Annotated in this window: 51 protein-coding genes (1 of these 51 only partly in view); 19 read left to right on the top strand and 32 right to left on the bottom strand. The window is 70.2% G+C overall.

What is annotated here, in order from left to right; all coding sequences use genetic code 11:
- On the bottom strand, positions 1 to 134 hold the beginning of the coding sequence (locus tag AC1RQF_RS16435) for a glutathione S-transferase family protein (protein WP_273999396.1). 481 nt of this gene lie to the left of the window's left edge; only the first 134 of its 615 coding nucleotides appear in the window; it begins with the start codon at positions 132 to 134; its stop codon lies off the left edge, out of view.
- Between the two features lie 317 nt (positions 135 to 451).
- Between AC1RQF_RS16435 and AC1RQF_RS16430 the strand changes: the two genes are divergently transcribed.
- Both AC1RQF_RS16430 and AC1RQF_RS16425 read left to right on the top strand, forming a co-directional pair.
- On the top strand, positions 452 to 4,030 hold the full coding sequence (locus tag AC1RQF_RS16430; RefSeq protein ID WP_273999394.1) for an indolepyruvate ferredoxin oxidoreductase family protein: 3,579 nt from the start codon (positions 452 to 454) through the stop codon (positions 4,028 to 4,030).
- 243 nt (positions 4,031 to 4,273) lie between these two features.
- Positions 4,274 to 5,416 carry a nucleoside hydrolase gene (locus tag AC1RQF_RS16425; RefSeq protein ID WP_443111542.1) on the top strand — a complete coding sequence of 381 codons (1,143 nt, stop codon included), beginning with the start codon at positions 4,274 to 4,276 and terminating at the stop codon, positions 5,414 to 5,416.
- Between the two features lie 93 nt (positions 5,417 to 5,509).
- Here AC1RQF_RS16425 and AC1RQF_RS16420 read toward each other — a convergent pair whose 3' ends face one another.
- From AC1RQF_RS16420 to AC1RQF_RS16410, 3 genes are all read right to left on the bottom strand, one after another.
- Positions 5,510 to 5,953, bottom strand: coding sequence for a type VI secretion system amidase immunity protein Tai4 (locus AC1RQF_RS16420; RefSeq protein ID WP_492872482.1), 444 nt, complete (start codon positions 5,951 to 5,953; stop codon positions 5,510 to 5,512).
- Entirely contained in the window at positions 5,950 to 6,450 is a 501-nt protein-coding gene (locus AC1RQF_RS16415; RefSeq protein WP_492872481.1) for a type VI secretion system amidase effector protein Tae4, read from the bottom strand. The genes AC1RQF_RS16420 and AC1RQF_RS16415 overlap by 4 nt, the downstream gene beginning before the upstream one ends.
- 94 nt (positions 6,451 to 6,544) lie before the next feature.
- Positions 6,545 to 8,215 carry a Na+/H+ antiporter gene (locus tag AC1RQF_RS16410; protein WP_273999392.1) on the bottom strand — a complete coding sequence of 557 codons (1,671 nt, stop codon included), beginning with the start codon at positions 8,213 to 8,215 and terminating at the stop codon, positions 6,545 to 6,547.
- 286 nt (positions 8,216 to 8,501) lie between these two features.
- On the opposite strand from AC1RQF_RS16410, the gene AC1RQF_RS16405 reads away from it, so the two are divergent.
- The 7 genes from AC1RQF_RS16405 (at position 8,502) to AC1RQF_RS16375 (ending at position 15,447) form a co-directional block, all read left to right on the top strand.
- Positions 8,502 to 9,791 carry a sensor domain-containing phosphodiesterase gene (locus tag AC1RQF_RS16405; RefSeq protein ID WP_273999391.1) on the top strand — a complete coding sequence of 430 codons (1,290 nt, stop codon included), beginning with the start codon at positions 8,502 to 8,504 and terminating at the stop codon, positions 9,789 to 9,791.
- Between the two features lie 261 nt (positions 9,792 to 10,052).
- Positions 10,053 to 10,433 (top strand): hypothetical protein, encoded by a 381-nt coding sequence (locus AC1RQF_RS16400; protein WP_273999390.1) that lies wholly within the window; start codon positions 10,053 to 10,055, stop codon positions 10,431 to 10,433.
- A gap of 5 nt (positions 10,434 to 10,438) precedes the next feature.
- The gene (locus tag AC1RQF_RS16395; protein WP_273999389.1) at positions 10,439 to 10,867 is read left to right on the top strand and encodes a hypothetical protein; all 429 of its coding nucleotides are present in this window, start codon (positions 10,439 to 10,441) and stop codon (positions 10,865 to 10,867) included.
- A gap of 160 nt (positions 10,868 to 11,027) precedes the next feature.
- Positions 11,028 to 12,473 carry an alkaline phosphatase gene (locus AC1RQF_RS16390; RefSeq protein ID WP_492872480.1) on the top strand — a complete coding sequence of 482 codons (1,446 nt, stop codon included), beginning with the start codon at positions 11,028 to 11,030 and terminating at the stop codon, positions 12,471 to 12,473.
- Positions 12,474 to 12,505: 32 nt separating this feature from the next.
- Entirely contained in the window at positions 12,506 to 13,912 is a 1,407-nt protein-coding gene (locus AC1RQF_RS16385; protein ID WP_273999386.1) for an alkaline phosphatase, read from the top strand.
- A 25-nt stretch (positions 13,913 to 13,937) separates the two neighbouring features.
- A complete protein-coding gene (locus AC1RQF_RS16380) occupies positions 13,938 to 14,681 on the top strand; it encodes a hypothetical protein (protein WP_492872488.1) in 744 nt (247 codons plus the stop codon).
- Between the two features lie 58 nt (positions 14,682 to 14,739).
- Positions 14,740 to 15,447: a copper homeostasis protein CutC gene (locus AC1RQF_RS16375; RefSeq protein ID WP_273999384.1), complete on the top strand. Its 708-nt coding sequence runs from the start codon at positions 14,740 to 14,742 to the stop codon at positions 15,445 to 15,447.
- A gap of 420 nt (positions 15,448 to 15,867) precedes the next feature.
- Here the strand turns inward: AC1RQF_RS16375 and bioB are convergent, their stop codons facing one another.
- The 12 genes from bioB to aceK form a co-directional block, all read right to left on the bottom strand.
- Complete coding sequence (gene bioB, locus AC1RQF_RS16370; protein ID WP_492872479.1) at positions 15,868 to 16,917, bottom strand: biotin synthase BioB; 1,050 nt, start codon at positions 16,915 to 16,917, stop codon at positions 15,868 to 15,870.
- A gap of 40 nt (positions 16,918 to 16,957) precedes the next feature.
- Entirely contained in the window at positions 16,958 to 17,683 is a 726-nt protein-coding gene (gene bioD / locus AC1RQF_RS16365) for a dethiobiotin synthase (protein WP_492872478.1), read from the bottom strand.
- On the bottom strand, positions 17,680 to 18,891 hold the full coding sequence (gene bioF / locus AC1RQF_RS16360) for an 8-amino-7-oxononanoate synthase (protein WP_492872477.1): 1,212 nt from the start codon (positions 18,889 to 18,891) through the stop codon (positions 17,680 to 17,682). Before bioF ends, bioD begins: the two co-directional genes overlap by 4 nt.
- Positions 18,888 to 20,234, bottom strand: coding sequence for an adenosylmethionine--8-amino-7-oxononanoate transaminase (bioA, locus tag AC1RQF_RS16355; protein WP_273999378.1), 1,347 nt, complete (start codon positions 20,232 to 20,234; stop codon positions 18,888 to 18,890). Before bioA ends, bioF begins: the two co-directional genes overlap by 4 nt.
- Before the next feature lie 456 nt (positions 20,235 to 20,690).
- On the bottom strand, positions 20,691 to 21,956 hold the full coding sequence (locus tag AC1RQF_RS16350; protein WP_492872476.1) for a dienelactone hydrolase family protein: 1,266 nt from the start codon (positions 21,954 to 21,956) through the stop codon (positions 20,691 to 20,693).
- Positions 21,957 to 22,356: 400 nt separating this feature from the next.
- Entirely contained in the window at positions 22,357 to 22,902 is a 546-nt protein-coding gene (locus AC1RQF_RS16345; RefSeq protein ID WP_492872475.1) for a hypothetical protein, read from the bottom strand.
- Positions 22,883 to 23,404, bottom strand: coding sequence for a hypothetical protein (locus tag AC1RQF_RS16340; protein ID WP_492872474.1), 522 nt, complete (start codon positions 23,402 to 23,404; stop codon positions 22,883 to 22,885). The genes AC1RQF_RS16345 and AC1RQF_RS16340 overlap by 20 nt, the downstream gene beginning before the upstream one ends.
- 109 nt (positions 23,405 to 23,513) lie before the next feature.
- The gene (locus tag AC1RQF_RS16335) at positions 23,514 to 23,942 is read right to left on the bottom strand and encodes a YchJ family protein (protein ID WP_492872473.1); all 429 of its coding nucleotides are present in this window, start codon (positions 23,940 to 23,942) and stop codon (positions 23,514 to 23,516) included.
- Positions 23,943 to 23,973: 31 nt separating this feature from the next.
- Positions 23,974 to 24,651: an SDR family oxidoreductase gene (locus AC1RQF_RS16330; protein ID WP_273999372.1), complete on the bottom strand. Its 678-nt coding sequence runs from the start codon at positions 24,649 to 24,651 to the stop codon at positions 23,974 to 23,976.
- A 25-nt stretch (positions 24,652 to 24,676) separates the two neighbouring features.
- On the bottom strand, positions 24,677 to 25,870 hold the full coding sequence (locus tag AC1RQF_RS16325; protein WP_273999371.1) for an acetyl-CoA C-acetyltransferase: 1,194 nt from the start codon (positions 25,868 to 25,870) through the stop codon (positions 24,677 to 24,679).
- Positions 25,857 to 26,627: a carbonate dehydratase gene (can, locus tag AC1RQF_RS16320; RefSeq protein ID WP_273999370.1), complete on the bottom strand. Its 771-nt coding sequence runs from the start codon at positions 26,625 to 26,627 to the stop codon at positions 25,857 to 25,859. The genes AC1RQF_RS16325 and can overlap by 14 nt, the downstream gene beginning before the upstream one ends.
- 41 nt (positions 26,628 to 26,668) lie before the next feature.
- Positions 26,669 to 28,477, bottom strand: a complete 1,809-nt coding sequence (gene aceK, locus AC1RQF_RS16315) for a bifunctional isocitrate dehydrogenase kinase/phosphatase (protein ID WP_273999369.1) — start codon at positions 28,475 to 28,477, stop codon at positions 26,669 to 26,671.
- Between the two features lie 278 nt (positions 28,478 to 28,755).
- Between aceK and AC1RQF_RS16310 the strand changes: the two genes are divergently transcribed.
- Complete coding sequence (locus AC1RQF_RS16310) at positions 28,756 to 29,853, top strand: MBL fold metallo-hydrolase (protein ID WP_492872472.1); 1,098 nt, start codon at positions 28,756 to 28,758, stop codon at positions 29,851 to 29,853.
- Here AC1RQF_RS16310 and AC1RQF_RS16305 read toward each other — a convergent pair.
- Positions 29,850 to 31,493, bottom strand: a complete 1,644-nt coding sequence (locus tag AC1RQF_RS16305; RefSeq protein WP_273999366.1) for an ATP-binding cassette domain-containing protein — start codon at positions 31,491 to 31,493, stop codon at positions 29,850 to 29,852. The genes AC1RQF_RS16310 and AC1RQF_RS16305 overlap by 4 nt on opposite strands.
- A gap of 274 nt (positions 31,494 to 31,767) precedes the next feature.
- The gene (locus AC1RQF_RS16300; RefSeq protein WP_492872471.1) at positions 31,768 to 33,357 is read right to left on the bottom strand and encodes an ABC transporter substrate-binding protein; all 1,590 of its coding nucleotides are present in this window, start codon (positions 33,355 to 33,357) and stop codon (positions 31,768 to 31,770) included.
- A 344-nt stretch (positions 33,358 to 33,701) separates the two neighbouring features.
- On the opposite strand from AC1RQF_RS16300, the gene AC1RQF_RS16295 reads away from it, so the two are divergent.
- The gene (locus AC1RQF_RS16295) at positions 33,702 to 34,070 is read left to right on the top strand and encodes a hypothetical protein (RefSeq protein WP_492872470.1); all 369 of its coding nucleotides are present in this window, start codon (positions 33,702 to 33,704) and stop codon (positions 34,068 to 34,070) included.
- A gap of 32 nt (positions 34,071 to 34,102) precedes the next feature.
- Here the strand turns inward: AC1RQF_RS16295 and AC1RQF_RS16290 are convergent, their stop codons facing one another.
- Positions 34,103 to 34,765, bottom strand: coding sequence for a hypothetical protein (locus AC1RQF_RS16290; protein ID WP_492872469.1), 663 nt, complete (start codon positions 34,763 to 34,765; stop codon positions 34,103 to 34,105).
- Here AC1RQF_RS16290 and AC1RQF_RS16285 point away from each other — a divergent pair.
- The gene (locus AC1RQF_RS16285) at positions 34,751 to 35,467 is read left to right on the top strand and encodes an SDR family oxidoreductase (protein ID WP_273999361.1); all 717 of its coding nucleotides are present in this window, start codon (positions 34,751 to 34,753) and stop codon (positions 35,465 to 35,467) included. The genes AC1RQF_RS16290 and AC1RQF_RS16285 overlap by 15 nt on opposite strands.
- A 22-nt stretch (positions 35,468 to 35,489) precedes the next feature.
- On the opposite strand, the gene AC1RQF_RS16280 is transcribed toward AC1RQF_RS16285, so the two are convergent.
- From AC1RQF_RS16280 to argS, 4 genes are all read right to left on the bottom strand, one after another.
- On the bottom strand, positions 35,490 to 36,263 hold the full coding sequence (locus tag AC1RQF_RS16280; RefSeq protein ID WP_273999360.1) for an SDR family oxidoreductase: 774 nt from the start codon (positions 36,261 to 36,263) through the stop codon (positions 35,490 to 35,492).
- 56 nt (positions 36,264 to 36,319) lie between these two features.
- Positions 36,320 to 36,958, bottom strand: a complete 639-nt coding sequence (gene dsbA / locus AC1RQF_RS16275) for a thiol:disulfide interchange protein DsbA (RefSeq protein WP_273999359.1) — start codon at positions 36,956 to 36,958, stop codon at positions 36,320 to 36,322.
- Positions 36,959 to 37,015: 57 nt separating this feature from the next.
- Positions 37,016 to 37,834 (bottom strand): SPOR domain-containing protein, encoded by an 819-nt coding sequence (locus AC1RQF_RS16270; RefSeq protein ID WP_492872468.1) that lies wholly within the window; start codon positions 37,832 to 37,834, stop codon positions 37,016 to 37,018.
- 81 nt (positions 37,835 to 37,915) lie between these two features.
- Positions 37,916 to 39,700 (bottom strand): arginine--tRNA ligase, encoded by a 1,785-nt coding sequence (gene argS, locus AC1RQF_RS16265; protein ID WP_273999355.1) that lies wholly within the window; start codon positions 39,698 to 39,700, stop codon positions 37,916 to 37,918.
- 204 nt (positions 39,701 to 39,904) lie between these two features.
- Between argS and AC1RQF_RS16260 the strand changes: the two genes are divergently transcribed.
- Positions 39,905 to 40,228 carry a DUF1840 domain-containing protein gene (locus tag AC1RQF_RS16260; protein WP_273999353.1) on the top strand — a complete coding sequence of 108 codons (324 nt, stop codon included), beginning with the start codon at positions 39,905 to 39,907 and terminating at the stop codon, positions 40,226 to 40,228.
- Between the two features lie 94 nt (positions 40,229 to 40,322).
- Here the strand turns inward: AC1RQF_RS16260 and metH are convergent, their stop codons facing one another.
- From metH to AC1RQF_RS16235, 5 genes are all read right to left on the bottom strand, one after another.
- Complete coding sequence (metH, locus tag AC1RQF_RS16255) at positions 40,323 to 43,040, bottom strand: methionine synthase (RefSeq protein WP_273999352.1); 2,718 nt, start codon at positions 43,038 to 43,040, stop codon at positions 40,323 to 40,325.
- A 35-nt stretch (positions 43,041 to 43,075) separates the two neighbouring features.
- Complete coding sequence (locus AC1RQF_RS16250) at positions 43,076 to 44,134, bottom strand: homocysteine S-methyltransferase family protein (protein WP_273999351.1); 1,059 nt, start codon at positions 44,132 to 44,134, stop codon at positions 43,076 to 43,078.
- Positions 44,135 to 44,290: 156 nt separating this feature from the next.
- Positions 44,291 to 44,548 carry a BTH_I0359 family protein gene (locus tag AC1RQF_RS16245; RefSeq protein WP_252982541.1) on the bottom strand — a complete coding sequence of 86 codons (258 nt, stop codon included), beginning with the start codon at positions 44,546 to 44,548 and terminating at the stop codon, positions 44,291 to 44,293.
- A 182-nt stretch (positions 44,549 to 44,730) separates the two neighbouring features.
- A complete protein-coding gene (locus AC1RQF_RS16240) occupies positions 44,731 to 45,924 on the bottom strand; it encodes a DUF3108 domain-containing protein (RefSeq protein WP_492872467.1) in 1,194 nt (397 codons plus the stop codon).
- 103 nt (positions 45,925 to 46,027) lie between these two features.
- Positions 46,028 to 46,870: an IclR family transcriptional regulator gene (locus AC1RQF_RS16235; RefSeq protein ID WP_273999348.1), complete on the bottom strand. Its 843-nt coding sequence runs from the start codon at positions 46,868 to 46,870 to the stop codon at positions 46,028 to 46,030.
- A gap of 152 nt (positions 46,871 to 47,022) precedes the next feature.
- On the opposite strand from AC1RQF_RS16235, the gene AC1RQF_RS16230 reads away from it, so the two are divergent.
- Positions 47,023 to 48,015, top strand: coding sequence for a fumarylacetoacetate hydrolase family protein (locus AC1RQF_RS16230; protein WP_492872466.1), 993 nt, complete (start codon positions 47,023 to 47,025; stop codon positions 48,013 to 48,015).
- A 27-nt stretch (positions 48,016 to 48,042) separates the two neighbouring features.
- Here the strand turns inward: AC1RQF_RS16230 and AC1RQF_RS16225 are convergent, their stop codons facing one another.
- Positions 48,043 to 48,399: a DUF1493 family protein gene (locus tag AC1RQF_RS16225; protein WP_273999345.1), complete on the bottom strand. Its 357-nt coding sequence runs from the start codon at positions 48,397 to 48,399 to the stop codon at positions 48,043 to 48,045.
- A 407-nt stretch (positions 48,400 to 48,806) separates the two neighbouring features.
- Between AC1RQF_RS16225 and AC1RQF_RS16220 the strand changes: the two genes are divergently transcribed.
- From AC1RQF_RS16220 to rfaE2, 5 genes are all read left to right on the top strand, one after another.
- Positions 48,807 to 49,634 (top strand): enoyl-CoA hydratase/isomerase family protein, encoded by an 828-nt coding sequence (locus AC1RQF_RS16220; RefSeq protein WP_273999343.1) that lies wholly within the window; start codon positions 48,807 to 48,809, stop codon positions 49,632 to 49,634.
- A gap of 85 nt (positions 49,635 to 49,719) precedes the next feature.
- A complete protein-coding gene (locus AC1RQF_RS16215) occupies positions 49,720 to 50,457 on the top strand; it encodes a PhaM family polyhydroxyalkanoate granule multifunctional regulatory protein (RefSeq protein WP_273999342.1) in 738 nt (245 codons plus the stop codon).
- A 30-nt stretch (positions 50,458 to 50,487) separates the two neighbouring features.
- Positions 50,488 to 51,681, top strand: a complete 1,194-nt coding sequence (locus AC1RQF_RS16210) for a patatin-like phospholipase family protein (protein WP_273999340.1) — start codon at positions 50,488 to 50,490, stop codon at positions 51,679 to 51,681.
- 445 nt (positions 51,682 to 52,126) lie between these two features.
- A complete protein-coding gene (locus AC1RQF_RS16205; RefSeq protein WP_274004388.1) occupies positions 52,127 to 52,987 on the top strand; it encodes a ferritin family protein in 861 nt (286 codons plus the stop codon).
- Positions 52,988 to 53,088: 101 nt separating this feature from the next.
- Positions 53,089 to 53,571: a D-glycero-beta-D-manno-heptose 1-phosphate adenylyltransferase gene (gene rfaE2, locus AC1RQF_RS16200; protein ID WP_273999338.1), complete on the top strand. Its 483-nt coding sequence runs from the start codon at positions 53,089 to 53,091 to the stop codon at positions 53,569 to 53,571.
- A 46-nt stretch (positions 53,572 to 53,617) separates the two neighbouring features.
- On the opposite strand, the gene AC1RQF_RS16195 is transcribed toward rfaE2, so the two are convergent.
- The 3 genes from AC1RQF_RS16195 to AC1RQF_RS16185 form a co-directional block, all read right to left on the bottom strand.
- A complete protein-coding gene (locus tag AC1RQF_RS16195) occupies positions 53,618 to 53,923 on the bottom strand; it encodes a hypothetical protein (RefSeq protein ID WP_273999337.1) in 306 nt (101 codons plus the stop codon).
- Positions 53,924 to 54,026: 103 nt separating this feature from the next.
- Complete coding sequence (locus tag AC1RQF_RS16190) at positions 54,027 to 54,806, bottom strand: type III pantothenate kinase (protein WP_492872465.1); 780 nt, start codon at positions 54,804 to 54,806, stop codon at positions 54,027 to 54,029.
- Complete coding sequence (locus AC1RQF_RS16185; protein ID WP_273999334.1) at positions 54,803 to 55,717, bottom strand: biotin--[acetyl-CoA-carboxylase] ligase; 915 nt, start codon at positions 55,715 to 55,717, stop codon at positions 54,803 to 54,805. The genes AC1RQF_RS16190 and AC1RQF_RS16185 overlap by 4 nt, the downstream gene beginning before the upstream one ends.
- Between the last annotated feature and the right edge of the window lie 225 nt (positions 55,718 to 55,942).

Genomic DNA, 55,942 nt, shown 5'->3' with positions numbered 1-55,942 from the left:
ACGCGGTGGAACGCGTCGCCGTCCTGCTCGTGCGCGCGGATGTTGACGGGCACCAGCTCGTAGGCCGCACCGATCTCCTCGAGCATCCACAGCGCGCGGAACGCGCGGGTCTTGGGCCAGTAATACAGTTTCATCGCACAGTCTCCTCACCGGTTCCCGCCACTCTAGCGTGATGCCCGCCGCCGCGCGAGCGCGCGCCGGATATTGCGCCGCAGCATCGCGCGCCCGGCGCGACCCGCGCACCGCGCCGGCAGATCTCACTCAAATCGGTCGAAAAGCGTCGACAGTTTTTCTCCGGACGTCTGCGCGCGATCAAGATAAGAAAAAAATTTCTCCGATTGGCGCGAAAAAATAGAGTCCATTCGTCGGCGTGCCGAAATCCATCGATTTCGCTTTTCGACCGACGATCGCGCACGAGACGCGAACCGCATAATCAGGAGACAAGCCCCCTATGAACGCCCGCCTGCCGATCGACGGCGCCCCGCCCCTGTCCGACTACCGGCTCACCGACAACCTGTCCGCGACGCGCGGCCGGATCTTCCTGACCGGCACGCAGGCGCTGGTGCGGCTCCTGCTGATGCAGCGCGCGCTCGACGCGGCGCAGGGGCGCAACACGGCGGGCTTCGTCAGCGGCTATCGCGGCTCGCCGCTCGGCATGGTCGATCAGCAGCTGTGGAAAGCGAAGAAGCTGCTCGACCAGGGCGGCGTGCGTTTCCTGCCGGCGATCAACGAGGAGCTGGGCGGCACGGCGGTGCTCGGCACGCAGCGCGTCGAGGCCGATCCGGAGCGCACCGTCGAGGGCGTGTTCGCGATGTGGTACGGCAAGGGGCCGGGCGTCGATCGAGCGGCCGACGCGCTCAAGCACGGCCACGCGTTCGGCGCGTCGCCGCACGGCGGCGTGCTGGTGGTGGCGGGCGACGATCACGGCTGCGTGTCGTCGTCGATGCCGCATCAGAGCGATTTCACGATGATGGCGTGGCACATGCCGGTCGTGAACCCGTCGAACCTCGCCGACATGCTCGAATTCGGCCTGTACGGCTGGGCGCTGTCGCGCTTCTCGGGCGCATGGGTGGGCTACAAGGCGATCTCGGAGACGGTCGAATCCGGCTCGACCGTCGACCTCGACGCGCTGCAGCTCGAGTGGCCCGCGCCGGAAGGCTATACGCCGCCGCCGGGCGGCCTGCACAACCGCTGGCCCGATCTGCCGAGCCTCGCGATCGAGGCGCGGCTCGCCGCGAAGCTCGATGCGGTGCGCCATTTCTCGCGGGTCCACAGCATCGACAAGTGGATCGCGAAGAGCGCGCACGCGAACGTCGGCATCGTCACCTGCGGCAAGGCGCACCTGGACCTGATGGAAGCGCTGCGCCGCCTCGACCTGACCGCCGCGGACCTCGACGCGGCCGGGGTGCGGATCTACAAGGTCGGCCTGTCGTTCCCGCTCGAGATGTCGCGCATCGATGCGTTCGTCGACGGCCTGTCGGAAGTGCTCGTGATCGAGGAGAAGGGGCCCGTCATCGAGCAGCAGATCAAGGACTACCTGTACAACCGCGCCGCCGATGCGCGTCCGCGCGTGCTCGGCAAGCACGACGCGGCGGGCGCGCCGCTGCTGTCCGAGCTGGGCGAGCTGCGCCCGTCGCGGATCCTGCCGGTGTTCGCCGACTGGCTCGCGCGCCACAAGCCGGCGTTCGACCGCCGCGCGCGCGTGGTCGATCTGGTCGCGCCGAGCATCCTGTCGAACGAGGCGGACGCGGTGCGGCGCACCCCGTACTTCTGCTCGGGCTGCCCGCACAACACGTCCACCAAGGTGCCCGAGGGCTCGATCGCGCAGGCGGGGATCGGCTGTCACTTCATGGCCTCGTGGATGGAGCGCGACACGACGGGCCTGATCCAGATGGGCGGCGAGGGCGTCGACTGGGCCGCGCACGCGATGTTCACGAACACGCGCCACGTGTTCCAGAACCTCGGCGACGGCACCTATTTCCATTCGGGCATCCTCGCGATTCGCCAGGCGGTCGCGGCGCGCGCGAACATCACCTACAAGATCCTCTACAACGACGCGGTCGCGATGACCGGCGGCCAGCCGGTCGACGGCAGCATCTCGGTGCCGCAGATCGCGCGGCAGGTCGAGGCAGAAGGCGTGTCGCGCTTCGTCGTGGTGTCGGACGAGCCGCAGAAGTACGACGGCCATCACGGTCTGTTCCCGAAGGGCACGACCTTCCATCACCGCAGCGAACTCGACACGGTGCAGCGCGAGCTGCGCGACACGGCGGGCGTGACGGTGCTGATCTACGACCAGACCTGCGCGGCCGAGAAGCGCCGGCGCCGCAAGAAGGGCGAATTCCCCGACCCGGACAAGCGCCTGTTCATCAACGACGCCGTCTGCGAAGGCTGCGGCGATTGCGGCGTGCAGTCGAACTGCCTGTCGGTCGAGCCGCTCGAGACGCCGCTCGGCCGCAAGCGGCGCATCGACCAGTCGTCGTGCAACAAGGACTTCTCGTGCGTGAACGGCTTCTGCCCGAGCTTCGTCACGGTCGAGGGCGCGCAGCTCAAGAAGGCCGCGGGCGCGGCGTTCGACGAAGCGGCGCTCGCCGCGCGCGTCGAGGCGCTGCCGCGCCCGGCCACGCATCTCGATGCGGCGCCGTACGACATGCTCGTGACGGGCGTCGGCGGCACCGGGGTGGTCACGGTGGGCGCGTTGATCAGCATGGCCGCGCACCTCGAAGGCAAGAGCGCCTCGGTGCTCGATTTCATGGGCTTCGCGCAGAAGGGCGGCTCGGTGCTGTCGTTCGTGCGGATCGCCGCGCGCGACGAGTGGCTGAACCAGGTGCGGATCGACACCCAGCAGGCCGACGTGCTGCTGGCCTGCGACATGGTGGTCGGCGCGAGCGGCGATGCGCTGCAGACGGTGCGGCACGGCCGCACGCGGATCGTCGTCAACACGCATGCGATCCCGAATGCGGCCTTCGTGCAGAACCCGGACGCGAGCCTGCACGCGGACGCGCTGCTGCAGAAGATGCACCACGCGGCGGGCGACGGCTACCTGTCGAGCTGCGACGCGCAGGCGCTCGCGGGCCGCTTCCTCGGCGACACGATCGGCGCGAACATCCTGATGCTCGGCTTCGCGTGGCAGCTCGGGCTCGTGCCCGTGTCGCACGCGGCGCTGATGCGCGCGATCGAGCTGAACAACGTCGCGGTGCCGATGAACCGGCTCGCGTTCTCGGTGGGCCGGATGGCGGCCGCCGATCCGGCCGGGCTCGAGGCGCTGTGGCAGGCGCGTCACGCGGCGTCCGCGATCGTCGCGGCCGCGCCCGTGACGCTCGACGCGCTGATCGCCGACCGCGAGGCGCGGCTGGTCGAGTACGGCGGCGCCCGCTATGCCGCCCGTTATCGGGCGCTGGTCGACCAGGCGCGCGCGCGCGGCGACGAGCGCGTGACGCGCGCGGTCGCGACCACCTTCCACCGCCTGCTCGCGGTGAAGGATGAATACGAGGTCGCGCGGCTGTATGCGGACGACGCGTTCCGCAGCGCGCTCGAAGCGCAGTTCGAGGGCGTCGCGGGGCGCGACTTCCGCATCCGGTTCAACCTCGCGCCGCCGACCACGGCGAAGCCGGGCAAGGGCGGCGCGGCGCCGCGCAAGCAGGTGTTCGGCCAGTGGCTGTGGCCGGTGCTGCGCACGCTCGCGCGCGTGCGCGGGCTGCGCGGCACCTGGCTCGATCCGTTCGGCCGGACCGTCGAGCGGCGCATGGAGCGCGCGCTGGCCGACGACTACGAGACGACGCTGCGCGCGGCGCTCGCGATCCTGACGCCGGACAATGCCGCGCAGGTCGCGCAGCTGGCCGAGCTGCACGCGAAGGTGCGCGGCTACGGCCACGTGAAGCTCGCGAATCTCGCCGGCGTGAAGCGCGCGGAGCGCGAACTGGCCGCGCGGCTGTCGCTGTCCGCCTCGACCGGCGCGGCCGTGCAGCACGCGCTCGACGAGATGAAGGGCGCGGGCGCGCTGCGCGGGATTCCGGTGGTGGTGGCGAAGTAAGCCGCCGATCGTCCGCGAGGGCCGGCGGGCGCGAGCCCGGCCGGCCTTTTTTGTCGGCGCGCGACGCGGCGGCGCGGGCTGCTTGCTATAGTGGCGATCGCGCGGCGACGGGCCCGTCAGCCGGATCGAGAGCCGGCAGGGCGCCGCGCGCGAAACACGGGGCGGCCGCGCGACAGGCGGGCCGCCACCATACCAACTGCTGCCGGGCATTCGCGGCCCGGCCATTCGAGGGGGCGCAAGCCGATGAAGACAGGGATCATCAAATGGGTGGGAGTCGCGGCGTTCGCCGCGCTGGCGACGGGCGGCGCGATGGCGGCGCCGACGCCGACGGACGGCGTGCCGAAGATCATCATCGACAGCGACTACAACACGATGAGCGACGACGGGCAGCTCGGCGTGATGGCCGCGCAGCTGCAGGCCGAGGGCAAGCTCAAGGTGATGGGCATCACGGTCGTGTCGGGCAACCAATGGCTCAAGCAGGGCGTGGCCGATGCGCTGAAATCGGTCGAGCGGCTCGGCGCGGGCAGCCAGATCGGCATCTACAGCGGCGCGAACTACGCGTTCGATCACAACTACGCGACCATCAAGCGCGAACTGGCGGCGGGCGCGGGCGGCGACGGCTACCTGGGCGCGTGGGATTCGCCCGAGCCGCGCCATGCGTCGGACCTGAAGGCGCCGCCCGACGGCTTCGCGAAGCGCACCTACGTGCAGCGCGAGCATGCGGTCGACTTCATCATCCGCACGGTCAAGGCGAATCCGCACGAGATCACGGTGCTCGCGGTCGGTCCGCTGACCAATCTCGCGCTCGCGGCGAAGCGCGACCCGTCGATCGTGCCGCTGATCAAGCAGATCATCTACATGGGCGGCGCGGTGCACGTGGCGGGCAACACGACGAAGGCGGCCGAGTTCAACTGGTGGTTCGATCCGGACGCGGCGCGCGAGGTGGTGCGCCTGCCGATCCCGCAGGTGGTGGTGCCGCTCGACGTCACCGACACGGTGTTCCTGACCAAGCCGATCTATGACCGCATCGCGCACCCGGCGCACCCGACTGCGGTCACCGAGGTCTATCGCCAGATGAACGGCTATGGCTTCACCGGCAAGGACGGCTTCGAGAACAACCCGAACTACACGCAGAACATCTGGGACACGCTGACGATCGCGTACCTGCTCGATCCGAGCTACGCGACGGAGGTGTCGGAGGAATACCTCGACGTGGTCGCGAAGCCGGGCCGCCCCGACAACGGTCGGTCGATCGGCTATGCGCGGCAGCCCGAGGGCGCCGCGCTGCAGAAGGTGAAGATCGTGAAGCAGTTCGACAGCAAGCGCTTCTTCGAGCTGTACGTGGATCTGCTGACGCGTCCGGTGCCGGTCAGGCTCGCGCAGTGAGGCGGGCGGGCTGACGCGCCCGGCGCATGCATGAAGAAAGCGGGCCGCCGGCCCGCTTTTGTTTTTGCCGGCGACGCGAGGCCGGGTGGAGCTTCAACGGCTGCGCGGCCGGGAGGCGCGGGCCGGCGGGGCGGTCAAGCGTCGCGCGAGCGTGTCGAGCGCGGCGCTGTGATAGAGGTCCAGGCATTTGAGGAAATCGAATCGCAAGCCCGGGGCCTCGGCTTCCGCGAGCGGATTGCGGTAGTCGCGGGCGAGATAGGCGTCGACCAGCGCGCGGATCGTATCGGGCGCGCGCTCCATGTCGTAGTGGGACCATTCCTGCAGGGCGCTGACGCTGCTGCCCGCGTCGCGCGCCGCGAGCGGCGCCTGCCGGTATGCGTCGGCGACGCAGGTGGCGAGCACCATGTCCTTGAAGTTTTGCCGATCGGAACGGGAGTGGGCTTGTGGGGAGGTCGTATTATTTGCCGCTTGAGTACCCGACGTCGTGAGGGTCGCAATTGCAAGCAGGGTTGCAATGATCTTAAGCCGCTTCGTCACGACAGGCTCCAAAAATTGGCACGTGTGGTTCGATAGGTCGATTCACGTTGATTAAAGTAGCATTGGTCATAGCAATTGCAACCGTTCCACAAAGCTGCGTGGCCGTTCGCAGTCGACCACCCCGACACCTCAAATAGAACCACTCCTTTCTTGTTGGCAAGTGTGCCGCCGCCAGCCGGTGGAAACGGGACGACTTCGGGTGGGCCCCATCGTTGCCTCAGAAACTCGATGAGATCTTTGACACGATAGAAATGCCACTTCTCATCCGCTCCCGAAACGGTTCTTCTTGGGAGGCGCGGTACGATCACGCCCGATTGATTCAGGACATAGCTCATTCTGACCGCGCACGTATTTACCCATCGTTGCTGCGGATCCGGGTTGGTTATGTTCCGCGCAACGGTACCGCCAATTATCTTGGCGATAGTTGCTCCGGTTGTTGCAGGTTCGTAGATTCGCATCGCGGCGGCCCAAGCGGTGGCGAAGGAAGGGCGTGTCATGGCGTTCCGCACTCAAGTTGATCAGTTGGCAGGAACGTCATGATCCAGACACGGATGCCAGGCGGCTATGGGACGACGCTGCAATCTCCGTCCCTCACCCGCCGACCAAACCCTTCTTCCGCGTCGACAGCGCGCTTTCCGACAGGTCGATCTCGCGCATCAGCTTCGCGAGCGTCTCGTCGTTGATCTTCTGTTCCCCGCGCAGCCGGTACAGCACCGCGCGCTCGGCGCGAATGCCCGCGATCCGCATCTGCAACTCCATCTTCTCCGCCTGCTTCGCCTCGGCGAGCGGCTCGCTCTCGCCGACGAGCCCCGCGAGCCGGCGCCGGTACTGGTCCATCACGCGCGCCGTGACTTCCGTGCAGCGCGCGGCGGCGGCTTCGTCCAGCTCGACGGCGAGCGCGTCGTGGGTCGAGTCGACCGCGCGGATCGCGGCCTGGGCGGCCGCCGAGCGCGCGGCGCGCTCTTCCTCCGCATGCGGGTTGTGGCTGGAGCGGACCCCGCGCAGCAGCAGCGGCAGGCCGGCCACGGCGATGCACAGCGAGCCGAGGATCACGCCCGAGGCGATGAAGATCGCGGTGTCGCGGCCGGCGAGCGGCGCGCCGTTGTCGAGCGCGACCGGAATCGACAGCACGCCCGCGAGCGTGATCGCGCCGCGCACGCCGCCGACCGTCATCACCGCGATCGTGCGCAGCCCCGCCATGGTGCCGGCGAGCCCCCGCTTCGCGGCGCGCCGGCTCGCGATCCAGCGCAGCAGCCACACCCACGCGAAGCGGATCGCATAGAGCGCGGCCAGCATCGCCGCGACATAGCCGAGCATCGCGCCGACGAGCGCGTCGCTCGTGTGATGCGCGTCGACGAGCGCGCGGCCGATGATGTGAGGCAGCTGCAGCCCGAGCATGATGAACACCATGCCGTTGAACACGAACTCGATCATCGCCCAGGTGCTTTCCGCGCGGATCCGCGACGCCACCGTGCTGGTGCGCGAGAAGTTCGTGTAGTTCATCATCATCCCCGACGCGACCGCCGACAGGATCCCGGACAGGCCCAGATGCTCGGCGATCAGGTAGGCCGCGAACGGCACGAGCAGCGTCATCACGATGCCGGGCGCGGGGTCGCCTTCCTGCGACGAATTGAGGAAGCGCGTCGACAGCGCGCTGAACAGCCAGGACAGCAGCGCGCCCGTCGCGAGGCCGCCCGACGCGACGATCACGAAGCTGATCGACGCGTCGCGCAGCGAGAACACGCCGGTGAGCGCGGCGGCGATCGCGAACTTGAGCGCGACGAGGCCCGACGCGTCGTTCATCAGCGCCTCGCCTTCGAGGATGTGCATCAGCTGCGGCGGGATCCGGCCCTTGCCCGCGATGCCGGACAGCGCGACCGCGTCGGTCGGCGACAGCACGGCCGCGAGCGCGAACGCGATCGGCAGCGGCAGGCCGGGAATCAACCAATGCGCAAAATAGCCGACCGCGAGTACGGTCATGAAGACGAGGCCGAAGGCCAGCATCAGGATCGCGCGCCGCTGCAGGTACAGCTCCCGTTTCGGGATCCGCCAGCCGTCCGCGAACAGCAGCGGCGGGATGAACAGCAGCATGAAGATCTCGGGATCGAACGTGACGTGCAGGTTGAACGTCGGCCACGCGAGCAGCGCGCCGATCGCGATCTGCATGAGCGGCAGCGGCAGGCGCAGCGGCAGCACCCGGGTGATCATCCCGGACAGCGCGACGGCCAGCAGCAGGATCAGGACGGTAAAGACAATTTCCATTGAAACGTGCAGGTGGCAATACAGGAACGGTACGGAGTGTAACGTGCCCGCAAGGTGCGCGTCGTCCCGGCCCCGCGGCCGATTGCACCGGCTTGGTGCAAAAAAGCCCCGGCGGCAGGCATCCGGAATGAATCGGGCACCGAAATATCAGGCCGGCCGCGCGCGAGAGCGCGCACGGAGCTTGCTTGGTGGTGGTCACAACTAAATTGGATAACCGAGGATCCGTGATGAAAACCCGAGAGCCGAACCTACCGCCTGCCGATGAGAGCGTCATGAGGAGGCTGACATGACCATCGCCCAGCAGGAGCGCCCGATGAGCGCATCGCCGTACCACTTCGAGCCCGAGCTGGCCTCCGGCCTCGACCGCGTCGTGACCCGGCATCGCGAGCTGACGCTGACGAGCGTGTTCCAGCCGATCTTCAGCCTGTCGCACCAGCGCGCGGTCGGCTACGAGGCCTTGTTGCGCGCGCACGATCCGCTCGACCGGCCGGTGTCGCCGCTCGACGTGTTCGGCGAGGCCGCGCGCCACGGCGAGCTGATGCAGGTCGACCGCCTCGCGCAGGCGCTGCACCTCGAAAACTTCGCACTGCTCGGCGCCGGGCGCGAGTGGCTGTTCCTCAACGTGAATCCGTGCGCGCTCACCGATCCGTTCCAGGCGGCGGCGCTGCTCGCGAACCTGACGCGGCTCGGCGTGCCGCCCCGGCGCGTCGTGCTGGAGGTGCTCGAACAGCGCGCCGACGATCTGGAAAAGCTGGCCGAGGCGGTGCGCGCGTTTCGCGAGCAGGGCTTCCTGATCGCGCTCGACGATTTCGGCGCGGGGCATTCGAACCTGGAGCGGATCTGGCAGCTGAATCCGGACATCGTCAAGCTGGACCGCATCATGCTGTCGCAGGCGCAGCACCGCACCGGTCTCACGGCGATCCTGCACGGGCTCGTGACGCTGCTGCACGAGGCGGGCAAGCTGGTGCTGATCGAGGGCATCGAGACCGAACACGAGGCGCAGATCGCGCTGTCGTGCGGGACCGATTTCGTGCAGGGCTATTTCTTCGGCCGGCCCGCCCCGGGCCTGCCGGACAGCGTGGCGGCGTCCACCTGCATCGCGGAACTGACGGAGCGCCATCGCAGCCGGACCGATGCGCGCGAGCGGCGCGACGCGCAGCGGCTCGCGCCCTACCTGCGCGCGTTCGAGCGCGCGGTCGACCGGCTCGTGGGCGGCGAACCGCTCGACGAGGTGTGCTGGAATTTCCTCGCGCTCGATCATGCGGCGCGCTGCTTCCTGCTCGATGCGAACGGGCGGCAGACGGGCCGCAACGTGGTGCTGCGCGCCGATCGCGCGGCGCCCGAATCGCGCTTCACGCCGCTCGCCGACGCGCAGGGGGCGAACTGGCTGCGCCGGCCGTATTTCCGCGCGGCGATCGCGGAGCCGGGGCGCGTGCATGCGACCCGGCCGTATCTGTCGATCAACGAGGCGCTGCCGTGCGTGACCTTGTCGGCCGCGCTGCGGGTCGGCGATGCGCAGTGCGTGCTGTGCGCGGACATCGATTGGCTCGACGAGGACGCGGCGGCGGGCGACTAGGCGGCGCGGGCAAGGGCCGCGGTGCGCGCGCCGCCGGCCCGCCTTCTTTCTCCGCGTCGGTGCGCCGCGCGGGTCATGGCGCGGCGCGCGCTTCCCCCGGATGGGTCGGGCGACTCGGGCGGCTCGCTTCGTCCGCCGCCCGTCCGCGCGGTTGATTTTTCCGCAACGCGGGCCGAGAATGGGCGCGAACTTCACGGGGCGCGTATGGAGAGACTAGGCGCCGCGCGCCGCCGGATCGATCCCAGGACGCACAACAACACCATGAAAAGACCCGTCTCCCTGAGCATCCTCGGCTGGTTCATCGTCGTCACCAATGCGATCGCGCTGCTGGTGTGGCCGTGGACCCTGCACAATCCGAGCGCGCAGGCTGTGTTCGCGCGCTCGATGATGCCGCTGCCGGTCATGCTCGCGGTCTCCATCGCCTCCCAGGCGCTGTGCCTCGTCGCGGGCGTCGGCATCCTGAAGGGGCGCGCGTGGGCGCGCACGCTCTACACCGTCATCACGCTGGCGACGCTCGCCTTCTCGCTCGTCACCTCGCCGTTCAAGATCATGTTGCTGCCGGGCGCGGTGCTGGCCGCCCTGTTCCTCTACCTGCTGTATCGTCCGGCCGCCACCGCCTACTTCGTGCGGGACGCACGATGAACTTCGTGCGCAACGCAATCGGCCTGCTGTGCGTCGGGATCGCGAGTCTCGTGCTGATGGTTGCCGAGATGGTGCTGATCTGGGCGCCCTCGGTGCCGCTCAAGCATCGCGGGGTGCTGGTCGCGCTCGTCTGCACGGCGCTCCTGTACCTGCTCGGCGCGTGGATCGCGCGCGTCACGCCGCGCATGCGGCCGGTCGGCATCGGCCTGCTCGTCACCTCGGCGATCACCCTGCTCGACGTGCTCACGCTGCTCGCGATGCGGCTGTCGCCGGAATTCCTCTCGCTGCTCGCCGCCGCGAACCACGGGATCGCGATCGAGGTGCCGGCGAGCGGGCTGATCCGCGGCGCGTGCCTCGCCGTGCTGCTCGGCTGGCTCGGCTGGTGGTTCGCCGCGCCCGGTGCACGCGCGGCGGGGCGCGAGCTGGCTGACTGACGAACCGCGGAACCGCGGAACCGCACGCGCGGGCGTCCCACGCCCGCCGCCGATCCTTCCGTTTTCATTTCCGGATACTTTCATTTGCCTTCACATTCGCGTCACATCGGCCCCTTATCGTCCTTTCGTTTTGAAAGACTCCATCAAGGAAGCCGAAAACATGAAGCGAACGAGACTGGCGGCGCTGCTCTGTGCAAGCGTCTTCGCGGCGACGGGCTGCGGTAGCGACGACGGGCCGACGAGCGCGGTGCCCCGCATCGACGACGGGGCGCAGGCGACCGCGGCGCGCAACGTGATCTTCTTCCTCGGCGACGGGATGGGGCTCACCACGCTGACCGCCGCGCGCATCTACGGGGTGGGCGAGGACGGCGAGCTGACGCTCGACACGCTGCCGGAAACCGCGTTCGTGAAGACCTATTCGAACGACGCGCAGGTGACCGACAGCGCGCCGTCGATGTCCGCCTACATGACGGGCGTGAAGACCAACAACGAAGTGATCGCCATGACGCCGGACACGAAGGCGATCGAGCCGACCAAGGATCTCACCGGCAACTGTGGCGCGAACAACGGCAAGGCCGCGCGCACGCTGCTCGAGATCGCGAAGGAGCGCGGCATGGGCACGGGCGTCGTCACCACCACGCGCGTCACCCACGCGACGCCCGCCGCGACCTATTCGCACGTGTGCCACCGCGACGCGGAGAACGACATCGCCGCGCAGCTCGTGCCGGGCGGCGCGGGCTACAACGCGGCGCTGCGCGACGGCGTCGACGTCGTGCTCGGCGGCGGCTCGCAGTTCTTCGTGCCGAAGGACGGCGGCGGCAAGCGCGTCGACGGGCGCAATCTCGTCGCCGAGTTCAAGGCGAAGGGCTACGCGGTCGCGCAGACCCGCGACGAGCTGCAGGCGGCCGACGCGACCAGGAGCGGCAAGCTGCTCGGCCTCTTCGCGTCGAGCCACATGAGCTACGACCTCGACCGCAATCCGGCCAAGGAGCCGAGCCTCGCCGACATGGCGACGCGCGCGCTCGACGTGCTGCAGAAGAACCAGAAGGGCTATTTCCTGATGGTCGAGGGCGGCCGGATCGATCACGCGCTGCACGACACCAATGCGAAGCGCGCGCTGCAGGACACGATCGCGTTCGACAACGCGATCCGCGCGACGCTCGACAAGGTGCGCAAGACCGATCCGAAGCTCGAGAACACGCTGATCGTGGTCACGGCCGACCACGACCACACGCTGGTGCTGAACGGCTATGCGGCGCGCACGGGCAAGACCGAGGCGGGCAAGCCGGGCGTGCTCGGCGTGCTGCGCAACTACCAGAACGGCGCGGTCGCGAAGGACGCGGACGGCGCGCCGTACACGATCATCGGCTTCGGCAACGGCGAGAACCGCGTGCAGGGCAGCCGCGCGGGCACCAACCTCAGCGACGCGGTGACGGGCGCGGACGACTATCGCCAGGAAGCGGTCGTGCGGATGGACAAGGGCGGCGAAACGCACGGCGGCACCGACGTGTTCCTCGGCGCGATCGGCAAGGGCGCGGAGCAATTCCACGGCGTGATCGAGAACAACAAGGTGTTCGAGCTGGTCCGCAGCGCGGTGCAGCTGTGAGCGCGGCCTTTCAGGGAACAGGGGAATACAGGATGTCGACTATCAAGCGCATCGCGGCGGCGACGCTGGCCGCGGCGGGTATCGCGGGCATGGGCTTCGGCCAGGCGGCGCAGGCCGCGGGCCAGGCGAAGAACGTGATCTTCTTTCTGGGCGACGGCATGGGGCCGACCACGGTCACCGCGAGCCGCATCTACAAGGTGGGCGAGGCGGGCCAGCTGACGATGGAGAAGCTCGCGCGCACGGCGCGCGTGAAGACCTTCTCGAACGACGCGCAGACGACCGACAGCGCGCCGTCGATGGCCGCGTACATGACCGGCGTGAAGATGAACAACGAGGTGCTGTCGATGTCGTCCGACACGCGCGCGGTGGCGCCGGGCGCCGATGCGAACGGCAACAAGACCGTCAACAACTGCGCGCCGGGCAACGGCCGCGCGGTGCCGACGCTGCTCGAACTCGCGAAGGCGCGCGGCAAGGCGGTCGGTGCGATCACGACCACCGAGCTGACCCACGCGACGCCGGCCGCGACCTACTCGCACATCTGCCATCGCGACGCGCAGTACGACATCGCCGCGCAGGCCGTGCCGGGCGGAGTGGGCTATAACGCGGCGCTGGGCGACGGCGTCGACGTGCTGATGGGCGGCGGCCGCAACCACTGGACGCCGTACGATGCCGCCAGCAACAAGCGCGGCCGCGCGGACGGGCGCAACCTGCTCGCCGAATTGCGCGCGAAGGGCTATGCGGTCGCGGCGACCAAGGACCAGCTCGCGCAGGTCAAGCAAGGCAAGCTGGTCGGGCTGTTCAGCACGACGAGCCACCTCGAATACGAACTGGACCGCGCCGCCGGCAAGGGCGAGGGGCCGACGCAGCCGAGCCTCGCGGAGATGACCTCGAAGGCGATCGACGTGCTCGCGCAGAATCCGAACGGCTATTTCCTGATGGTCGAGGGCGGCCGCATCGATCACGCGCTGCACGGCACCAACGCGAAGCGCGCGCTCGAGGACGCCGGCGCGTTCGACGAGGCGATCCGCGTCGCGCTGTCGAAGGTCGACCTGTCGAACACGCTGATCGTCGTGACGGCCGACCACGACCACACGATGACGATCAACGGCTACTCGAAGCGCGGCAATCCGATCCTCGACATCAGCCGCAGCTATCGCGACGGCCAGCCGAACAAGGACGCGGACGGCAACACCTACACGACGCTCGTGTTCGGCAACGGCGCGAACCGGCCGAACGTGCGCACGTCGGTCGATTCGGCGGTCGTGACGGACGAGGCCTACCTGCAGGAGGTCGGCGTGCGGGTCGGCGGGCCGGGATCGGAGACGCACGGCGGCGGCGACGTGATGCTGTTCGCGGACGGCGCCGATGCGAAGGCGTTCAAGGGCACGATCGACAACACGAAGGTGTTCGGTCTCGTGCGCTCGGCGTTCGGCTTCTGAGCGGGCGGCGATGAACGGAATCGGAATGCGGGCCCTCGCGGGCCTCGCGTGCGGCTGCGCGGCGGCGCTGGCCTGCGCCGCGCCCGCGCTCGACGCGGTGCTGCTGCACGAAAGCATGACGGTGGGCGCCGACGGCGTGACGCGCACCACCTCGTATCGCGAGCCGATGGTGCGGCGCGAGGGACATGTGTGGGTCGAGCGCGTGAAGCCCGGCGCGGGCGGCGAGGCGGAACACGGGCACGCGCATGAACAGGCCCGGGCTCATGCGTCGGACGCGGCGTCGACGGGCGTGCGGCCCGTCGCGGCGGAGGCGCACGCCGGCCACAAGCACTTCGACTTCGCGTCGGCGGCGCGTCATGTGACCCATGACGGCCGGCGCGCGCGGATCGAGTACGTGAGCGCCGCCGAGCGGACCGTCGTCGATGTGCCGCCTGCCGAATACGAGACCACCGGCTTCGACGGTTCGTGGGACAACGCGTACTACCTGACGCCGCCCGCGCGCCTGAAGCCGCTCGCGGCGAGCGCGAAGCCGGGCCGCGCGCCGGGCACGCGCTGGTACGAGCAGAAGGTCGCGACGGCCGGCGCGCAGGGGCTGAACCGGATCCTGTGGAGCGAGACGCTGCAGGCGCCGCTCGCGATCGAATACCGGAGCGCGGACGGCCGCGTCACGCGCAAGCTCACGCTGACGCCGGTCGCGCGCGCCGCGACGTCGCCGTGGGCTCAGTTGCAAGGGTACGCGCGCAAGGAATACGCGGACTTCCTCGACTGATCGGACGCGGCGGGTCGGGTAGGATGCAGGCTGATCCCACCCGACGACGAGCCCGCCGATGCCTGCCTCCTCCCTGCTCCTCGAAGTGATCGCCACCACGGTCGGCGACGCCCGCACCGCCGCCCGCGCGGGCGCGGACCGGCTCGAACTCGTGACGGCGATCGGCGAGGGCGGCCTGACGCCGAGCGTCGGGCTGATCGAAACCGTGGTGGCCGCGGTGCCGATCCCGGTCAACGTGATCGTGCGACCGCACAGCCGCTCGTTTCACTACGACGCCGACGATCTCGCGACGATCGCGCGCGACGTGCGCGCGGCGGTCGCGGCCGGCGCGCACGGCATCGTGTTCGGCATGCTCGACGCACACGGCGAGGTCGACGTGAACGCGCTGCAGCGCGTCGCCGACGCGGCGGACGGCCGCCCGCTGACCTTCCATCGCGCGTTCGATGTCGCGCGCGATCTCAACGCGGCGTTCGAGGTGCTGCTGCGCGTGCCGGCGGTGACGTCGGTGCTGACCTCGGGCGGCCATCCTTCGGCGCTGGACGGCCGCGACGTGATCGCGCGGATGGTGCGGCGCGCGGCGGGTACGTCGTGCACGGTGCTCGCGGGCGCGGGGCTGACGGTGGCGGCAGTCGGGGAATTCGCGCGTGCGACCGGCGTGCGCGCGGTGCATTTCGGCTCGGGCGTGCGCGAGCGCGGCGAGGTGCTCGCGCCCGTCGACGCGCGCCAGGTGGCGAAGGCGCGCGCCGCGTTGGACGCGGCGGCGTAGCGGTTCAGCCGGGGGCCGGCGCGCGCGGCCCCGACCCGCATGCGCGGGGTGAGCCGCCGCGCAAGGGCGAAGCGGCCGGGGCCCGCGCGAAAACACATGAAGCCGGTGTCCGGCCGGTCGGCGTTGCGATCCGCGTCGGGCGTGACGATGCGACGTTTGAAGCGGAAGCGGAGGCGGGAGAGGCCGGTCGTATGCCTCGACGCGGTCGAAGACGGCTTGCCCGATGTCGAGCGCGGCCGATGAGGCGCGGGATTCCGGCACGGCTCGTCGCGGGCCGCGCAGGCCGGTTCGCGACGATGCAGGCCCCGCGTCGGGCCTATCGGCCCGGCCCTGACGACTGCCGCGCAACGCGGAGCGGGGCCTGCGCCGCCGAGCCGCCCCGCCAGGCGGCCCGGACCGCGCGATCAGTCGATCGGTTGATCAGTTCGCCGCGCCGTGCGCGCAGGACTGCGCGGTTTCCTTCGGCATCTGCTGCGCGACTTCCGTGCGCATCCCGAGCCGCGCGAGCAGTTGCCGGTCGGCTTCCGCCTGCGGATTGCCGGTGGTCAGCAGCTGGTCGCCGTAGAACATCGAGTTCGCGCCCGCGAGGAAGCACAGCGACTGCATCGCGTCGTCGAGCTGCTCGCGGCCGGCCGACAGGCGCACCATCGCCTTCGGCATCGTGATGCGCGCGACCGCGATCGTGCGCACGAACTCGAACGGGTCGAGCGCCGCGGTGCCTTCGAGCGGCGTGCCATCGATCGCCACCAGGTTGTTGATCGGCACCGATTCCGGATACGGGTTCAGGTTCGCGAGCTGGGTGATCAGGCCCGCGCGCTCGCGGCGCGATTCGCCCATGCCGATGATGCCGCCGCAGCACACGTTGATGCCGGCGTCGCGCACGCGGTCGAGCGTGTCGAGGCGGTCCTGGTAGGTGCGCGTCGAGATCACCTGGCCGTAGAACTCGGGCGAGGTGTCGAGGTTGTGGTTGTAGTAGTCGAGGCCCGCTTCCGACAGCGCCTGCGCCTGATGCGCCTCCAGCATGCCGAGCGTCACGCAGGTCTCCATGCCCATCTCCTTCACGCCGCGGATCATGTCCTTGATCGGCTCGAGATGGCGGTCCTTCGGATTGCGCCAGGCCGCGCCCATGCAGAAGCGGGTCGCGCCGTTGTCCTTCGCGACGCGCGCGGCGGTGAGCACCGCGTCGACGTCCATCAGCTTCTCGGCCTTGAGGCCCGTCTCGTGGTGCGACGATTGCGAGCAGTAGCCGCAGTCTTCCTCGCAGCCGCCGGTCTTGATCGACAGCAGCGTCGACAGCTGGATCGCGTTCGCGTCGAAGTGCGCGCGATGCGCCTGCTGCGCGCGGAACATCAGGTCGTTGAACGGCAGCTCGTACAGCGCGAGCACGTCGGCCACGCGCCAGCGCGGGGCGGCGGGAGCGGCCACCGGCACGGCGGCGGGCGTCGGGGAGGTGGTCTGGGCTTCGGTCATGTCGTTTCCTGGTTGTGTCGTGGGAACGTGGAAGGGGCAATCAGGACGCGCCGCGCGCGGCGCGCAGCGTGTCCAGCAAGCGGGGAATATCGAGCGCGTGCGACGCACGCGCGGGATCGGGCGGGCTCTGGTGCGCGATGCTGCCGACGAGCGGCGCGCGATGCTCGCGTTCGAGCCACAGGCGCAGCGTGTCGAGGTTCTCGTCGGCATAGCCCATCGCCGGGTCGATGCGGTTCGCGACCCAGCCGGCGAGGGTCAGGCCGCGCGCGGCGATCGCGTCGGCGGTGAGCAGCGCATGGTTGATGCAGCCGAGCCGCATGCCGACCACGAGCACCACCGGCAGGCCGAGCGCGACCGCGAGGTCGGCGGTGTCGCGGGTCGTGTCGAGCGGCACGCGGAACCCGCCGACACCCTCGACCACCACGATGTCGGCCGCCTCGCACGCGCGCTGGTGCGCGGCGACGATCGTGCCGATGTCGAGCGTCACGCGCTCCTCGGCGGCGACGATGTGCGGCGCGGCGGGTGCTTTCAGCAGGAACGGCGTGCGGATCGCGGGCGGCAGCGCGACGTTCGCGGCGGCGTCGAGCTGGTCCGCGTCCTCGTTGCGCCAGACCCCGTCGCGCTCGTAGGCGCCCGCCGCGATCGGCTTCATCGCGGCGGCGCGCAGCCCGTGGCGCGCGAAGCCGTGCAGCAGGGCGGCGCTGACGAAGGTCTTGCCGATCTCGGTGTCGGTGCCGGTGACGAACAGCGAAAGCGGGGCGGTCATGCGGCGCGCGCCTCCCGCGCGGCGGCCGCGTCGCCCGCATGCGCGAGCGCGGCGTCGAGGCGCGCGAGATCGTCGAACGAATGCGCGGCCGACAGCGAGACGCGCAGCCGCGAGGTGCCGGCGGGCACCGTCGGCGGCCGGATCGCGGGCACCCACAGGCCATGTTCGTCGAGCGCGGCCATCGCGGCGAGCGTCGTCTCGTTGTCGCCGATCACGAGCGGCTGCACCGCCGTGTGCGAGTCGGGCGCATGCCAGCGGGTGCGGCGCAGGATCGCGCGGGTGCGCTCGATCAGCTGGCCGAGGTGCGCGCGGCGCGCGTCGCCTTCGGCGCCGCCGATCAGTTCGAGGCTCGCGGATACCGCGTGCGCGACCGACGGCGGCGCGGCCGTCGTGAAGATGTAGCTGCGCGCACGCTGGACCAGCCATTCGATGACGGTCTCGTGCGCGACGACGAAGGCGCCCGCGACGCCCGCCGCCTTGCCGAGCGTGCCGACGTAGACGAGGTTCGGCGAGCGCAGCGCCTGCGCGGCGAGCGCGCCGCGCCCCTGCGGGCCGAGCACGCCGAAGCCGTGCGCATCGTCGGTGACGAGCCAGGCGTTGTGCGCTTCCGCGAGCGCGACGAGGCGCGCGAGGGGCGCGACGTCGCCGTCCATGCTGAACACCGTGTCGGTGACGATCAGCTTGGTGTCGGCGTCGGAGGCGGCGAGCAGCGCGGCGAGCGCGTCGGTGTCGCGGTGCGGATAGATCTGCACGGTCGCGCGCGACAGCCGTGCGCCGTCGATCAGCGACGCATGGTTCAGCGCGTCGGAGAAGATCGTCGCGCCGCGTCCGGCGAGCGCGGTCAAGGCGGCGAGGTTCGCCATGTAGCCGGTGCTGAAGTACAGCGCGCGCGGCGCGTCGCAGAAGCCGCCCGCGAACGCGGCCAGCTCGTCCTCGAGCCGCGCGTGCGCGCGCGAGTGTCCGCCGAGCAGGTGCGAGCCGCCGCTGCCGGAGCCGTAGCGGCGCGCGCCTTCGGCGAACGCGTCGACGAGCCGGGGATGCGCGGCGAGGCCGAGGTAGTCGTTGCTCGCGAAACCGATGATCGTCCGCCCGTCGACCGTCATGTGCGCGTCGCACGCGGTGTCGGCGATGCGGCGCAGGCGGCGCAGGCCGTCGGCGTCGAGGGCGGCGAGGCCGCGGGCGAGCGTGTCGAGCAGGGGATGGGTCATGCGGCGGCTCCTTCGAGCGTGGCGTCGAGCGTGTCGAGCGTGCGCGCGGCGAGCCACGCGAGCTCGTCGTCGTCGAGGATGTACGGCGGCATCAGATAGACCGTGGTGCCGAGCGGGCGCAGCAGGGCTTCGCGCGCGAGCGCATGCTCGAAGAAGCGGCGCGGGAACGTGCGCGCGGCCTCGCCGTCGAGCGCGACGTCGAACGCGAAGATCGTGCCGCGCTCGCGCAGGTGCCGCACGCGCGGATGCGCGGCGAGCGGCCGGAGCGCCTCGCGCAGGCGCGCCGACTTGCGCGCGTTGGCGGCGAGCACGTCGTCGCTCGCGAACAGGTCGAGCGTCGCGAGCGCCGCGCGGCACGCGAGCGGATTGCCCGTGTACGAGTGCGAATGCAGGAAGCCGCGCGCGGTGTCGTCGTCGTAGAACGCCGCGAAGATGGCGTCGCGCGACAGCACGATCGACAGCGGCAGGTAGCCGCCCGTGATGCCCTTCGACAGGCACAGCAGGTCGGGCCACACGCCTGCCTGCTCGCAGGCGAAGAAGGTGCCGCTGCGGCCGCAGCCGACGGCGATCTCGTCGGCGATCAGGTGCACCTCGTGCGCGTCGCACAGCGCGCGCAGCCCGCGCACGTAGGACGGATCGTGCATCGCCATGCCGGCCGCGCACTGCACGAGCGGCTCGATGATCAGCGCGGCGATCCGGTCGCCGCGCTCGTTGAACAGCCGCTCGACATCGGCGAGCGCGCGCGCGGCGACGTCGGCCGCGCTTTCGCCCGGCTGCGCGAGGCGCGCGTCGGGCGATGCGACCACGTGCGCGGCGCGGATCAGCGGATCGTACGCATCCCTGAAGAGCGGCACGTCGGTGACGCCGAGCGCGCCGACCGTCTCGCCGTGATAGCCGTTCGCGACGCAGGCGAATTCGCGCTTCGCGTCCCGACCGCGATTGCGCCAGGTGTGGAAGCTCATCTTCAGCGCGATCTCGACGGCGGACGCGCCGTCGGATGCGAAGAACGCATGGCCGAGCGTGTGCTGCGTGAGCGCCGAGAGCCGCTCCGCGAGTTCGATGGCGGGCTCGTGCGTGCAGCCCGCGAGCATCGCGTGTTCGAGCGTGTCGAGCTGGTCCTTGAGCGCCGCGTTGATGCGCGGGTTCGCATGGCCGAACAGGTTCACCCACCATGAGCTGATCGCGTCGAGATAGCGCCGGCCGGCGCGATCGTACAGCCACGGGCCGTGGCCGCGCGCGACGGGAACGAGCGGCAGCCGCTCGTGGTGCTTCATCTGGGTGCAGGGATGCCAGACCGCGCGCAGGCTGCGCGCGACCCAGTCATCGGTCGCTGGTGTGTTCAAAACGACTCCGTGACGAAGACGCGGCGTTGCGGGCGCAACCACGGGGGCGCGGCCCGCCGCCGGATCCGATGGCCGGCGGGCGGCCCAGGGCGGCGTGAAAACGCATGCGTGCAAAACCAAAACCGGGCCGAGATTAGCGCGTTCCGCGCCTCGTTGCACTAGCCGTTACAAACCCGCCGAGCCTTGTCTGGCATGGAGTTGCGGGCAGTTGTCGACGTCTCGCGACGGTTCGGGCGCGTTCCTTGGAGAAGTCCGCTTTTGACGACGGCAAAGTGACGCTCCCCGGCGGATGGACATCTGTTCGGAAGCGGAAAAAGGCGGGATGGCGGCCGGCGCTTTCGGCGGCCGGGCAGGGAGCGTGGCGGCGGCGCGACCAGGGCGGCCTCGATCCGGCCTGTGCGCGGTCCGCGTGGCCGAACGATCAGACGAAACGGCGAGGGGCGCGCGCGACGGGAATCAGCGGCTCGCGAGCGCGTGAGCGGCGGCCGGGGCGTCGTTCGCCGGACTGGCGTCCGCGCTGCGCGTGGCGTCGCGCCAGACGACCCGGTCGTTGACCGCATACAGCTTGCAGGGACCTGTCCCCTGTTTCTTGCAGTTGTCGAGCGCGAGCGCCATCGGGTCGTCGCCGCCTTCGGCCCAGGACCACGCGCCGTCGCCCGATACCGCGAACGCGCGGCTCGGGTGCTGGTTCAGGAAGTGGCGATAGCCTTCGCGGCCCGCGTCGTCGAGGAACGGCACCGCGTCGACCGCGTCGATCGACGCGTAGCCGCTCGCGTTCGGCTCGCGCGGGCTGGCCACCGCATAACGCACGGCGGCCGGCATCTTCAACTGGGCCAGGAACGCGCCGACGGGCGGCCACCAGATCGGCACGCCGTCGCGATCGACGATGATCCGGTGCGCGTCGTCCTTGTAGCGGCCGAAGTCGACGAACAGCGTGCTGGCGCCGTGCGCCATGTAGGCGTTGCGCAATTGTCCGACGAGTGAGGGCGACCACACCGAATCGTTGTCGCCGTACAGCCACAGCGACGGCACGTGGGTTTCGGCGCCGTAGGTGTCGAACGCGCCGACGAGGTTCTTCTGCCAGTTCGGGCACAGGTCCTGGCGCAGGCCGCCCGAGAAATTGATGATGCCTTTCACGCCGGGGGCGGCCTCGGTGCCGTACGCGAGCGACACCATGCCGCCGTGCGAGGTGCCGGCGACGAGGACGTGCTGCGCATCGACATACGGCAGCTTCGTCATGTAGCCGATGGTCGCCTCGACGTCGCGCGCCTGCGCGAGGCCGTTGCGCTCGACGTCGCAGCCTTCCTGCACGTAGGCGCCGCCCGAGCCGGCGAAACCCTGGCGGTTCGGCGCGACGACGGCGTAGCCGCGCCGCACGAATTCGCGCGCGAACGACAGCGGGCGGCTGCGCGGCTGGTCGCGCAGGTCGCCTGAATTCTTGCCGTGATTGAAGATGACGAGCGGGAACGGGCCGGGGCCGTCGGGCTTGAACACCGTGGCTTCGAGCGTGACCGCGCCGGCCGCGCCGGCCGGAATGCGGATCACCTGCTCGTTGAGATCGGCGGCCACCTGGGGCAGGCCGGAATCGGCGTAGTCGAAGCGCTCGGCGTTGGCGAGCGCGCCGCCGGCGTCGGGCGGCGCGGCGGCAGGCAGCGGTCCGGCCTGAGCGGCCGACAGCACGCAAGCCGCCATCCATCCCACTACTGCCTTGCTGAACGCCATCTGCCCGTATCCGTTGAGATCGTAGACCCGAATGACCCTCATCGTAGCCTGACAATTTTGCGCTGTGCAATGCGGGAGTTACCCGGCATCCGCGATGGCGGCGCCGACCCGGCGGCCGCTTACAAATGCGCCGGTCGAGCGGCGAAACGGCTGCCGGATCGGGGGCTCAGGCATGGCGCCGGCGACCGGGCGGGCGCGACGACGCACCCCGGCGCGGGTCCGGACGAATCGCAAGACGGCTGGCGCGCGTGCGGGATGTGTGGGGCATCGAACGAAGCGGCCGCCGTGAACGGACCGCGCATCGCGACGCGGCGTGATGCCGGCGTAGCGCGTGATCTCGACGGCGACGTCCGGGCTCGCGTGCGCGTCGATCCCGTGGCGCGGATTCGACGCGCACGTGTCATTCCGCCACGGCCGGCAGTGGAAAACCCGTGATGTCGAGCTGCGCGAGCGTGCCGTCGTCGGCCGCGGCGACCGACACGCCGGGCGCGATCGCGTACCACACCGAGGCGTCGCGCCACACGAGCCGCAGCGTGCCGGTGCCGCGCGCATGCCAGGCGGCGGGCTCGCGTGCGCCGAGGCGGCCGAGCGCGTCGAACGCGCCGTCCAGGCGGGGCGTGACGAGGGCCGGGCGCGCGACGGGCAGGCGCTCGACGCGCCGCCAGCCGGCCGGGTTCGTATAGAAGTCGAACGCGGTGAGCCGGCCCAGGCCGTCGAGCGTCAGCGCCAGCGGGCCGGCGACGATCACGCGCGTGGCGGCGGGCAGGTCGGTGTGCCGCTCCGGCGCGCCGTCGAGGCGCACGGCGGCGTGCTGGTAGTCGATGCTGCCGAGCAGCGTGAAGCATTCGCGATCCCACAGCACGCTGGCGCGGGCCGGATGCGCGAACGCCAGCGGATGCACGGTGACCGGCGGCGCGGCGCGCCCGTTATCGCTGGTAGCTGACATGGAGGACCGTGTCGTCGTGATCGCGCACCGCGAGCGCGAGGCGATAGGCGAGGCCCTGGCGCACGAGCGGGGCCGCATAGCGACTGACGCCGCGATGGCCCGCGCGATCCGGCGAGCGGACGCCGTAACGGATCGCGAGCCGCAGGATATGCGCAGGCACGAAGCGCGAGTCGTCGCGCAGATGCGCGGGGGACACGGCGACCCGCGGCGCGGCGCGCAGCAGGGCCGCGAAGCGCCGGCGCAGCAGCGCGCGGAGCGCATTGGCCGCGTCGCGGTCCATCGGGCGCGCGGCGAGCAATGACACGCAGCGGCCGTCGAGGTCGAGGATCCGCACGCTGTTGCACGTGCGGTGCGCGTAGCCGACGAACGCATCGACGTGCGGGTCGTGCAGCGCGTGCGCATCGGCCGGCAGGCCGGGCGGGCGCAGTTCGAACGGGCCCGCGCAGACGGGCGGGCAGACGTGCAGGTAAAACGGAGTGGGGGTGGCGGGGCGAGGCGGCATCGGATGCGGTTCCCTGTCGGTCTGAACCAGGGACACACGATATCGGGCCGCGTGGCGTCCGATCAATCAGCAAAGTCCGAAACGTGCGGCGGGGCGCGCCGCACGCGCCTCAGTGTTCGCTCACGTCGCCGTCGACGTAGCGCCAGCGGCCGTCGTCGCCGCGCGTGAAGCGGCTGGTTTCGTGCAGGCGGTGCGCGCGTCCGCCGATCTTGTAGCGCGCGACGAACTCGACCACGGCGTGGGTCGCATCGAGTGGCGCGTGACGCTTGATCGACAGGCCGAGCCAGCGCGGCGGCTCGTCCTGTGCATCGAGGTCGGGCGGGCAGGTGCGCGGATCCCAGGTGTCGCGCAGGTAGCGGGTGTCGCGGAGCACGTAGGCGCTGTAGCGCGAGCGCATCAGTTCGAGCGCGTCGGGCGCGAACGCGCCGCCGTCGAGGAAGCGGCCGCAGCAGGCGGCGAAGCGCGGCGCGCCCGCGCCGGCCGGACGGTTGGGCGCGGCGCCGCCGCACGGGCAGTCGAGAGGTCGGGAAGCGGTCATGCGAACGGAGAAGGGTCGAGGGCCCGGCAGCTTACCAGCCCAGTTCGATGCCGTCGTACTGGAAGAAGCGGCCGTTCGACTGCTCGCGGTCGCCCGCGGCCTGTGCGATCACGCGGCGCATGCCGGTGACGCTGGTCTCGGGGTCGATCGCGGCCTGCGCGCCGCCCATGTCGGTGCGCACCCAGCCCGGATGCAGCGACAGGCAGGCCGCGTGGCGGGTCTGCAGCGACGCGATCCGCACCGCGTCGTTGAGCGCCGCCTTGCTGACCCGGTACAGCCAGCCGGTCGTGCCGGTCGCCTCGCTGATGCTGCCCATCCGGCTCGACACGGCCGCGAGCACGCCGTGCGCGTCCTCGACGAGCGGCAGCAGGATCGGCAGCAGCTGCATCGGGCCGCGCACGTTGGTATGCATGACCGAGTCGAAGTCCTCCGCCGTGACGGTCTCGACACCCTCGGTGCGCGGGCCGTACACGCCCGACACCAGGATCGCCGCGTCGAGCCGTTCGCCGTCGAGCTTCCAGCCCAGCGCGGCGATCTGCTCGGGCCGCGCGATGTCGAGCGCGTGCGCGTCGGCGCCGAGCGCCTGCAACGCGCGCAGCGCCTCGTCGTCGCGGGCGGTGGCGATCACGTTCCAGCCGTCGCGCTTGTACTGGCGCGCGAATTCGCGGCCGAGGCCGCGCGACGCGCCGACGATCAATACGGTTTTCATGGAAGGACTCCTGCCCCGGGGGGGCTCAGATCAGTTCAATACCCATCGCGGTGGCTTCGCCGCCGCCGATGCACAGGCTCGCGACGCCGCGCCGGCCGCCGCGCGCGCGCAGCGCGCCGAGCAGCGTGACGAGGATCCGCGCGCCGGACGCGCCGATCGGGTGGCCGAGCGCGCACGCGCCGCCGTTCACGTTGACCTTGTCGTGCGGCAGGTCGTGATCGCGCATCGCGGCCATCGCGACCACCGCGAACGCCTCGTTGATCTCGTAGAGGTCGACGTCGGCCGCGCGCCAGCCGTTCTTGTCGAACAGCCGGCGGATCGCGCCGACGGGGGCGGTCGTGAAGCGCGACGGCGCCTGCGCGAAGGTCGCGTGGCCGACCACGCGCGCGAGCGGCCGGGCGCCCAGGCGTTCGGCGGTCGAGGCGCGCATCATCACGAGCGCGGCGGCGCCGTCGGAGATCGACGACGCATTGGCGGCCGTCACCGTGCCGGTCTTGCTGAACGCGGGCTTGAGCGTCGGGATCTTGTCCGGGTTCGCCTTGAACGGCTGCTCGTCGAGCCGGATCACGGCGTCGCCCTTCTTGCCCGTGACCGTCACGGGGGCGATTTCCCAGTCGAACGAACCATCTTCGTTGGCGCGCCTGGCGCGCGCGAGCGATTCGATCGCGAACGCGTCCTGCGCCTCGCGCGTGAAGCCGTACTCGCCCGCGCATTCCTCGGCGAAGGTGCCCATCAGGCGACCCTTGTCGTAGGCGTCCTCGAGCCCGTCGAGGAACATGTGGTCGAGCACCTGGCCGTGGCCCATGCGCATCCCGCCGCGCGACTTGGGCAGCAGGTACGGCGCGTTGCTCATGCTTTCCATGCCGCCCGCGATCATCACCTCGGCCGAGCCGGCCACCAGCATGTCGTGCGCGAACATCGCGGCGCGCATGCCGGAGCCGCACATCTTGTTGATCGTGGTGCAGCCCGCGCCGAGCGGCAGGCCCGCGCCGAGCGACGCCTGCCGCGCGGGCGCCTGGCCCTGGCCCGCGGGCAGCACGCAGCCCATCACGACCTCGTCGATCCGCGCGGCGTCGAGCCCCGAGCGTTCGAGCGCGGCCGCGATCGCGACCGCGCCGAGCTGCGGCGCGGCGAGCGAGCTGAAATCGCCCTGGAAGCCCGCCATCGGCGTGCGCGCCGCCGCGGCGATGACGATCGGATCGGGGTTAACAGCCGTCATGCTTTGTCTCCTTGATGGTTTTGGCAATCAGTTCGGTGGCCCCGGCGAGCTTCGCCGCATCGGCGGCCACCATGTCATTGTCGGCCGAATGCGCGCGCGTCGCCGAGATGCCCTCGACGCAGCGGCGATAGGTCGCGTCCAGCTCCTCGGGCTGCGACACCGCCATCCCGAGATTGCGCATGCGGCCGTCGTGCACGCCGTAGACGAGCCCGTGCACGGTCAGCGACTGGCCGCGCGCCCAGGCGTCGTTGACGATCGTGGTGCGGCACACGTTGAGGACCTGCTCGATCGCGTTCAGTTCGATCAGGCGGCGGTAGCGGGCCTCGCCGACCGGCCACTCGTCGAGCAGGTTCGCGTGCTTCTCGCGCACGTCCTGCACGTGGTGCAGCCAGTTGTCGGCGAGCCCGACGCGGCGGTTCAGCAGCGCGGCGTTCACACCCGAGCAGCCGTAGTGGCCGACCACCATGATGTGCTTGACGCGCAGCAGGTCGACGGCGAACTGGAGCACCGACAGGCAGTTCAGGTCGGTGTGCACGACCACGTTGGCGATGTTCCGATGCACGAACACCTCGCCGGGCGGCAGGCCGATGATCTGGTTGGCGGGCACGCGCGAGTCGGAGCAGCCGATCCACAGATACTCGGGCGCCTGCTGGTCGGCGAGGCGCGAGAAGTATTGCGGATCGTCTTCGAGCTTGCGCTTGACCCACGCATCGTTGTTTTCGAACAGGTGGGCCAGCGGGTGATCGGTGAGGTTCATCGCGGTAGGTTTCCGGGCATGAAGGGGGATGAAGGTGGCGCTCAGGCGGCGCGCCGCGCGCCGTCGGCGGACGCGGGTTCGCCGAAGCGCGCCGGATAGCGGGTGCGAAAGCGCAGCGCCGCGTCGTAGGCGTAGAAATCGGACAGTTCGCCGCGCAGCAGGTGATCCTTGCTGTCCTGCCACAGCGCGGGGTCGAAGAAATCGGCATGATGCCGCAGGAAATGCTCGCGCACGCGCGGCTCGCCGAGCAGGAACGGGCCGTAGGTCTCGGGGAAGATGTCGTGCGGGCCGACCGAGTACCACGGCTCGCCCGACATCTCATCCTCCTCGTTGCGCGGCGGCGGCACGCGCCGCACGTTGCAGTCGGTCAGGTATTCGATCTCGTCGTAGTCGTAGAACACCACGCGGCCGTGGCGCGTCACGCCGAAGTTCTTGTACAGCATGTCGCCGGGGAAGATGTTCGCCTTGATCAGCTCCTTCACCGCGTTGCCGTACTCCTTCACGCCGTGCTCGACCTCGGCGTCGCTGCCGTTCTGCAGGTACAGGTTGAGCGGCACCATGCGGCGCTCGATGTACAGGTGCTTGATGACGAGGTCGTCGCCCTCGTATTCGAGCAGCGACGGCACCTCCTTCTCCAGCTCGCGCACGAGCGCGTGGTCGAGTCGCGCGAGCGGCAGCGCGACGCTCGAGTATTCGAGCGTGTCGGCCATGCGCCCGACGCGGTCGTGGCGCTTCACGAGCTGGTACTTCTCCATGATCTGCGCGCGCGTGGTCTCCTTCGGCGGCGGGAAGCTGTCCTTGATGATCTTGAACACGTACGGGAACGACGGCAGCGTGAACACCAGCATCACGAGCCCCTTGATGCCGGGCGCGATGATGAAGCGGTCGCTCGAATGCGACAGGTGGTGCAGCAGGTCGCGGTAGAACAGGTTCTTGCCCTGCTTCTGCAGGCCGAGCGAGGTGTAGATCTCCGCCTTCGGCTTGCCCGGCATGATCGTGCCGAGGAAGGCGACGTACGCGGACGGCACGTTCATGTCGACGAGGAAATACGAGTGCGAGAAGCTGAAGATCACCTGCAGCTGCTCGCGGCGCAGCAGCACCGCGTCGAGCGCGAGCGCGCCGGGCCGCGCGTGGCGGACCGGCACCGCGAACGGCAGCACGCTGTCGCCGTTGATGATGCGGCCGACGATGTACGCGGTCTTGTTGCGGAAGAACAGCGACGACAGCACGTGGATCTGGAAATTGACCGCTTCGCTGAACGCGCCGAATTCGTCATGGATCGCCTGCATCACGCAGCCGATGTCGCGCGCGAGGTCCTCGAACGGCGGCGCGAGCTGGAAGTTCGTGACGACCCGCTCGAGCGTCGCGGCGAGACCGTCGCCGCCCGGGTAGTAGGCGCGGTAGGTCGGCTTCGCGGCCGGCTCGTCGTTCTCGATGTACTCGGTCGAGATCGCCGGGCGCACGAAGATGAAATCGTTGTTGAAATACGAGCGGTGCAGGATCTTGCAGCACACCGAATTGAAGAAGGTCTCCGCGCATTCGGGCTGGCGGTGCGAGGTCAGGAGCCCGATGTAGTGCAGCTTGATCTGCTGCCAGACGTCGTCGTCGATGTGCTCCGCGTCGTATTCGTCCTCGAGCAGCTCCACGCATTCCTGCACGCGGTCGTCGTAGGACGTGATCCGCTCGCGCGCGAGCTTCTGCAGCCCGTGCCAGTCGGCGTGCTCGAACAGCAGCTGCGCCTCCACCGCCGCGGCGCGGAACACCCGGTAGTGGTGGTCGAAGTGCTCGAGCATCGTCTGCGCGACGTCGAAGCCGATCTGCGACGACAGGAGTTTGGGAAAGTGATTCATGGGGCGTGCACGCTCAGGACGGGGAGCTTTCGATATTTTAGCGCCGCGCGGGCCCGATGCCGGCGTTCCCGGGACGGGCGGGAAACGGCGGTGAAAGGCGGATTCCGCGAGATTCGACGACGATCGGGACATCTTCCGGCAATGATCCACCTTTATCAAGGATCACGGCGCGAACTTTTTTGCGCTTGCCGACGTGCGCGCGGGCGCGTCTTCGCCCGGGGCGATAGAATCGATTCCACGCGCCGCCGTGCCCGGCGCGACGACTACGAGATCCCCCGATGAACGCCCTGGAACATCAACTCGACTATCCGTTCGCCGATACGCTGCCCGCGCCGGGCGACACCTTCGAGGTCGCGCCGGGCGTGAGCTGGCTGCGCATGCCGCTGCCGTTCTCGCTCGATCACATCAACCTCTGGCTGCTGCGCGACGAGATCGACGGGCAGGCGGGCTGGACGATCGTCGATTGCGGGATCGCGACCGACGAGATCCGCGGGCATTGGGAGCAGCTGTTCGACACGAAGCTCGACGGCCTGCCCGTGCTGCGGGTGCTCGTCACGCATTGCCATCCGGACCACTTCGGCCTCGCTCACTGGCTGTGCGAGGGCGGCGCGCGCGCGCGCTGGCAGGCGCGGCTGTGGATGACGCTCGGCGAATACGCGTTCGGCTGCCTGCTCGCGGGCGGCAACGGCTCGAACGCGGGCGGCGCGGCGGCGGCCGAGCATTTCGCGCGTCACGGCCTGGCCGATCCCGTCGCGCTCGACAAGCTGCGCAACCGGCGCAGCTATTACTCGGACCTGGTGCCCGCCGTGCCGCCGCGCTATCGCCGCCTGCGGGAGGGCGACACGGTGCGGATCGGCGTGCGCGACTGGCGCGTCGTGACGGGCTTCGGCCATTCTCCTGAACATTGCGCGTTGCACAGCGCGGCCGACGGCGTGCTGATCTCGGGCGACATGGTGCTGCCGAGGATCTCGACCAACGTGTCGGTGTTCGACCTGGAGCCCGAGGCCAATCCGCTCGCGCTGTATCTCGACTCGCTCGGCCGCTACGACGCGATGGCGGCCGGGACCCTCGTGCTGCCGTCGCACGGCAAGCCGTTCCGCGGCTTGCACACGCGCATCGCGCAGCTGCGCGAGCATCATCGCGCGCGGCTCGACGAGGTGCGCGAGGCCTGCGCGGTCCAGCCGATGAGCGCGGCCGATATCGTGCCGATCATGTTCCGCCGGCGCGAACTCGACATCCACCAGATGACCTTCGCGCTCGGCGAGGCGATCGCCCACCTGCATCTGCTGTGGCTCGCGGGCGAATTCGCGCGCGAGCAGGGCGCGGACGGCGTGCTGCGGTTCCGGCCGCGTCGTCCGGCCGCCGCCGCGCGCTAGGCGAGCGGCTCGCAGCGCCAGCCGGCGGCGCTCCAGCGCATCGCGTGCGTGGGCGCGAGCGCGGCGAGAAACGCGTCGTCGTGCGAGGCGGCCACGAGCGCGCCCGGGAAGGTCGCGAGCGCCGTCTCGAACGCGCGCACCGATTCGAGATCGAGATGGTTGGTCGGCTCGTCGAGCAGCAGCAGCTGCGCCGGCGCGCCGCGCCACAGCGCGCAGGCGAGCGCGGCCTTGAGGCGTTCGCCGCCGCTCAGCCGGCCGGTCGGCAGCGTCGCGCGCGTCGCGTCGAGTTGCAGCAGCGCGAGCCGGCTGCGCAGCTCGCCCTCGGCGAGCGGCGTGTCGAGCAGCCCCAACTGCTCGACGATCGAGCGTTCGGGATCGAGCAGCGCGAGCCGCTGGTCGAGGTAGGCGACGCCGACATGCGTGTCGCAGCGGCCCGCGCGCGGCGCGACGAGCCCCGCGAGCACTTGCAGCAGCGTCGATTTCCCGCAGCCGTTCGGGCCGGTGAGCGCGATCCGCAGCGGCCCGTTCGCCGACCAGGTGACGGCGGCGGCGGGGTTGTCGTCGGCGAGCCAGGGCAGCCGCGCGTCGTCGAGCGTGAACAGCTGGCGGCGCGCGCTCACCTCGGCGCCCGGCAGCGACAGGAGTACCGGCGTGTCCGGCTCGATCCGCGCAGCGGCGCGCGCGACCCCGTCGTCGAGCGTCGCCTTGTGCTCGCGCTGGTCGCGCCGCACGTGTCCCATGATCTCGACCGCGGCGTTCTTCAGGGCGAAGCGGTCCGAGCGCGTGAGGTTGGCGGTTTCCGCGTAGCGTCGCGCGCCGGCCGCGCGACGCTGGATCGTGTCGTGCTCGCGTTCGAGCCGGCGGCGCACCCGGCCGCGCTCGGTGCGCGCGTGATCGAGCGCGGCCTGCGCGGCGTCGCGCTCCGCGTCGCGCTGCGCGCAATAGTGCGCGTAGTCGCCGCCGTAGGCGCGCAGTCCATGCGGCGTCAGCTCGACGATGCGCCGCATGCCGGCGAGCAGCCCGCGATCGTGGCTCACCACGACGAGGCCGCCGCGCCAGCGCGCGAGCTGGTCGCGCAGCCAGGCGCGGCCCGGTGCGTCGAGGTGGTTGCTGGGCTCGTCGAGCACGAGCAGGCCCGCGTCCGACAGGAACGCGCCGATCAGCGCGACGCGCGCGCGTTGGCCGCCGCTCAGGTCGCGGGCCGGGCGGGCGGGATCGAGCGCGCCCAGGCCGGCGGCGTCGAGCGCGGCGCGAAAGCGCTCCGCGAGATCCCAGCGCTCGCCGATCACCTCGAAGTCGCTCGCGTCGGCGCGACCCGCCGCGAGCCGGTCGAGCGCCGCGAGCGGCGCGGCGAGGCCGGCGAGCGCGGCGGCGCTCGCGCCGTCGCGCGAATCGTCGAGCGCCTGCTGCGCGACGAACGCGACCGGCGCGTCGTGCTTGACGGTTCCGCCGCTCGGCGCGAGCCGGCCCGCGATCAGTTGCGCGAGCACGCTTTTGCCGATGCCATTGCGGCCGACGATGCCGGTCGGCGTGGCGTCGAGGATGAGGTCGAGCGAATCGAACAGCGTGACGCCGTCGTCGAAGCGGAAGGAAACGTGATGCAGCGCGACGCGCGCCGCGGTGGACGTGATCTGGGCCATAAGCGCCTCCGGAAATGCGTGAAACCCTGCGCGCGGCGTGCGTGACGCGGCGGCGGCGACATTCGGGAAGGGCTTAGTTGTTCACTTTGGCTGAGATCCGGTGAGGAGGAAAACGGGCGGAGTATAGCGCGGGGCGCACGCGCGGGACAAGCGCCGGGCGACGTCCGCCGCACGCCGGCCTTGTCGGCGGGCTGGAGGTCGCGCTTGCGCGACGCCGCGCGTCGGGCCGGTGATGGGGAAGCCGCCCGCGTCGCGCGGGCGGCCGCGGGCTGCGTTACTGCACCGACACCGTCGTGAAGTTCTGTCGCCCGAACGGGCTGACGCGATAGCCGCTCACGCCCGCGCGGGTCAGCGCCGACGCGGTCGGATAGCCGAGCGGAATCCACAGCGCCTGGTCGTGGATCAACTTCTGCGCGGCCTCGTAGGCCTTGGTCCGCTTCGCGAGGTCGGCGGTTTCCTTGCCGTCCGCGATCAGCTTGTCGAGTTGCGGATCGCAGTAGCGCGCGAAGTTGATGCCGGACTTCACCGAGTTGCAGCTGAACTGCGGGGTCAGGAAGTTGTCCGGGTCGCCGTTGTCGCCGGCCCAGCCCATGAACAGCAGATCGTGCTGGCCGAGCTTCGCCTGCTTGATCAGCTCGCCCCACTCGATCACCTTGACCTCGGCCTTCACGCCGATCTTCGCGAGATCGGCCTGCAGCAGCTCGGCGCCCGCCTTCGGATTCGGGTTCAGCACGCTGCCCGTCGGCCGCACCCAGATCGTCGTCGCGAAGCCGTTCGGGAAGCCCGCGGCGGCGAGCAGCAGCTTCGCCCTGGCCGGATCATGCGGATACGGCGCGATCGATTTCGCGTAGCTCCAGGTGTTCGGCGGATACGGATTGTTCGCGGGCGTCGCGGTGTTGTCGAACACCACCTTCAGGTAGGTCGTGCGGTCGAACGCGAGGTTGAGCGCCTCGCGCACCTTCGGATTGTCGAGCGGCTTCTTTTGCGTGTTGAGCGCGACGAACGCGGTCATGAACGCGGGCGTCTCGACCACCCTGAGCGCCTTGTCGCCCTTCGCGGCGGCCACGTCCTGCGGCTTCGGCGACAGCGCGATCTGGCATTCGCCCGCCTTCACTTTCTGCGCGCGCACGGCCGGATCGGGCGTGATCGCGTAGATCAGGCGATCGACCTTCGGCTTCGCGCCCCAGTATGACGGATTGACGTCGTAGCGGATCACCGCGTCCTTCGTGTAGGCCTTCAGCACGAACGGGCCGGTGCCGATCGGCTTCGCGTTGAGGTCGGTCTGCTTGCCGGCCTTGAGCAGCTGGTCCGCATACTCGGCCGAGTAGATCGATGCGAAGCCCATCGTGAGGATCGGCACGAAGGTCGCGTTCGGCTCGTTCAGCTCGAACTTCACGGTGCTGTCGTCGACCTTGGTGACGGCCTTCACGAGCTTCGTGAGGCCCATCGACTGAGCGTGCGGGAAGCCGCTCGCCCCGGCGACCTTGTGCCACGGATTGGCGTCGTCGAGCATCCGGCCGAAGGTGAACACCACGTCGTCGGCGTTGAGCGCGCGGGTCGGCTTGAAGTAATCGGTGGTCTGGAACGCGACGTCCGGGCGCAGGTGGAAGGTGTACGTGAGGCCGTCCGCGCTGACGTCCCATTTGTCCGCGAGCGCGGGCGTGACCTTCTTCGCGGCTTCGTCGTAGGACACGAGGGTGTTGAAGATGACGTCGGCCGACGCGTTGGTGGTGACGAGCGAGTTGTACTGGACGACATCGAAGCCGTCGGGGCTCGACTCGGTGCAGATGGTCAGCGGCTTGGCCGCGACGAGCGCCGGAGCGGCGGCGAGCAGCGCCGCGGCGGTAAACGACGTGAAACGCATAGGATCTCCCACGTGGCTTGATTCTTGGGGCGGCAAACGAGCCGGTGGCGCGCCGGCGGGCCCGCCAGCCGGATAGCATACCGTCAATGCGGGTCGGACCGCCAACGCGGGCGCGCGCGCCGCCTGTCATGGCGGCGGGATCGACGACATGACGTTTCACGGGGGCGGTGGGGCGTCGTTAATGCGGCTCGGTCGGCGGCGCGACGCGCGGACGTTGCCGCGGACGCCGAGCCGCGCGCTCGCGACCGGCCGCGCATCATCGTTCGCCACTTTCATCGGCGTCACATCGGGCGGTGAAAATCCAGTTAATATGACGGCCATCATATTTCATGGGCGAGGCGCGGATGTCGGTCGCGGGTGGCGGCAAGCAGAAGGGACGGCGGGTGTCGCCGCCGCGTGGGCCGGAAGCCGGCGGCGAGCGCGCGGCGCGTGGGGCCTATCGTGTATCGCGTGCGGCGGTGCTGGCCCGGGGACGCCGTGCCGCGGGCGCGTTCACGGGCGCGGCGGCGGGGGTGATCGCGCGCGCCGCGCGGGTGTCCGCGCGCGGCGGCGACGGCCGCCAGGCGACGAGTGTCTCGCTGGCGTTGATGCCCGCCGCCGACGAGGCGCCGGCCGGTTTCGGCGCCCCGACAGCGAGGATGGGGCGCGGCGAGCCGGCTTCGCGCGGGATGGCCGCGTGCGACGAGACGCACGACGTGGCGGGGGCGCGGTGAGTCGCGGCCGGTGAACGGCGATCAGTGAGCGGTCAATGATGGAGGCCGGAGGCCGAACGCCGAACGCCGAACGCTGAACGCTGAACGCTGAACGCCGAACGCTGAACGCTGAACGCTGAACGCTGAACGCCGAACGCCGAACGCCGAACGCTGAACGCCGAACGCTGAACGCCGAACGCCGAACGCTGAACGCCGAACGCCGAACGCTGAACGCTGAACGCTGAACGCTGAACGCTGAACGCTGAACGCTGAACGCTGAACGCCGAACGCCGAACGCCGAACGCCGAACGCCGAACGCCGAACGCCGAACGCCGAACGACGAACGACGAACGACGAACGACGAACGACGAACGACGAACGACGAACGACGAACGACGAACGACGCCGCCGTGTCGCGTGGTGTGCCCGGCAAGGCCCTCGCGATGCGCCGGGAAAGCCGGGAAAGCCGGGAAAGCCGGGAAAGCCGGGAAAGCCGGGAAAGCCGGGCGAACGCGATGACCGGGCCGCGCCGGGCGACCTCGTCGCCCGCGACGACCCGAACCGGATTCCGCGGGCCGTCGCGGGTGACGATCCGCCCGACCCCGCATCGGGATGAAGTGTCGCGCCGCGTCGCGGCGCGCGGCCATATAGGGCGGCGCGTCGCGGCGGGCGTTCCAGTGACGTGATGAAAGGAGCGAACGATGGAACTGAAGCAAGCGGTGGCGCTCGTGACGGGCGCGAACCGGGGCGTCGGCCTGGCCTACGTGAAGCAGTTGCAGGCGGCCGGGGTGAAGAAGATCTACGCGGCGGCGCGCGATCCGGCGCGCATCACGGTGCCGGGCGTGGAAGCCGTGCGGCTCGACATCACCCGGCCGGACGAGGTGGCCGAGGTCGCGCGCTCGCTGGGCGACGTGAACCTCGTGATCAACAACGCGGGCATCCTGCGTCCCGCGCCGCAACTGCTGTCGGCGGCCGGCGCGGCGGCGTTGCGCGAACAGCTCGACACCAATTTCTTCGGCACGCTCGCGGTGGCGCAGGCGTTCGCGCCGGTGCTGCGCGACAACGGCGGCGGCGCGCTCGTCAACGTGCTGTCGGTGCTCGCGTGGCTGAGCCTGCCGAACGCGGGCGCCTACGGCATCTCGAAGGCGGCCGCGTGGGCGGCGACCAATGCGATCCGCCAGGAACTGCGTGCGCAGAACACGCTGGTCGTCGCGGTGCATGCGGCCTACATCGACACCGACATGAGCGGCCACCTGAGCGGCGTTTCGAAGCTGAGCCCGGACGAGGTCGCGCGGCAGACCCTCGAAGCGATCGAGGCGGGGCGGGAGGAGGTGCTGGCGGACGACGTGACGCGACGCGTCAAGGTCGCGCTGGCGGCCGAGCCGGCCATCTACGTGACGGGGCCGCGCAACGGTTGAGCGGGGAGGGAAGGCCCGCGGCCTAGTCGGCGCGGGCGCGGGGCTTGCGCGGCGCCTTCTCGAACAGCCGGTCGTACAGCCAGCGCGGCATCACGTGCAGCACCATGCCGACGACGCCCATCTGCCACGGAATCACGCGAAATCGCGCGCGCCCGGCGATGGCGCGCGCCGCGCGCTCGGCGAAGCGTTCGGCATCGAGCAGGAACGGCATCGGATACGGATTGTGGGTGGTCATCGGCGTGCGGATGTAGCCGGGCGAGATCGTCACCACGGCCACCCGCGCGGGGCGCAGCTCGACGCGCAACGCTTCGAGATACTTGATCGCGGCGGATTTCGACGCGCTGTACGCGCCGGAGCCGGGCAGGCCGCGCACGCCGGCGACGCTGCCGATACCGACGAGCGTGCCCCGTCGCGCGGCCGTCATCGGGCCGACGAACGGCTCGAAGGTCGCGACCATGCCGTAGTAGTTGATGTCCATCACCGCGCGAAACGTGGCGAGATCGCCCTGCCCCGTGACCGCGCCCTGGCTGATGCCGGCGTTGGCGATCACGATGTCCGGGCAGCCATGCGCCGCCATGAAGCGGGCGGCCGCCTGCGCGAGCGCGTCGGCGTCGCGCACGTCGGCGGGATACAGATGGATCGAGGCGGCGGGAAAGCGTTGCGCGAACGCGGCGAGCGTGTCGCCGCGCCGCGCCACGAGGCCGAGCGTCGCGCCCTGCGCCGCGTAGTGCGCGGCGAGCGCGAGCCCGATTCCGCTGGAGGCGCCGGTGATGAAGACCTTCAGCGGTGCAGCCATGAAGCGTGAACCCAGGTTGAACGTGAAACTGAACGTGAAACGGTGTCAGGCGTGGATCAGAGCTTCTTGTCCTGAACCTGCTTCACGAGGAAGTCCATCACCTGCGCGGTGCCGTCGAGGCTGTTCGTGTAGGCGGGGCCCGTCTTGTACTTGCCCTGCACGACGATGGTCGGCACGCCGTCGATGTTGTAGTTCTTCAGCAGCTCAGCCGATTGCTTGACCTGGCCCTGCACGCTGAACGAGTTGTACGCGTCGAGGAACTTCTTCTTGTCGATCCCTTGCGTGGCCAGGAAATCGGCCTGGGCTTCCGGCGTCAGCAGGTAGTTCTTCTGCTTGTGGATCGCGTTGAACACGGCGGGCGTGACCTTCTCCGACTCGCCGAGCGCGGCGAGCGCGTAGAACAGCTTCGAGTGCGGCACGAAGTCGTCGCGGAACGCGACCGGCACGCGCTTGAACGCGATCTTGTCGCCCTGCTTCTTCACCCAGGCCTCGACGGTCGGCTCGAATTCATAGCAGTGCGGGCAGCCGTACCAGAAGAACTCGATCACCTCGACCTTGCCGGCCGGCGCGGACACCGGCTGGGGCGCCTTCATCACCTCGAAGTCCTTGCCGGCCACCGGCGCGGCCGGCGATGCGTGCGCGAAGCCCGCGACGAGGCTCAGGGACAGGAACAGCGTGCTAAGCAGTTTTTTCATGTTGGAAGTTGGATCGGTTGCGTGGTTGGCCTGACGGGCGCGCGGCGATGCCGCCCGTCACTGCTTCGTGAAGCGGATCACCGCGGTATCGACACCAGCGTCGGACAGCCGCTGGCGCGCCGAGTTCATGTCGTCGAACTTCGTGAACGGGCCGACCCGCACGCGATAGTAGGTGACGCCGCTGACGTCGCGCTTCGACACCTTCGACTCGAAACCCTGGAATCCGAGGCGCGCGCGCTGCTGCTCGGCGTCGCCCTCGGTCTTGTACGCGCCCACCTGCAGGAAATAGCCGGTGTTCGCGTCGGCGGTCGCGGCCGTCGCGGAGGAGGTCGGCTTGGCGGCGGTCGCGGCGGCCGACGCGGTCGCCTTCGGCGGCGTCTGCGCCTGCGCGTTCCTGGCGGTCGACGGCGACGACGAGGGCGCGGCGGCCGTCGCGGTCGACGGCTTCTTCACGGGCGGCGTGATGTCGGCGGGCTTCGGCGCGACGGCGACGCCGTTGTCCGCGCCCGGGTTCGCGTCGCCGTTGGTCGCGGCGCCCGGCACCTCGACGATCTGCGGTTCGGGCAGCAGGCCCGGCTGGGTCGGATTCGCGGCCTGGCCCGGCGCGGTGTTCGGCGGCGTGGGCTGGGCGGCCTGCGGGACCGGCTGGCCGGGCGTCTTGCCCTGCAGCGCGCGGTTCGGATCGAATTGCTGCGGCTGGCTTGCGCCGGCATCGGTGGGCGGCGGCACCTTCGACACGAACGGCGACGGCGCGCGCGTGATATAGAGCGCCACCACTACCGCGATCGCGAGGCCGACGATCAGCCCCAGCACGATACCCAGAAATGTTCCTCCGGCTTGTTTCGACTGCTTGGTAGTGCGGCGTGGTTTTGCCATTGCTTGAGTCACCTGCAAAAAGAATCGTGAAACGGTCGCGGCCGGACGGCGCCGCGACCCGTGACGGTCTGTCCTCGCGCGTTACATCTTCTCGGGCGCGGACACGCCGAGCACCGCGAGGCCGTTCTCGAACACCTGCCGCGCGGCGGCGAGGAGCGCGGCGCGCGCATTGCGGGGCGCCGCGTCGTCGACAAGCACGCGCTCCGCATTGTAGAACGAGTGAAACTCACCCGCGAGGTCGCGCAGATAGAACGCGACCGCGTGGGGCGCCAACTCGCCCGCCGCATGCGTGAGCAGGTCCGGGTACTCGCCGAGCTTCTGCAGCAGCGACATCGCGGACTTGCTCGACAGCGGCGCGAGGTCGGCCGTCGCGAGCTGCGCGGCGTCGACGCCGTAGCGCGCCTTCAGTTCGTTGAGCACCGAGCAGATCCGCGCGTGCGCGTACTGCACGTAGTAGACCGGGTTTTCGTCGTTCTGTTTCAGCGCGAGGTCGATATCGAACACGAATTCCGTGTCGGCCTTACGCGAGATCAGGAAGAAACGCACCGCGTCGCGGCCGCGCGTGAGGGTGGCCGCGTCGAGCTGGTCCGGCGCGACCTCGGCGCCCGGCTGCGCGCCGCCCGACCATTCGATCAGGTCGCGCACGGTCACGTAGCTGCCCGCGCGCTTCGAGATCTTCACTTCCTGACCGTCGCGCATCACCGTGACCATCTTGTGCAGCACGTAGTCGGGATAGCCCTTCGGGATGCCGACGTGCAGGCCCTGCAGGCCCGCGCGCACGCGCGCGATCGTGCCGTGGTGGTCGGTGCCCTGGACGTTGATCACCTTGGTGTAGCCGCGCTGCCACTTGGTCACGTGGTAGGCGACGTCCGGCACGAAATACGTGTAGGTGCCGTCGGTCTTGCGCATCACGCGGTCCTTGTCGTCGCCCTCGTCGGTCGTGCGCAGCCACAGCGCGCCTTCCTGCTCGTAGGTCATGCCGGCCTTGACCAGCGCGTCGACCGTCTGCTCGACCCGGCCTTCCTTGTACAGCGACGATTCCAGGTAGTACTCGTCGAACACCACGCCGAACGCCTTCAGGTCCATGTCCTGCTCGCGGCGCAGGTAGGCGACCGCGAAGCGGCGGATCGCGTCGAGGTCGTCGAGGTCGGCGGCGCCCTTGACCGGCACGCCGTCCGACGCGGCGACCGTCTCGCCCGCCAGGTAGTCGCGCGCGATGTCGGCGATGTATTCGCCGTTGTACGCGGCTTCCGGCCAGAGCGCGTCGCCGGGCTTCAGGCCGCGCCCGCGCGCCTGCGTCGACAGCGCGAGGTTGTTGATCTGCACGCCCGCGTCGTTGTAGTAGAACTCGCGGTGCACCGCGTAGCCCTGGCTCGCGAGCACGCTCGCGAGCACGTCGCCGAGCGCCGCCTGGCGCGCGTGACCGAGGTGCAGCGGGCCGGTCGGGTTGGCCGACACGAATTCGATCAGCACGCGCTTGCCGGCGTCGCGCGTCGACTGGCCGAAGGTGCGGCCCTCGGCCAGCACCGCGCCGACCACGGCCTGCTTGGAGACGGCGGTCAGCCGCAGGTTGATGAAGCCGGGGCCGGCGATCTCGGCGGCCTCGACGAGGTCCTGCGCGCCCGGCTGCGCGGTCAGCGCGGCGACGATCCGCTCGGCCAGCTGGCGCGGATTCGTCCCCAGCGGCTTCGCGAGCTGCATCGCGACGTTGCAGGCGACATCGCCGTGCGCGGCCGCCTTCGGGCGCTCGAGCGCGATCGCGGGGGTGACGAACGCCGCGTCGGCGTCGCCCTTGAGGTCCTGGACCACCTGCTTGACGCTGTCGGCGAGCAGGGTTTCGAGAGTGTGTTTGTGTGCGGGCAGCATGGCTGGTCGTTAAATGTCGTTGACGACGGCCCGCCTGGGCCGGGACGCCGGCGCGCCCGGGGGCGCGCGTTTCAGGAATCGTTGAATTTTAACAGGTGCTAATATGCCGTTCAGGTGCCATGCGCCCGAGCGGCCTGATGCGCGCTCGCCGGGCTTCCGGAGCAGCGGGGGCCGGCACGCACAACAAGATGAAAAGGGATTGTCATGATTACGTTCAAGAGCAAAGCGGCACAGGATCTCGACGTGCTGAAGGATTTCGCGGTGTACGTGCTCGGTATCGTCGGCAAGCAGCTGGGCGAGCGCGGGGTGATCACGTCCGACGAACTCGACGGCGCGATCGCCAAGCTGGAAGGCGCGGTTGCGCAGGCCAAGCAGCAACGGGCCGAGCACGCGGGGCATTTCCACGAGGAGGAGCCGGATCACGCGCACCACGAGGTGCCGGCGAGCCTGGCCCAGCGCGTCGCGCCGTTCCTGGTGATGCTGCGCGAGGCGAAGGCGCAGAACGCCGACATCCACTGGGGCTTCTGAGCCCGCGCGGCGTCGACGCCGCGCCGGATGTGCCAAAGCCCGCATGCATGCGGGCTTTTTTCTTGAAGAGGCGGGCCGCCGCCCCGGCGCGTCGTCACAGCAGCGGCGCGAGCGCGCGCCGCGCGTCCTCCGGGGACAGCGCCATGCGCCGCGCGAAATCGTCGAGCTGGTCCTGGCCGATCTTGCCCACCGAGAAATAGGTGCTCTCCGGGTGCGCGAGGTAGAAGCCCGACACGCTGGCGGCGGGCAGCATCGCGAGCGAATCGGTCAGGCTCATGCCGATCTCGTCTGTATGAAGCGCTTCGAACATGTCGCGCTTCACCAGATGGTCCGGGCAGGCCGGATAGCCGGGCGCCGGGCGGATGCCCTTGTATTTCTCGGCGATCAGATCGTCGTTGCCGAGCGTCTCGTCGTTCGCATAGCCCCACAGGTCGCGCCGCACGCGTGCGTGCAGCAGCTCCGCGAACGCTTCCGCGAAGCGGTCCGCGAGCGCCTTCAGCATGATCGCGCTGTAGTCGTCGTGGTCGGCCTCGAACTGGCGCTCCTTCACGTCGACGCCGAGCCCCGCGGTGACCGCGAACAGGCCGATGTAGTCGGCCACGCCCGACGCCTTCGGCGCGATGAAGTCGGCGAGCGAGCGGTTCGGGCGCATCACGCCGTCGACCACCGGCCGCACGCTCTGCTGGCGCAGGTTGCGCCAGGTCATCATCACCTCGCTGCGCGATTCGTCGCTGTAGATCTCGATGTCGTCGTCGCCGACGGTGTTGGCGGGCAGCAGCGCGATCACGCCGTTCGCGCTGAGCCAGCGGCCCTGGATCAGGCGCGCGAGCATCGATTTCGCGTCGGAGAACACGCGCCGCGCCGATTCGCCGACGATCTCGTCGTTGAGGATCGCCGGATACGGGCCGGCGAGGTCCCAGGTCTGGAAGAACGGGCCCCAGTCGATGTAGGTCGCCAGTTCGTTCAGGTCGTAGTTCTTGAAGAGGCGGCGGCCGATGAATTTCGGCTTGGGCGGCGTGTAGTTCGCCCAGTCGAGCGGGGTCCGGTTCGCGCGCGCCTCGGCGAGCGTGACGAGCGGCTGGGCCTTCTTGTTCGCGTGCTGGTCGCGGATCCGGTCGTAGTCGGCCTTCAATTCGTCGAGATAGCGCGTCGCGCCCTCGTCGGACAGGAGGCTCGACGCGACCGACACCGAACGCGACGCGTCCGGCACGTAGACGACCGGGCCTTCGTAGTGCGGCGCGATCTTGACGGCGGTGTGCACGCGGGAGGTGGTCGCGCCGCCGATCAGGAGCGGGATCTTCTTGATGCGGAAGTAGTCGTCGCGCTGCATCTCCGAGGCGACGTAGGCCATTTCCTCGAGGCTCGGCGTGATGAGGCCGGACAGCCCGATGATGTCGGCGCCCTCGACCTTCGCCTTCGCGAGGATCTCGTTGCACGGGACCATCACGCCCATGTTGACGACTTCGAAGTTGTTGCACTGGAGCACGACCGACACGATGTTCTTGCCGATGTCGTGGACGTCGCCCTTGACGGTGGCGATCACGATCTTGCCCTTCGCGCGCACGTCGCCGCCCGCCTCGGCGAGCAGGCGCTTTTCCTCCTCGATGAACGGGATCAGGTGCGCGACCGCCTGCTTCATCACGCGCGCCGACTTCACCACCTGCGGCAGGAACATCTTGCCCTGGCCGAACAGGTCGCCGACGATGTTCATGCCGTCCATCAGCGGCCCTTCGATCACGCTGATCGGGCGGCCGCCCGCCGCGGCGATCTTCGCGCGGGCCTCCTCGGTGTCCTCGACGATGAAGTTCGTGATGCCGAGCACGAGCGCGTGCGCGAGACGCTTCTCGACCGGCTGGTTGCGCCATTCGAGGTTCTCTTCCTTCCTCGCCGCGCCGGTCTTGAACTTGTCGGCGACTTCGAGCAGGCGGTCGGTCGAGTCGTCGCGGCGGTTCAGGATCACGTCCTCGACGCGCTCGCGCAGGTCGGCGTCGAGGTCGGCGTACACGCCGAGCTGGCCCGCGTTGACGATGCCCATGTCCATGCCGGCCTGGATCGCGTGGTACAGGAACACGGTGTGGATCGCCTCGCGCACCGGATCGTTGCCGCGGAACGAGAACGACACGTTCGACACCCCGCCGCTCACCTTCGCGTGCGGCAGGTTCTGCTTGATCCAGCGGGTCGCCTCGATGAAGTCGACCGCGTAGTTGTTGTGCTCCTCGATGCCCGTGGCGACCGCGAAGATGTTCGGGTCGAACACGATGTCCTCGGGCGGGAAGTCGCACCGGTTCACGAGAATGTCGTACGAACGCGTGCAGATCTCGGTCTTGCGCGCGTAGGTGTCGGCCTGGCCGGTCTCGTCGAACGCCATCACGACGGCCGCCGCGCCGTAGCGGCGGATCAGGCGCGCGTGGTGGATGAAGGCTTCCTCGCCTTCCTTCAGCGAGATCGAGTTGACGATCGCCTTGCCCTGCACGCACTTGAGGCCCGCCTCGATCACTTCCCACTTCGACGAGTCGATCATGATCGGCACGCGCGCGATGTCCGGCTCGGAGGCGATCAGGTTCAGGAAGCGCACCATCGCCGCCTTCGAATCGAGCATCGCCTCGTCCATGTTGATGTCGATGACCTGCGCGCCGTTCTCGACCTGCTGGCGCGCGACTGCGAGCGCCTCGTCGAACTGGCCGTTGAGCACCATCCGGGCGAAGGCCTTCGAGCCGGTGACGTTGGTGCGTTCGCCGACGTTGATGAACAGCGTGCCGGGCGTGACGTTGAACGGCTCGAGGCCGGCGAGACGCATCGTGTGATCGGTCATGGCAGTGGGGGCGGGGGCGGGTTTGGGGGGCGCGCTCAGGCGGCTTCGCTGTACTGCGCGGGCCAGCGGCGCGGTTTCAGGTCGGCGAGCGCCCGGGCGATCGCCGCGATGTGCTCGGGCGTCGTGCCGCAGCAGCCGCCCGCGATGTTCACGAGGCCCGCCTGCGCGAATTCCTTCAGCAGGCTCGACGTGACGTCCGGCGTCTCGTCGAAGCCGGTCTCGCTCATCGGATTGGGCAGGCCGGCGTTCGGGTAGCACGACAGGTAGGTGTCGCAGAGCTTCGCCAGCTCGGCCACGTAGGGCCGCATCAGCGCCGCGCCGAGCGCGCAGTTCAGGCCGAAGGTGAGCGGCTTCGCGTGGCGCAGCGAATTCCAGAACGCCTCGACCGTCTGGCCGGACAGGATCCGGCCCGAGGCGTCGGTGACGGTGCCCGAGATCATGATCGGCAGGCATTCGCCGGTGTGCTCGAACAGTTCGTCGAGCGCGAACAGGGCGGCCTTCGCATTCAGCGTGTCGAAGATGGTCTCGACCAGGAACAGGTCGACGCCGCCGTCGAGCAGCGCTTTGGCCTGTTCATAGTATGTATCGCGCAGTTCGTCGAAACTGACGTTGCGCGCGCCCGGATCGTTGACGTCGGGCGAGATGCTCGCGGTCTTCGGCGTCGGGCCGATCGCGCCCGCGACGAAGCGCGGCTTGCCCGGGGTCGAGTGGCGCTCGGCCGCCTCGCGCGCGAGCCGCGCCGATTCGAGGTTCATCTCGACGACGAGGTCTTCCATCCCGTAGTCGGCCTGCGCGACGCGCGTCGCGCCGAACGTGTTGGTCTCGGTGATGTCGGCGCCCGCCGCGAAGTACTGGTCGTGGATCTCGCGGATCAGGTCCGGCCGCGTGATCGACAGCAACTCGTTGTTGCCCTTCACGTCGCGCGGGAAATCCCGGAAACGCTCGCCGCGGTAGGCGGCCTCGTCGAGCTTGTAGCGCTGGATCATCGTGCCCATCGCGCCGTCGAGGATCAGGATGCGCTGCTGCAGCAGCGCGGGCAGCGCGGCGCCGCGCGTGTAGCGGGCGGACGGGGCGAGCGGTCGGGACGCGGACATGTCGGTTTACCGGCGAGTCGGGAAACCGTCATTGTAGCGGGTGGCGGCACGTGCCGCCGATCAAGCAAACCCCCCGCGCGGCGGACCGGGCGGGGGGAGAGGAGTGCGTGGAGGAAACGACCCGCGGCGCAGCCGGCGGCGCGGGCCGGCGGCTGCTCAGTGCAGCACGACGGGTTGGGTCATCAGGCTGTCGAATTGCCCGAGGAATTCGTCGACCTCGTCGAGGCTCGGCTCGTCCTGGATCAGTTGCTTCACATGCTCGCGGAACCGTGCCGCCAGTTCACCGTCGATGAAGATCTCGCGCTGCGCGTGCTTGTCGACGATTTCGTAGCCGCCCGCATTCATCGCGTGGTGGCCTTGCTGCGGCGGAAACTCGACGACGCAGTAGTTGGGGCTGTTGTAGATCATTTGCATGGCGGCACTCCTCTTCGCTGTGGCTTCTGGCCTTGTTGCCCGGTAGATGGGGCAGGCCGGGCCGGTTTCAAGGGGTTGGCGCTGCACGCCCGCAAGCGGAGGGGGCGTATCGGTTTAGAAGCCGATATCGGTAAAACGTTTCCGTGAGTTTGCGCGTGGACAGGATTTCGTGTCAAAGATTGTCAAGGGGTCGCGGGGGCGGGATCGGTCTCGGCAGGGGCGGTCGAATTTACCGGCTCGCTGTCCGCGCCCGGCGCTGGGGCGTCCGGCGCGGCGTCCGTTCCCGCGGCCGGCGCGCGCCGGCCGTGCCACACGAGTTCGATCTGCGCGCCGTTCGGTTCGGTCTGCACCATCCGCGCGGGCAGCCAGTCGAGCGACGGCGCGAGCCACAGATCGATGCGGCGCGTGTCGCCCGGGCGGCGCGGCAGGCGCATGAAGTGCCGCGCGGGCAGGCTGCCCTCGGCGGTCTGCACGGTCTCGTCGCCGATCGTGGTGATCGGCCAGATCTCGCCGTTGTTGTTGTCGACGACATAGAACTCGCGCGTGACGCCCGGCCGATAGGTGTCGGGGGCGCCGCGCAGCAGCCCGGCCAACTGCATCAGCATGCTGAAGCGGTCCTGCGCGCCGTCGGGCAGCGCGAGCGAAGTCGGGGTGCGGGTGAAGACGATCTGCTTCGTCTCCCGGTTGAAGATCGCGATGTCCTCGGGGCGCTTGCCGCGCTGCTCGATGTACTGGTCGGGCGCGATGCCGAACGCATCGATGCGGCCGCGGCTGTGGTATCTGAATGGTCCGACGAACGGCACGGGCATGGTGACCGACAGCGTGTAGCTGCGGCCGTCGCTGCGCCACAGGATCGTGCCGGTCGCGTTCTGCACGCCGTTGTAGAACGTGTCGTACTGCAGATCGCCGGAGGGCGGCGCGAGGAACTTGACGCCCGCCGCCGCGTGTTCGGCGTCGGCGTGCGCGGCATGCGCATCGCCGGCCGCTGCGGCGGCCGCGCCCGATCCGGCGGCCGCGCCCGAGGCGGCGCTCGACGCGCTCGCGGGCGTGGTGAGCGGCGTGCTCGCCGTGTCGACGGCGCTCAGCACGGGCGGCGCGGAGGGGGCCGGCGGCGCGGCGGCGCGGCGCGGCGCATCGCTGTGCGCGGCCTCGCGGCGCGGCGCGGCGGCCGGCTGGCGTTCGATGGGCTGCGGTTTCAGCAGGGCGATCTCGATCGGCGCGTCGACGGGCGCGAGCGGCTTGAACGGGTCGCGATAGCGCGTGAGCCACAGGCCGGCCAGGCCGTGCAGGCCGAGCACGAGTGCGAGCACGACGCCGAGCCGCCACGCGCGGCGCGCGGCGGGGGACGGACGGGGCGAAGCGGACAGCGGCGGCATGGAGTGGGGACGCGGGGCTCGGGCAAACGTGAATCGGGCGACGGCGCGGCTTCATCGCTGGGACCGGCCGCGCGCGCGAACGTTCGCGCAGGGCCGCGCGCGCTCAGGCGTCGCGCGGGGCCTCACTATACCCAAGTTCGTAGGACAGTTTTTGCGCGCAGGCGCGCAGCGCGACGTCGATCTCGCCGCCCCAGCGAATGTCGAACGCGCCTTCGTGGCCGAGCACGATCAGCGCGAGCGCGAGATCGCCGACCGCATCGAACACCGGCATGCAGAACGCATGGATGGTCGGCAGCAGCATGCCTTCGACGCGGGCCGCCTGGTGCGCGCGCACCTCGGCGAGCAGGGTCTCGACCTCGGCCGGCGTGCGCGGGCCGCCGTGGTGCGGCGAGCGCCGCGTGTCGGCGAGTTCGCGCTCGAGCAGCGCCGCCGTCTTGCTGCGCGGCAGGTAGGCGGCGAACAGCAGCCCGGTGGCGGAGCCGAGGAGCGGCATCACGTCGCCGAGCTTGAGCGACGCCCGGGCCGGATGGCTCGACTCCATCCAGTGCACGACGGTCGGCCCCTGGTTGCCCCACACAGCGATCCCGACCGTCTGGTCGAGCTGGTCGCGCAGCGCGGTGAGCGCGATCCGCGCGAGCTTCACGCCGTCGATGCGCGCGAGGCGGGCGAGGCCCATCTGCAGCGCGAAGCCGCCGAGTTCGTAACGGCCCGACACCGGGTCCTGCGAGACGAGCCCGAGCCGCAGGAAGCTCACGAGGTAGCGGTGCGCCTTCGCGGGGCTCATGCCCGCGCGTTGCGCGAGATCGCGCAGCATCATCGCGCGCGGCTCGTGCGTGAGCACGTCGAGCAGGCGGAAGCCGACTTCGATCGACTGGATGCCCGAGCGGACTTTCTCCTCGGTGGCGTCGTCGGCGAGATCGTCGTCTGGAGCGGCGGATACGGACATGGGCGGGGCGGCGCGCACGGCGCGCGAACGAGAAGGAAGGGAAGCGGACGGGCGGCGCGCGGGCGGCCGCCCGCCGCGCGGATGCCGCCGCACGGATTCACCATCGTAAAATAGATTCCTTCCATCGTCACTACCACGGTTCTCTCCCCGCTATGAAACTTGCATCGCTGAAGGACGGCACGCGCGACGGCCAGCTGATCGTCGTGTCCCGCGACCTGCAGACGGCGGCGATCGCCGACGCGATCGCCCCGACCCTGCAACGCGTGCTCGACGACTGGGCGTTCTACGCGCCGCAGCTGCGCGAGCTGTACGACGCGCTGAACCACGGCCGCGCGCGTCATGTGTTCGGCTTCGAGCCGGCCAACTGCATGGCGCCGCTGCCGCGCGCGTTCCAGTGGGCGGACGGCTCCGCCTACGTGAATCACGTGGAACTGGTGCGCAAGGCGCGCGGCGCGGAGATGCCGCCGGAGTTCTGGACCGATCCGCTCATGTACCAGGGCGGCAGCGACGATTTCATCGGCGCGCGTGACGACATCGTGTGCCGTTCCGAGGAGTGGGGCATCGACTTCGAGGCCGAGGTCGCGGTGATCACGGCCGACGTGCCGATGGGCGCGACGCCCGACGATGCGCTGAAGGCGGTGCGGCTCGTCACGCTGGTCAACGACGTGTCCTTGCGCAATCTGATTCCGGCCGAGCTGGCGAAAGGCTTCGGGTTCTTCCAGAGCAAGCCGGCGACCGCCTTCGCGCCGGTCGCGGTGACGCCGGACGAACTGGGCGAGCATTGGCGCGACGGGCGCGTGCATCGGCCGATGCTCGTGCACTGGAACGGCAAGAAGGTGGGCCAGCCCGAAGCGGGGGCCGACATGGTGTTTCATTTCGGCCAGTTGATCGCGCACGCCGCGAAGACGCGCAACCTGCGCGCGGGGGCGATCGTCGGCTCGGGCACGGTGTCGAACCAGGATGCGAAGCGCGGCTATTGCTGTATCGCGGAGAAGCGTTGCCTGGAGACGATCGAGCACGGCGCGCCGCAGACGCCCTTCATGCGCTACGGCGACAAGGTGCGGATCGAGATGGTCGATCCCGACGGCAAGTCGATCTTCGGCGCGATCGAGCAAGCGGTGGCGCCGCCCGACGGCGCGGCCTGACGCAGGGGCGCGGCGGCGCGCCGCGTTTCACCGCACGGCGGCCGCGAGCCGCCGCGAATCCCACACGCCGAGTTCGATCGCATGCTCGAGCATGCCGACCGTCAGCGGTTCCCTGTCGTACTTGCGGCGCAGTTTCCGCGAGAACGGCATCGCGAGCCGTTCGAGCGGCCTGAAGCCGGCCGTGCAGAAGTAGCGGTCGAACGCGTAGTCGCCGGGATCGACGGGGAAGTGGGCAAAGAACCTGCGCATGAAGTCGCCGGCGTCGTCGCCGGTGACGTCGAGGTCCTGCTCCAGCCGGTCGGCGCGGTGGACCGGCCAGTACGGCCGCATGCCGATTTCCCGGCGAACGAAGGATTCCAGCTGGATCCAGGTGGTGTAAGCCATCGGGAATACATGGATTCGGAGTGTAAGTGCGCGGCGGCGCGCGCCTCGGCCGGTTCGGCCCGGCGCCGATCCGCCGGCCGGACGCGCCGCAACCGCCCGGCCCGCCGCACGCGCACGACGCGCCTGTATTGCGTTCGTATTGCGCCGGAATCGCGGCCCCGGCTCCGACCGTGGCGGACATGATGAACGGAACCCGTGCGGCGCGGCATGCCCGCATGAAAATAAACCCGCGAGATTTCGTCACGTCCGGACCCGATTGTTTCGGGCGGCCGCGCGGCGTCGCCGCGTGCGGAACAATCCGCCGCGCTGCTGCGTTCCGGCGCGTCGCGAGCGGGTAACGCCCGATGCTGATGGGCGGCGTGTTCGCTACACTCTTTCCCTTACCTTTCTCAGTCAAGGAGCCGCGCATGGCCGATCTCTCACTGTATTCGGGCTATGAGGCGCTGCACGTGCAGCGCCGGCCGCACGGGATCCTCGAGATCGTGATGAGCGGCGCCGGCACGAATCGCAGCGGCCTCGCCACGGCGGACGAGCGCATGCATCGCGAGCTGGCCGATATCTGGCGCGACGTCGATCGCGATCCCGAGACCCGCGTCGCGGTGATCCGCGGCGAAGGCAAGGGCTTTTCGGCGGGCGGCGATCTCGCGCTCGTCGAACAGATGGCGAACGATTTCGAGGTGCGCGCGCGGGTCTGGCGCGAGGCGCGCGACCTCGTCTACAACGTGATCAACTGCGGCAAGCCGATCGTGTCGGCGATGCATGGGCCGGCCGTCGGCGCGGGGCTCGTCGCCGGGCTGCTGGCCGATGTGTCGATCGCCGCGAAAAGCGCGCGCATCATCGACGGCCATACGCGCCTCGGCGTCGCCGCGGGGGACCACGCGGCGATCGTCTGGCCGCTGTTGTGCGGGATGGCGAAGGCGAAGTACCACCTGCTGCTGTGCGAACCGCTGAGCGGCGGGGAAGCGGAGCGGATCGGGCTCGTGTCGCTCGCGGTCGACGATGCGGACCTGCTGCCGAAGGCGTACGAGGTCGCGGAGCGGCTCGCGCACGGCTCGCAGACGGCGCTGCGCTGGACCAAGTACGCGCTCAACAACTGGCTGCGGATGGCCGGCCCGACCTTCGATGCGTCGCTCGCGCTCGAATTCATGGGATTCTCGGGGCCGGACGTGCACGAGGGCATCCGTTCGCTGCGCGAGCGCCGCGCTCCCGATTTCTCCGGCGGCGCGCCGTTCTGAAACCCGGCGCGCGGCCCGCGCGCTATGATCGGGGCCGTGCGCCGCGCGCTCGTTGTCCGCCACATTCATCAGCAAGGATGACCGTATGACTGACACCACCGGTTCCTCACCGTTCGCCGGCTTCGCCGGTTTCCCGCCCGCGGGCCTGTTCGACAAGATGTGGGAGATGATGCGCCTGTCGCCGTTCGGCGGGATGGCCGGCTTGCCCGGCTCGGCGCAGGGCCTGCCGCCGTCGCTGTCGGCGATGTCCGACCTGATGGCGCCGCTCGCGAGCGTCGAGGAACTCGACAAGCGCATCACCGACCTGCGCGCCGTCGAGCAATGGCTGAAGCTCAACCTGAACATGCTGCAATCGGCGATCCAGGCGCTCGAGGTGCAGCGCGCGACGCTCGCCACGCTGCGCGCGTTCGGCGCGCTCGCGCAGTCGTCGATGGAGGCCGCCGAGGCGGCCGTCGCGAGCGCCGAGCCCGGCGTCGCGCCGCCGTCCGCCGCCGGGGCGCCGGCCGCCGAGGCCACGGCCGGCGCGGGGCCGGAATCGGCCGGGCAGACGCCCGAGGCATTCGACCCGGCCGGCTGGTGGAATCTGTTGCAGTCGCAGTTCAACCAGCTCGCGAGCTTCGCGATGACCCAGCCGGGCGCGGCGGCCGCGCCGGCGTCCCCTGCCGGCAAGGAGCCGGCGGCCAGGCAGGCCGCCCCTAAGCCGGCGGCCGCGAAACCGGCGGCCGCGCGGCGCACGGCGTCGCCCCGGCCGGGCGCGGCGGCCGAGCCGCCCGCCGAGGGCGCCCCCCGCGCCGCGAAGAAAGCGGCGAAGCGGAGCGCGTGATGCGCGGCGCCGGGCTCCGCTGAGGCGCGCATGCGGCTCGCGCTCGTGCTGATGGGCGGCGGCGCGCGCGCCGCGTATCAGACCGGCGTGCTGAAGGCGCTGGCCGAGATCGCGCGCGCGGCCCTGCCGGATCGGCGCGAATTGCCGTTCGCGGTGATCTGCGGTTCGTCGGCGGGCGCGATCAACGCGACGTCCCTCGCGAGCCACGCCGACGATTTCGAGCACGGCGCCCGCCGCCTGCTCGCGTTCTGGGAGCAACTGCGCGCGGACCACGTGTACCGCACCGACTGGCTCGGCATCGCGGCCGCCGGCGCGCGCTGGCTCGCGGCGATGAGCGTCGGCTGGGCCGCGCGCCGCGCACCGCGCGGCCTGCTCGACAACAGTCCGCTCGCGCACCTGCTGCAGCGCGAGCTGAACTTCCACCGGATCGAGCAGATGCTGGAGGCGCGCACCCTGCATGCGTTGTCGGTGACGGCGCTCAGCTATACGAGCGGCCGCCACCTGACCTTCTACCAGGCGAGCGAGCCGATCCACGCGTGGCGGCGCGCGCAGCGCACGGCGCGCATGGTGGACCTGTCGGCCGCGCACCTGCTCGCGTCGTCGGCGATCCCGTTCGTGTTCCCGGCGGTGCCGCTCGTGCTGGACGGCCAGATCGAATATTTCGGCGACGGCTCGATCCGCCAGATCGCGCCGCTGTCCCCCGCGATCCACTTCGGCGCGGACCGCATCGTGGTGGTCGGCGCCGCCGCGGCGCGGCCCGAGGTGCCGGCCTTGAACGGCGGCGGGCGCGGCTACCCGTCGCTCGCGCAGATCGGCCAGCAGGTGCTTGCGAGCGTGTTCCTCGATTCGATCGGCACCGACATCGAGCGGATCGAGCACATCAACGGCGTGATCGAGCACCTGCCGCACCATGTGGAACCCGAAAGCGGCTGGCGGCACGTCGACGTGCTCGCGATCGCGCCGTCCGAGCGCATCGAGCTGATCGCGGCGAAGCACCTGAAGCGCCTGCCCCTGTCGGTGCGCGGGCTGCTGGGCGCGGTGGGCGGCAACCAGCCGGCCGGCGCGTCGTTCGCGAGCTACCTGCTGTTCGAGTCCGAATTCGCGCGCGAGCTGGTGGCGCTGGGCTATCGCGACGCGCTCGGCCAGCGCGAGGCGCTGGCCGGCTGGATCGCGCAGGCGGATGCGCCGCGCGCGCCGCGCGGCGCGGGCAATCACGGGGCCTGACCGCCGGGTTGCATTTACGCGACGCTTTCGGCCGACTTTCGGTGCGGCGCTTTGCCGCAGCGGCGTCAATCGGGGCGAATCCGGTGTCGCGGATCGGTCATGGTCGCGTGCTATCATGGCCGCCGCCGAATACACCATATCGAGCAGCCCGCCGCGCCCCCGTCCTGGACGGCTGCGCGAGCAGGCCCGACAACGAAGCCGGCAGGACGCCGGCGTCTTCACAGGCACGCGCGGGCGGCTCCGCTTCAGCGGATTGCTTCGTGCGGCTTGCCCCACAGCGGCTGCAAGGCCGCCCGCAATCGGTGCGAAACCTGCATCCGCGGGCTGGTTTGGCGCGTAAAATTATTGACTTGGTTGCGAGAGCGCCCCTGCACCGGGCGGTGTATCCGCAACAATCTCGTTTAGATGTCGCATTGCGCAGAACAGGGGTGGGACCATGAACACCATGCTTTATCCGGAACTTTACAAATCGCTCGAAGCTGTCCGCTGGGATATGGAGAAGGACATCCCGTGGGACAAGTTCGACGCGTCGCTGCTGACGGATGAGCAGGCGAGGACGATCAAGATGAACGCGATCACCGAGTGGTCGGCGTTGCCCGCGACGGAGATGTTCCTGCGCGACAACCACCACGACAGCGATTTCTCGGCATTCATGAGCGTCTGGTTCTTCGAGGAGCAGAAGCATTCGCTGGTGCTGATGGAATACCTGCGCCGCTTCAAGCCGGAGATGATGCCGACCGAGGAGGAGCTGCACGCGGTGCGCTTCGAGTTCGATCCGGCGCCGCCGCTGGAAACCCTGATGCTGCACTTCTGCGGCGAGATCCGCCTGAACCACTGGTATCGCCGCGCGGCCGAGTGGCACACGGAGCCCGTGATCAAGCACATCTACGAGACCATCTCGCGCGACGAGGCGCGTCACGGCGGCGCGTACCTGCGCTACATGAAGAAGGCGCTCACGAACTGCGGCGACGTCGCGCGCGCGGCGTTCGCGAAGATCGGCGTGCTGATGGCGTCGGCGCGCCGCACCGAGAAGCCGCTGCACCCGACCAACCTGCACGTGAACCAGGCGCTGTTCCCGCGCGACACGGTGCAGTCGCGCCTGCCCGATCCGGAATGGCTCGAGCGCTGGCTCGACGAGCAGATCCGTTTCGACGGCGAGTGGGAGAAGAAGGTGGTCGAGCGGATCCTGCACAATCTGTCGATCCTGTTCGAACGCACCTTCGCGACCGCGCAGGAACTGAACCGCTATCGCAAGGAAGTCACCTTGCGGCTGCAGGCGGAAACGGGCTCGATTCAGCCGGCCTGACGCGCCGGCCGCGTCCGGAAAGCCCGCCGGTTCCGCCCGCGGGCTTTTTCTTTGGGCGCCGCGTTTGCCGCGGCCCCTCTCATCACCGCACGGAAATGCCTATGCCCGCCTCCTTCGAACGCAAGCTGATCACCCGCGACGCACTGGCCGCGCTGCGAGCGTCGCTGAACGGGCCCGTCGTGTTCACGAACGGCGTGTTCGACATCCTGCATCGCGGCCACGTCACCTATCTGGCCGACGCGAAGGCGCTCGGCGCGACCCTGATCGTCGGGGTGAACAGCGACGCCTCGGTGCGCATGCTCGGCAAGGGCGACGACCGGCCGATCAATCGCCAGGAAGACCGGATGGCGCTGCTCGCCGCGCTCGAATGCGTGGACTGGGTGGTGGGTTTCGAGGAGCAGACGCCGGTCGCGCTGATCGGGGCGCTGCGCCCCGACGTCCTCGTGAAGGGCGGCGACTACGACATGGATGCGCTGCCGGAATCGGCGCTCGTGCGCGGCTGGGGCGGCCGGGCGCTCGCGATCCCGTTCGAGTTCGAGCGCTCGACCACCGCCTTGCTGAAGAAGGTCCGCGCGCACGGCTGAGCCGCGCGCACGGCGCGCCAGCCCGGGGCGCGTCGCCCGGGGCGCGTCAGCCCGGCGCGGCCGAGGCGGGCGCGGCCGCGGAGGCGGCCCCCGGCGCGGAGGCCGGTGCAGCCGCCGAGGCGGCGTCGAGCGGTTCGGCGTCCAGGTTCGGCTGCTCGATCGGGCCGCCGACCACCGGCTGGTCCGCCGCCTGCGCGAGCGCGGTCACCCGCAGCGCGTCGGGGCGCACCTGTTGCGCGAGATGGCCGGGCTCGCGCGGGCCGGCCGCGGGCAACGGCCCGAACGTGCCGCGCATCACGACAAACGCGAGCATGTTGGCGAGAAACAGCACAGCTATCAGCCAGCGCAGCATCGTCAAGCCTCCCACCGGTTCGACCGGTTATCAGTCCTTGCAGCCCATGCCGGCGCGCCTGCCGCCGGCTCCTCGATGCTTCTCCCTCGACGCCGCGCGCGCCTCAGGCCGCCTGCGCGATCCGCGCGAGACCCGACAACACCAGTGAATCATGGCGCGTGTGCGCGAGGCTCAGCGCTTGTGCGATCGCATCGGCCGCGCCGCCCGACAGCACGACGCGGATCGGCGCGCGCCACGCGGCGGCGAGATCGCGCGCCGCGCGCTCGATCAGCCCGGCCTGCGCGTACAGGCAGCCGGCGGACAGCGCGTGCGGCGTGTCGACGGCGAACGGTTCCGCCGGCTGCGACGCCGCTGCGTCGAGCAGGCGCGTCGCGGCGTCGGCCGTCAGGGTCGGCAACTGCGCCGTGTGGGCGCCGAGCGCGCGCATCATCAGGCTCCAGCCCGGCGCGATCAGTCCGCCCGTGAAGCGGCCGTCGGCGCGCAAGGCTTCGAGCGTGGTCGCGGTACCGAAGGTGGCGATCAGCAGGTGTTCGTCCGGAAACGCCGCGCGCGCGCCGATCAGGCCCGCCCAGCGGTCGCTGCCCAGCTGGTCGGGCGTCGCGTAGCCGTTGACGACGCCGCATTGCGCGGTGCGCGCGCGGATCGTCGTGCGCGGCAGCGCGGGCCAGCGCGCGTCGAGCAGCGCGTCGAGCCGCGCCGCGACCTCGGGGCCGGCGACGTTGGAGATCCAGGCGCCGCGCGGCGCGGGCAGGGCCGACCAGTCGGGCGCGTCGCCGGGCGTGTGCCCGAACGCGCCGCCCGCGCCCAGCTCGCCGTCCGGCGCCGCGAGGGCCCACTTGATCCGGCTGTTGCCGGCGTCGATCAGCAGGACCGGGCCGTTCACGGACGACTCCCGGGCTCCCGCAGCGAGATGTCGCCGGCGGCGATCACCTGACGGCCGGTGGCGGTGTCGAGCAGCAACTGGCCCGTGTCGTCGACGCCCGTCGCGGTGCCGCGCGCGATCTCGACGCCTTGTTCGAGCAGCATGACCTCGCGGTCCGCATGCGCATGCAGCGCGTTCCAGCGCGCGCGGAACGGCGCGAACCCCTGCGTGCCGAACAGCGCGAGCGCGGGCGACAGTGCGTTGAGCGCGGCGGCGAGCGTATCGGTGAGGTTCGCGGCGGGCCACGCGGACGACAGCGCGGTGGGCGGCAGCCCGCTGGCGAGCGTCGCGTTGCTCGCGCGCAGCGCGGCGACGTCGGCCGCGACCGCTTCCGCGCCGCGCACGTTGATGCCGAAGCCGATCACGGCGGCGGTCGCGTCGCGGGTGTGCCAGACGGTTTCGATCAGGATGCCGGCGAGCTTGCCCGTGAGGCCGGTCGCGCCGTTCGCGGTGAAGGTGCCGAGCAGGTCGTTGGGCCATTTGAGCGCGACGCCGTGGCCGGCTTCGAGCGGCAGGGCCGAGAGCCCTTCGGCGAGCGCGACGCCGACCGCGAGGCTCAGGCCGCCGAGCTGCTCCACGGGGCGCGGCAGCACGCAGCCGACCGAGCACAGCAGCGCGTTGCCGGGCTGCGCGAACCAGGGGCGGCCCTGGCGGCCGCGGCCGGCGGTCTGTTCGTAGGCGACCCGGACGATCGGCCGGGGCAGCGCCTCGCGCGTGCGCGGCAGCGCCTTCAGTTGTTGCGCGAGGTCGGCATTGGTCGAGCCGGTGGCGGCGACGACATCGAGCGGCCAGGGCGGTTGCGCGGCGACGAGCAGCGAGCCGATGCGCACCAGATCGATGGTCGCGTGAGCGGGCAGGGGAGTGGCTGTCATGGCGGCTATTGTACGAGAGCCGACCGGGGGGCGCGACGGACGCGCGGATCGATCGGGCGAGGTCGGTGCGAGGCGCGCGCCGCTCGACGAATGCGGCGTCGAGCCCGCCTTTCACTTTCTTTTCGGCACGGGAGGCCCGAGCGTGCGAGGCCGTGTTCGCGCGCCCGCCGAGCGCGCAAGGCGCCGGCGGAGGATTTCAGCGACAGGCGGGGCGCTTCATGGTCT

It is taken from the genome of Burkholderia sp. GW821-FHT14F03 (genome assembly GCF_058803765.1).
This window is presented reverse-complemented; position numbering and strand designations above follow the sequence as displayed.

Bases quoted from the DNA above. Each gene is read 5' to 3' on its own strand.
- AC1RQF_RS16430 (WP_273999394.1), top strand. From the start codon at position 452: ATGAACGCCCGCCTGCCGATCGACGGCGCCCCGCCCCTGTCCGACTAC.
- AC1RQF_RS16425 (WP_443111542.1), top strand. From the start codon at position 4,274: ATGAAGACAGGGATCATCAAATGGGTGGGAGTCGCGGCGTTCGCCGCG.
- AC1RQF_RS16415 (WP_492872481.1), bottom strand. From the start codon at position 6,450: ATGACACGCCCTTCCTTCGCCACCGCTTGGGCCGCCGCGATGCGAATC.
- AC1RQF_RS16410 (WP_273999392.1), bottom strand. From the start codon at position 8,215: ATGGAAATTGTCTTTACCGTCCTGATCCTGCTGCTGGCCGTCGCGCTG.
- AC1RQF_RS16405 (WP_273999391.1), top strand. From the start codon at position 8,502: ATGACCATCGCCCAGCAGGAGCGCCCGATGAGCGCATCGCCGTACCAC.
- AC1RQF_RS16400 (WP_273999390.1), top strand. From the start codon at position 10,053: ATGAAAAGACCCGTCTCCCTGAGCATCCTCGGCTGGTTCATCGTCGTC.
- AC1RQF_RS16390 (WP_492872480.1), top strand. From the start codon at position 11,028: ATGAAGCGAACGAGACTGGCGGCGCTGCTCTGTGCAAGCGTCTTCGCG.
- AC1RQF_RS16385 (WP_273999386.1), top strand. From the start codon at position 12,506: ATGTCGACTATCAAGCGCATCGCGGCGGCGACGCTGGCCGCGGCGGGT.
- AC1RQF_RS16380 (WP_492872488.1), top strand. From the start codon at position 13,938: ATGCGGGCCCTCGCGGGCCTCGCGTGCGGCTGCGCGGCGGCGCTGGCC.
- AC1RQF_RS16375 (WP_273999384.1), top strand. From the start codon at position 14,740: ATGCCTGCCTCCTCCCTGCTCCTCGAAGTGATCGCCACCACGGTCGGC.
- bioB (WP_492872479.1), bottom strand. From the start codon at position 16,917: ATGACCGAAGCCCAGACCACCTCCCCGACGCCCGCCGCCGTGCCGGTG.
- bioD (WP_492872478.1), bottom strand. From the start codon at position 17,683: ATGACCGCCCCGCTTTCGCTGTTCGTCACCGGCACCGACACCGAGATC.
- bioF (WP_492872477.1), bottom strand. From the start codon at position 18,891: ATGACCCATCCCCTGCTCGACACGCTCGCCCGCGGCCTCGCCGCCCTC.
- AC1RQF_RS16350 (WP_492872476.1), bottom strand. From the start codon at position 21,956: ATGGCGTTCAGCAAGGCAGTAGTGGGATGGATGGCGGCTTGCGTGCTG.
- AC1RQF_RS16345 (WP_492872475.1), bottom strand. From the start codon at position 22,902: ATGTCAGCTACCAGCGATAACGGGCGCGCCGCGCCGCCGGTCACCGTG.
- AC1RQF_RS16340 (WP_492872474.1), bottom strand. From the start codon at position 23,404: ATGCCGCCTCGCCCCGCCACCCCCACTCCGTTTTACCTGCACGTCTGC.
- AC1RQF_RS16335 (WP_492872473.1), bottom strand. From the start codon at position 23,942: ATGACCGCTTCCCGACCTCTCGACTGCCCGTGCGGCGGCGCCGCGCCC.
- AC1RQF_RS16330 (WP_273999372.1), bottom strand. From the start codon at position 24,651: ATGAAAACCGTATTGATCGTCGGCGCGTCGCGCGGCCTCGGCCGCGAA.
- AC1RQF_RS16325 (WP_273999371.1), bottom strand. From the start codon at position 25,870: ATGACGGCTGTTAACCCCGATCCGATCGTCATCGCCGCGGCGGCGCGC.
- can (WP_273999370.1), bottom strand. From the start codon at position 26,627: ATGAACCTCACCGATCACCCGCTGGCCCACCTGTTCGAAAACAACGAT.
- aceK (WP_273999369.1), bottom strand. From the start codon at position 28,477: ATGAATCACTTTCCCAAACTCCTGTCGTCGCAGATCGGCTTCGACGTC.
- AC1RQF_RS16310 (WP_492872472.1), top strand. From the start codon at position 28,756: ATGAACGCCCTGGAACATCAACTCGACTATCCGTTCGCCGATACGCTG.
- AC1RQF_RS16305 (WP_273999366.1), bottom strand. From the start codon at position 31,493: ATGGCCCAGATCACGTCCACCGCGGCGCGCGTCGCGCTGCATCACGTT.
- AC1RQF_RS16300 (WP_492872471.1), bottom strand. From the start codon at position 33,357: ATGCGTTTCACGTCGTTTACCGCCGCGGCGCTGCTCGCCGCCGCTCCG.
- AC1RQF_RS16295 (WP_492872470.1), top strand. From the start codon at position 33,702: ATGTCGGTCGCGGGTGGCGGCAAGCAGAAGGGACGGCGGGTGTCGCCG.
- AC1RQF_RS16285 (WP_273999361.1), top strand. From the start codon at position 34,751: ATGGAACTGAAGCAAGCGGTGGCGCTCGTGACGGGCGCGAACCGGGGC.
- AC1RQF_RS16280 (WP_273999360.1), bottom strand. From the start codon at position 36,263: ATGGCTGCACCGCTGAAGGTCTTCATCACCGGCGCCTCCAGCGGAATC.
- dsbA (WP_273999359.1), bottom strand. From the start codon at position 36,958: ATGAAAAAACTGCTTAGCACGCTGTTCCTGTCCCTGAGCCTCGTCGCG.
- AC1RQF_RS16270 (WP_492872468.1), bottom strand. From the start codon at position 37,834: ATGGCAAAACCACGCCGCACTACCAAGCAGTCGAAACAAGCCGGAGGA.
- argS (WP_273999355.1), bottom strand. From the start codon at position 39,700: ATGCTGCCCGCACACAAACACACTCTCGAAACCCTGCTCGCCGACAGC.
- AC1RQF_RS16260 (WP_273999353.1), top strand. From the start codon at position 39,905: ATGATTACGTTCAAGAGCAAAGCGGCACAGGATCTCGACGTGCTGAAG.
- metH (WP_273999352.1), bottom strand. From the start codon at position 43,040: ATGACCGATCACACGATGCGTCTCGCCGGCCTCGAGCCGTTCAACGTC.
- AC1RQF_RS16250 (WP_273999351.1), bottom strand. From the start codon at position 44,134: ATGTCCGCGTCCCGACCGCTCGCCCCGTCCGCCCGCTACACGCGCGGC.
- AC1RQF_RS16245 (WP_252982541.1), bottom strand. From the start codon at position 44,548: ATGCAAATGATCTACAACAGCCCCAACTACTGCGTCGTCGAGTTTCCG.
- AC1RQF_RS16240 (WP_492872467.1), bottom strand. From the start codon at position 45,924: ATGCCGCCGCTGTCCGCTTCGCCCCGTCCGTCCCCCGCCGCGCGCCGC.
- AC1RQF_RS16235 (WP_273999348.1), bottom strand. From the start codon at position 46,870: ATGTCCGTATCCGCCGCTCCAGACGACGATCTCGCCGACGACGCCACC.
- AC1RQF_RS16230 (WP_492872466.1), top strand. From the start codon at position 47,023: ATGAAACTTGCATCGCTGAAGGACGGCACGCGCGACGGCCAGCTGATC.
- AC1RQF_RS16225 (WP_273999345.1), bottom strand. From the start codon at position 48,399: ATGGCTTACACCACCTGGATCCAGCTGGAATCCTTCGTTCGCCGGGAA.
- AC1RQF_RS16220 (WP_273999343.1), top strand. From the start codon at position 48,807: ATGGCCGATCTCTCACTGTATTCGGGCTATGAGGCGCTGCACGTGCAG.
- AC1RQF_RS16215 (WP_273999342.1), top strand. From the start codon at position 49,720: ATGACTGACACCACCGGTTCCTCACCGTTCGCCGGCTTCGCCGGTTTC.
- AC1RQF_RS16210 (WP_273999340.1), top strand. From the start codon at position 50,488: ATGCGGCTCGCGCTCGTGCTGATGGGCGGCGGCGCGCGCGCCGCGTAT.
- AC1RQF_RS16205 (WP_274004388.1), top strand. From the start codon at position 52,127: ATGCTTTATCCGGAACTTTACAAATCGCTCGAAGCTGTCCGCTGGGAT.
- rfaE2 (WP_273999338.1), top strand. From the start codon at position 53,089: ATGCCCGCCTCCTTCGAACGCAAGCTGATCACCCGCGACGCACTGGCC.
- AC1RQF_RS16195 (WP_273999337.1), bottom strand. From the start codon at position 53,923: ATGCTGCGCTGGCTGATAGCTGTGCTGTTTCTCGCCAACATGCTCGCG.
- AC1RQF_RS16185 (WP_273999334.1), bottom strand. From the start codon at position 55,717: ATGACAGCCACTCCCCTGCCCGCTCACGCGACCATCGATCTGGTGCGC.